The organism is Candidatus Clostridium eludens (assembly GCF_045310515.1).
GTDB classification, from domain to species: domain Bacteria; phylum Bacillota; class Clostridia; order Clostridiales; family Clostridiaceae; genus Clostridium_B; species Clostridium_B eludens.
This window is the reverse complement of sequence record NZ_JBJHZX010000016.1, coordinates 1-57,671: the sequence shown is the minus strand read 5'-3', so window position 1 is coordinate 57,671 and position 57,671 is coordinate 1. Positions and strand designations below refer to the sequence as shown.

Sequence of the window (57,671 nt, the reverse complement as noted above, 5' to 3'; positions counted from 1 at the left end):
TAAATCTTTATTTGACCTAAGCTTATTTCTAAATTTAATGTAATCATTCCATTCATCTCCACCATAAATATCCACGTGGATATGATGAGTGCGAATATCATTTTTAAAGTCACCACATGAAAAAAACATATGATTTTTATTATCATTAGCTCTCTTATGGATAAATCCTCTACTTTCTAAGGATTTCATAATTTTAAAAACATCTTGAAAATCTTTTACCCCAACTAAAATGTCAATAATAGGTTTCGCTTTGAGATTTCTAATCGCTGTACTTCCAATATGCTGAATATCTACTGCCTTATCTCCAAATATCTCTCTCAGTTCAGAAATAATTTTTTTTGCATTAATCTCCCACTCTATAGAGTATTCTTCTAATACAACTATTCCTCTTTTTAACCCTATCATTTTAACCCTCACAATTTATAAATATCAACTATCTTTGAATAATTTACAGTTACACTACAACTTAAGAAGAACGCGAATTAAATTAGTTCATCTAAACTAACCTTCCCATGGAATAATTTTTAAGTCTGGCCATTTATCTAACCAACTTGACACTTTATTATCATAAATCTGCTTCGTTATCTGTGCTTTATTTGCCCGTACAATTTTTCCAAACAAATCATTTAATCCAAATGGAGCGTATACTTTAAATTCATTATTTTTTTCTTTTCTAACTCCAATCGCTGTAGCAGTAGTAGGCCATGTATTTATAGCGGATTCAAGCGATATATACGGCTCAATTGTATATCCAAAATGATTTTTATACCATAGATGAATCCTAGCTTGATTTTTTATATCCACTTCGATTTCTAAATCTGAATATAGTTCTTTCATTTGAGAAATAATTCTATTTTCAGACTGAAAGTCTAAATTTATATCATCAAAATAAACAAAATCAATATCCTTTATACCATACTCTAGTGGATAATCGGAAAGATAATTCCAAACTGTTTGTGCAATACAACCAGCACCTATATAATAACTGCCTATGTCTAGCCGTTTGGATCGTTCAATTGCTATATTAATAATTTCATTTGACATAATAATGTTTTCTAATGCTTTAAATTGTGCATAAATATCCAAATTATAACCATTTATCATTTGATATTTCTCCCCTACGTCTCATTCACCTCGCTTTAATAATGTACTTGCATATCTTTTATTCTCATAACTATTAGTTGAATTTTTTTGAGATTGATGCCAATCAATATATTGAAAAAACGCTTGTGGTGAATCATCATTTTCTGCCCAATCAGGCATAAATCAAACAATATTTTTCTCTCTGACAATCCGATAAAGGTTTTCTGCGTCTTTTCGCTGAAAATCTCGAATTACTATATGATTTGTTTCTATTCTCATATTGCTCCTCTCCCGCCGTACTGTAAAACGCTCCCTATTTTACAACAAATTACAGTCATGCCACAACTTATGAAGATTACAAACTAATATAACTTTAGATTATACTAACATATCTTAGTCATTAAAGCGATAAGCTCCCCACCAATCAGGAATTAAATATTTTAATCTAACAGTTTTTCTGGTCTTATAATCTATTAATATTTCTATTTCAGAACTATCTTTATCTAACTGCATCATATATTCTCTACACGCTCCGCAAGGTGAACCTACGCTTCCATCTTCTACAATAGCAACCACTTTATCAATTTTACTTTCTCCATGGGTTATCATATTTGCAATTGCATTGCGCTCTGCGCACATTCCAAGGGTTGATGCTGTATCAATACAAACCCCAACATATATATTTCCACTTTTCGTTAGAATTGCACTTGCTACACCACCTGCTTCAATAAAAGGTGAGATTACTCTTGATTTTTGGACTTCTCTTGCTTTTTCATATAATACTTCCCATATATCTTGTTCCATTTTTTATCTCCTAATTTAAAATTTTATACTAAACATACACACCAGAATTAGCACTTATTGTATAAACTATAGATATGATTACACATTTTCAATACTAATACAAGAGTCTTTTTACCTTTTACTTTATACTTCCTATTGCACCTTCAAATTATCCTCCGTAATATTTTTAATGTGTTATTTGCTCCAATTAGTTCAAACACAGCTGCTCTATCATCAACATTTGCCGTAGTTACAATGGCAAATTAGTCCATGTATTTGCAGAACTACTTTTTTGTATTTTCATTAGGAAAGTTTATCCGTATTGGTGATTACATCTTCGAACTCACGTTATTTATTTTTTTAGAGCATTTTCTACATCTGTGCTTATTTCATCAGTACCTCCGAGAATATATATATTTAAATACTTGCTATTATCTATATATGTTTTTGAATCTTTAATATTATTATTGGTAAGTATTATAGGAGCACTATATTTTGCCGCTAACGAACTTGCGCATACGGCATCCTTAAAATCCGAACCCGCAGCAAATATTACTGTGGTGCCATATTCAGAATCAAAACTCTTGCATATGCTTAATGAAGTTGCATATCTGTCTGCTCCGCTTATTCTGGTAACATTACTGGAATAATTGTTTAATGTATTAAAGATATTATCAGAGATTACTCCTGTTCCACCAACTACATATATGGCTGAAGGTTTTATTTTTATTAATTGGTGTATTGTTTGCGGAGGAAGAGTATCTTTTTGAGTTACTAATATAGGATACTGCTTTATGGCAGCTACTGCTCCGGCACTAAGAGCATCAGGAAAATCTTCTCCACTAGCTAAAAATACAGGAGTCCCTTTTGGTATATTAAGGTTGTTGTTTACTTGTTCACAGGTATCGTATCTATCTAATCCGCCGATCCGAATTACATTATATGCCAATTTCTTAAATTTATTTTCTATATCTGTACTTATAGCACCTTCTCTGCCCAAAATATATACCGTACCATTCTTATTGAGCTTACTTGTAATAAAACTATATACAGCTGAATCACTCTTTGTATTCAATAACAATATAGGAGCATTCAGTTCTGCTGCTAATACCGATCCAGAGAGAGAATCTGCAAATATAGTTCCAGATGCTATAACTACGTTTTTAAGAGTTATTACTTTGTTCACTTCGTTCTTCTGCACAGGAAAAAATTCATTTGCAATATCTATCATGGTTGTAAATCTCTTGTGCTGATACCTACCTGTGTTAGTAGTTGTTACAGTAGTTCCATCCGATAATACAGTGCCATCCTGAAGCTTTTTATACAGAGTTTTATCATTTGCAACAAACATAGCAGAAGATGGAGTTAAAGGTGTACTAGAAGTATCTGTAGTATGGTATTCATATACATATGCATAATAATGTACTGCTGGATATGTGGTGAATGGTATCATTGTATAAAATTGATAAAATGATATAATACGGGTGGTAGCATCTTGTAAATAATATATTTTTGTTTTGTCAGGTATAAATGTAGTTGTCGCCTTTCCTTTGGTTGTAAAACCACCTCTAAAAATTATATCCTGTGCGTTTTGTGGAAGAGCCACAGCTGCAGCCTTAAGCTGTGTGTAGGTCACAATGGCTCCTGGTGTAATTGCTTGAGTGCCTGTAGTTGCTGCATATGTACTTAAAGGAGTTATTACAGTCATAGTACTAATTACAATACACATGCATAACACACTAATCATTTTTAAATTAATATTTTTCACTATAACACCTCTTTCATTTTTTATTTATTGGACAAGAGCTTTTTCCGTATCTGTACTTATTGTTTTAGCATCGCCTAAAATGAGAATATTTGAATATTTACTGCCGTCCAAATATTGCTTTACTTTTGTAGTATTGCCATCCACTAGGAGTATTGGAGCATTATACATTGCTGCTGCCAAACTTCCAGCTAAGGCATATTTGAAATCCGTACCTGTTGTTACAGCTATATTATAGTCTCCTATATTGAAATATTTGCACACATTGATAGAAGTTTCATATCTGTCAGTTCCACTTATTCTTGTAATATTATTTGAGTATTTCTTAAGCTTGCTAATAACATTATCAGATATAACACCGGCTCCTCCTATGACATAAATTTGAGAAGGTGAGGTTCGTGAAAGTAGTCTTGATGTCTGGTCCGGCAGAGTGTCTTTCATGGTTAAATATATAGGATAGTTTTTAATTACTGATATACTGCTAATACTCAGCGCATCAGGGAAATTCTCTCCGCTTGCTATAATCACTGGATTTCCTCCTGAAACAGGAAATTGATTATTAATAGCTTCACAGGTGTCATATCTCGTATCTCCACCCAGTCTTATAGTTCTATAGCCTTTTAGTTTGAAATACCATTCTGTATTATCACTCACTGCGCCAGTACCCCCTAGTATATAGATTGCTCCATTAGGATCTAACTGCCTTGTAATATATGAGGTGGCTGAAGTATCATTTTCCGAATTTATAAATATTATAGGAGCCTGAAGCTTTGAAGCCATTAATATGCTTGATAATGAATCCGCAAAGGTTACCCCGGCTGTAAGTATTATATTTTGAAGTTTACCACTGCTTGGATTACTCAATTTTGCTATATCTTCGATTGAAGATAATCTCTTTGTTTGATATCGTGAATTTGTTTTAGCACTGTTTGAAAATAATGTACCACCTGTTACTTTTTTATACGTATCCCCATTATTTACCATGATAGAAAATTGTCGAGCAGCGGATAGTGTGTGACTATCATATGTACGCATATACCCATTATATATTACTTCAGGATATGATTGTCCAATATTAACACTGGAGAATTTATAATAGTACACTGGCACTTCATCATCTGCCATATCCGTTATATAATAAATCTTGGTGTAATCTGGTGTGAAGGAGGAATGATTCGTATTTTTAGAAGTGGTGCCTCCATTTATTATTTCATCTATACCGTTTTGAGGCATAGCTATAGACGTAGATACTAATTCCTTAAGAGTTAGATTGTTTATAGTGCTGGCATCGGTTGTTGTATTGGTAGTTGTAATTGTATTAGTTATAGTACTGGCAGTAGCTGAGGTGATAGTTAAATGATTTATTACTATGGATGTCAAACATATTATTGTTGCTAACTTCATTAATTTATTTTTCATTGTGTGCATCTCCTAAAATAATAATTGGTAATATTAAGATAAGAATATTATACTATATTAACGTAAGTTCGAAAATTTAATTATAGTCCATGGATAAATTTTTCTATAAAAAATGCAAAAATATACTCCTATAGCCGCATGGTTATATCTTCCATTTATATTAAAGCAATGCACTTATCCATCTTTAAAGATGGTCTCTATCACCAAACAATTTTTCAAACAAATTCTTTGTTACATTCTGAATTATCATTGAGTTTAAAATTTTTTAACAAGTAGCATTCCCCCCTTATTCTCCTTTTATGTGTTCCTCACTGTGCTTACCTAGAATAGATAAAGCTTTTTAAGACTTAATATCATTTGTATATCCATCTTAAATAATAAAACCAATTAAAGCTAATCAAAAACAATTAGTTTCAATTGGTTGGTTGCATCACTAACTCCAAATTCTCAAGATGCCCAAATAAATAGAATTCTTCACAGTTCCCAGTCCTTTGTATTTTGTTAATGTTTTTTATATATTATTGTAATTTTATGTCTATATATGCGTGTATTATCATTATAGTATGAAAAAATCAATATCTCATCCCACTTTTTAACATAAAAATCAAATGTGTTGATTGAGAATTTCTATCTTCCCATCAACGCATTTAATTTCCTTCATTTCAATGTTTTAACTTCTTAACATCTTCTACACTTAGTCCAGTCTTGATTGATATAGTTTCTACATCTAATAAATTTTTCGCTATTTCTATAGCTTTTTTATTTTCGTCCTCTTCATTTGAAGTCTATTCTCTTTCAAATTCTTTTTTCTAATTTATTAAATTTCGGAACTTCTTTACATTATATCCTAAATTCTATCCCTTTTCACTATATTTTAGGGATATTCTATTATATATAACCTCTCTACTCTTATCCTATTCTTCAGCAATAAAAACAAAATACATTGCTTTCAGAACTCTACCTTCTTCTACCAAAGTATTTAATATCCTATAAAAATGCAATAATTAGCATAGTACTAAAATTGTACATTAAAATTTAACATTATTCGAATTAAATTACCATGATTTTCATAAACTATATAAATTATATAACGATAATCAAGTAAATAAGATATAAACAAGGATGGGGAATTTGATTAGGAATTAAAATAGTGATATTTATACAAGGATGGTGTATTCCTTGGAGGTGGCAATATGTGCAGAAATCCATAATGTGTTTAGAAAAATAGTTTCTTTGCTAACTAGACATTACTCATAAGAAAAAACAATCAAGAACAAAACTAATAAAATTAGAGGAGGAGTACTAATGAACACAATATATGGTACTGGAAACACAAGTGATTTGTATAGTTTATATACTCAAAACAGCATTCAGAATACAGATGGTGACGATTATTCGAAAATAAATGAGCATAAAAAATATGGACAAGATTCAATAGAGTTAAGTCAATGTGGAATGCAATCATTAAATAACTCAATGCCAAGAGAAACAAACATTACTAATACAGTCAGTAATTCGTTAGATAGTTTGGTGTCCGCAGGAACAATTACTCAAGCTCAAGCGGATGCTGTAACTAGTATTTTCCAATCAGGAAGCCAGACAATGCAACCATCAGGAGTATACAGTAAAAGACCTACAAATCCATTAGATAGTTTAGTGTCTGCAGGAACAATTACTCAAGACCAGGAAACAGCTATTAAAAGTGCATTTAAATCTGCTATGAAATCAGCTCAGTCACAGACAGATACATCAGCAGACCCTGGTACATCCGTTCTAGATGGTTTAGTATCTTCAGGAACAATTACTCAGGACCAGGAGGCAGCTATTAAAAGTGCATTTGAATCTGCTATGAAGTCAACTCAATCCCAGACAGGCACAACAACAGATACAACAAAGGATCCATTTACAAATACTTTAGATAGTTTAGCATCTGCAGGAACAATTACTCAAGACCAGGAGACCGCTGTTCAGAATGCATTTAAATCTGCTATGAAATCAGCACATTCACATGTACACTCAAGAAAAGACCCTGGTACAACTGTTCTAGATAGTCTAGTATCTGCAGGAACAATTACTCAAGACCAGGAAACAGCTATTCAAAATGCATTTAAATCTGCTATGGAGTCAGCTCAGTCACAGACGGATACATCAAAAGACCCTGGTACAACTGTTCTAGATGGTTTAGTATCCGCAGGAACAATTACTCAAGACCAGGAGACTGCTATTGAAAGTGCATTTGAATCTGCAATAAAAGAAATCTAAAAGTAAAATAATTTATAAATACCATATTATTTAATTGATATTAATAATAATAGAGAGGCGAGTGCATTCTCTTAGTATTATATATATTTAAATATTTCTTTTTGAGCTTATTCAAATGACTCACAATATTCATCTTGAATAAGCTCTTTTTTTAAGGCCCTATAGAATAATTCTACAACTTCTTACCATAAAGCAGAGTACTTTTTTGCATTTTCTATTATCTTGGTGTCTACCTTATTGTATCATTCTCAATTTTTCATCATTTCAGCTATATACTTGACCGGGTACAGTTGAATCTAAATTCTATAGCATTTTTTCGTCATATTACAAAATTTTTATAACTTTAATTATATATTTCTAAAATAATTTCTCCCTACTCTGAGCTTAAAATTATCTCTACATATGCTATAATAATTACACAAGAATACGGTATTTTTAGTTATGTATTTTCCAAATTTATATCACATTTTAACTAGAAAACAAATACTTATTTAGAACATAATAATTAACCTAAAAATTTCATTATATTCTAAAAATCAATTTTGTGGAGTTTTATATTCAGAGCAGAAATATAACTTGAAAGCACATATACTAAGAGATAACACATCACAAACGTAATGTTTGGAATATGGTTATATTGGAAGAATTTCAAGAGTTTATTGATTACTTTATTGATAAGAGACTTAATAATATTTCATTTAACCTAAACAAGAAAGACGATAACTACAAAAAATTGGATATTCAATTACTGCCCATCCATTAGCTTTATGCCATTGATCCACATCATAAACACTGCATCTTGGGCCTCCGCACAATGTAAAACAATAGTATCTGGCTTCCATACTCCATATTACTCTTAAAGGTTACATTTGATTGAATAATATTCATAAATCATTCCTCCTTATTTATTTTTTAATTGTTTCAGCGCTTTTACTAACTTATTAGGTATCGGAACCCCTATCTTAGATGCATTTTCTAAAATGCTTATAGCTTCATTTGAGATATAAAAATAGCACACAAGTGTCCTAAACACCCATGTGCCACCATTCTTTATCTCCTTTTATTGAAATAACCAATCCATAAAACCTCTCCTCTCTATTTTCAGATTAAATGTTTTCTACTTATTTGTCCTGCCTTTAAATGCTTTCCGATGACAGGTTTGAATTATATCCATACCTCCAAATCTTATGTTTGTGGTATGTTAGCTCTTAATTAATATGCTTTCAAGTTATATTTCTCAATCTAAAGAGAACTCTCAAAAATTAATTAGTGATATCATACTGATGACTCTCATATTGCACATAATAAAAAGATTATGCAATAAAGATATTCAGAATCTCATTCTCACCATGAATAAATAATATAATATACGAGGTAATCCCATAGCAGATAGTATTGTGATTGCAGTATATACTTTTTTCTCATCTCGTAATATAGACAATAAAAACTTATACCCTAAAACACCAATCAATCCACCCAAACAATTTAGAATTATATCATCAATGTCTGATGCTCCAATGCATAAAAGCCCTTGAATGATTTCAACAAATAAACTCACTATAAATATAAACAACAAATTGGTTATTACTCTTTTATCATTTTTGAATAATGACAAATATGTACCAAGTGGAATAAAAATAACTATATTGCCAACCACATTACTAAAAGAAAATGCTCTTATATTTGCAGAGCTGCCAGATATATATTCCATTATACTATAAAAAGGAATGAGATTGATTGACCTATGCTCCAAATGCGAAATTCTTGATAAGAACAATATCTTAATTAACAAAATTATGTAACAAATGAAAACACCATATAAAAAGACTGTTTTAATTCGCTCTCGTTTATTCATAATACCTCCATTTTTCATTTCATCTCTGCTTATTCTCTGACGTTCAGTTTATAAATAATCTTCAATTAGGTCCGCTATGGACTGCTCATCGTCTACAACCAAAATATTGATACTCATAAGTTCTATCCCTTCTTCCTGATTAAACACTCATTATTATAGTACTGCAAAACAAAAATTTATATCATAATAATTTTCTTATGAAAACCTTAAGGTTTTATTAATATAGGCTTTAATCTTTATGTAAGTCATTTAAATATTCATTAAAATTCTTTAATGCTTTTTTATAAAAATTAAAATAAAACTTATCATCTGCTTTTTTATATGCTAAAAATAATTAGAGGTTATTGATAAAAAAGCCTTCATAGATGGTGACATCCATCTATGTTTGTTAAAAATCACCTGTATGTATAGAACAATATTACAATCATTCACTGAAATTTCACTGATGGTATGGTTCTGCAGACCTTCTTTCAAGTTGAATTCCGGCAGTAGTGAAATACCAAGTTCATCTTTTGCATAATCAATGATTGTATTTGTGCTTCCAATATCCAGGCAATAGTTTACTCCCAGCCTCTCCTCCGCAAGGAGCTCTTCAAATACCTGACGGTAATTGCACCCTTTTTCCGTCAATAGGAACTTTTCTTTGGAGAGATCTGCCAAACTAACCTGCTTGTTTCTCATGGGATGTTGTGGTGAACAGAAAAAAACGATTTTCTCTTCTTTCTCAAAAGGAACTTCCCAATTAGATTTGAACACTTTCCGATCCAGTAGAATAATGATATCCAGCACCCCTTTTTCCAGCATTCCCATCAATTCCAAAGTGGTAGCAATTTTTACGATGAGGGTGACCTGGGGATAGGTTTTCATATATTCCTTAATGATATTTGTGTATTCTGAAACGCTCAGCGATTCCAAAATCCCAATTCGCAGCTCACCTGTAGGTTTACCCTCATAGCTGATAGACTGTATCGCTTCTGCTTCACATTTCACCAGTTCGTTTGCATAGACAAGAAATTCATGTCCCTTTTGAGACAAGCTGATTTTTTTACCTCTCCGTTCAAAAAGAGGAACTCCCATTTCTTCTTCCAATTGTTTCATTTGGAGAGTTACAGTAGACTGAGCATAACCTAGGCTTTTACCGGCTTTTGAGAAGCTGTTCAGCTCAGCAACTTTGATAAAAGTTTTCACATTTCGAAGTTCCATATCATCACTCCCATATCAGTTTTTTCAATATTAATATTCAGATATTGCAATTTTACTAATAAGCAATCTTATGATAATATGAAACCGTAATAAATGCAAGTGGCAGTTCTATGATTGCCTATGAAAGATCATCTCCGTTTAGTACATGGAATCCACAGCATTTATAACAATTTGAAGTGGAGTTGATCCAACATGAGTCAAAAATTAAAAGTACACATACTGGGACTCTTTACCGTATTTCTTTGGGCATCCGCTTTTCCGCTGACCAAGGTGGCAATGGCCCACTATACCCCCAACGCACTGGGCTTTGTCCGCTGCACCGTGGCATCTATTTTCCTGGTCATCATCGGCATACTCAATCACATCCGTAAACCACAAAAGAAGGACATTCTCTGGTTCTTCCTATCCGGTGGTCTGGGTTTTACCCTATACATGATTACCTTTAACACCGGTATCCAGACGCTGACCTCTGCGACCTCCAGCATCATTATCGCCACCACCCCCATTATGACTGCAGTGGTTGCCTCCAAATGCTATGGAGAAAAGATTACGAATCTGGGTTGGTTCACCATCGCGCTGGCCTTTGTCGGCGTTTTGATTCTTCTGCTGTGGGACGGCGCGTTCTCCATTAATATCGGTCTCATCTGGACTATCGGTGCTGCTATTGTTTTTTGTGGTTACAATATTTTAAACAGAAAACTTTCCTCTATGGGTTATACGGCTTTGGAAATCGTTACATACAGCATGGTCTGCGGTACCATCTTGCTAGCAGTTTTCTCGCTACATGGACTTGCTCAGGTAATAACTGCTGAACCAAAACACATTCTGTCGGTCATATATCTCGGCGTAATGCCCAGTGCAATGGCTTACTTTCTTTGGGGAAAGGCCATGTCTTTGGCAGAGAAAACAAGCGAAGTAACCAATTTTATGTTTGTTACACCGCTGCTTTCCACTGCGTTGGGATTTATGCTGCTGAAAGAGATTCCCAATATGGGCACTTTCATTGGTGGAAGCATTATTATTTTAAGTATCATCTTATTTAACCTAAAAGGCAAATAAGAACTATTGAAAACCACAATGTTCAACAGAAGGTTAGATGTCTCTTATGGATGTCAATATAATCGCACTCTTATTGGATTGATGATATCACGTACAAGCTGAACTCTAGTAAGCTAACCCGCCATTGAATACACAATGACCACATCAGATTTTCCAACGCTATCATTTTATATCCGCCAGTAATCATTAAGCCTAATTACTTAAAGTAGTTTTTAAGACACCGTACTATGGTGTCTTTTCTATTTATACCTTTATAAACGATAAAAATGGATCAACAAAATCTGTTCTAATCTTTGTAAAGCATCTAGGCCTCCTCAAGGTCAGGAACACCTGGTGTTAAATCCTTATATAGAGTTTTAACAATATTTAGATTATTTCTTTTCTTCTTTTAAAAAATGAATCATATTTAGGAATTCACAGAGTATATAATCATAATTTCTTAATTTATTTCATAAGCCTTATCAATATATTCTTTAGCTTTTTCAAAATTTTGAACATTCTTTATTGTTACTTCCAAATCTCCAGTTCCCCAATGCCTAACTTTACTTACATCTCCTATAATCCATTTTCAAGTATGGCCTCATCGGGATTTAATCTTAAATATAGCATTATGCTTTTTACTCCAACCTCTATACAAACAATATTTTTTATCTTTTTAAATGCACTATAGAGCTTCAATTTGTTCTCAGTTACATCATCATCCAGTGCCAAAATATAGTCCCTAATAGAATAATATAGCTCTCTTAAATTATCACTTGTTGATTCTAACTGTTCATCAAAAGTTTTATCTGCACTTTGCTTCACTACCTTTTCTATAGTAGTATCTTTAATTGGTGTGGCTACATTTGAATTAATTAAATCAAATAGCAGCAATTCATTTCCAAATTTTTTATATCTAATAAGATCTATATTCCTATTAATTTGCTTTACGGCATATTCATCATATTTAGTAAAATCACCTGCTATACAAATAAGACGTGGCATGATCCAATCAACCTTATCAGAAAACTCTTTACCTAGGGTCTTCATAACTAAAAGTTCAAAGTCAGCTTTATGGTCTAAAAGCCAATCCAAATAAAATAATCCTTGATTTATTACATTTTCATTACTAGCTCTTTTATATTCAAAAATAACAGGACAGCTATTTTCATCTATTCCCAAACTATCTATGCTCCCGCCATTAGATATTACATATTCATTATAATATTGCGTACTTATTAAGTAGTGAATTAGCGGAACCCCTACACCAATTAGCCCATTCAATGCCATAGTAGCACTCCAAACATGATTTGCACGTACATCATAGTTTTTAGGTTCAGCAATCTCTCCTATTTCTATCAAGGTTTGTAATATGTCCTCAGCCATACGATCCTGCACCTTAGCATCTACTGGATATGTAAGATACTGTTCAGTAACATGTACAAATGCGTCAACCACCCCATTGGCAACCTGAGTCTTTGGGAGAGTAAAAGTAATAGTCGGATCTGCTATTGAAAACTTTGGATAAACTAACGGACTAGAAATAACATATTTGGCTTGCTGATAACTTATTACAGCCGAGTTATTCATTTCAGATCCCGCATCAGATAAAGTAACCACTGTACCAAAGTCCACTGCCACATCCACAGGAAGAGGAGCAAATCCATACTTCAACAACTCACTGGAATCTCCCTTGTAATTGGAAGCTAGTGTTATGAATTTAGTCCCGTCTATAACAGATCCTCCTCCTCTCTTATGATTAATTTTTATTTATTATATACTTTTTTCTAACTCATATGCCTGATTTGGGAAATTGGTCTGTTCAATCACTTCTCTTACCGGACATCCTATTGCAAATAACTTTCCTGCATCATCCCAATTCATAAAACGGAGTATAGATTCATAATTTTTCTCCAATGCCTCCATTGTCCAATCATCTGCACCATAGGAAGTTGCCAGAAGCATTGCTTTTTTATTTCCTGCCAATTTTGCATTATTAGCATGGAAACGGTCGATAACTGCTTTTATCTGTGCTGACATTGCATAATAATATAATGGTGTTACGAATACTACCATATCTGAATGTATTAATTTTTCATACCATGTGTTCATAGCATCCTTACGTACACATTGACCATCATGACTTGCACAATATTCGCATGCCAGACATGGTTTTATCTCTTCAAATGCTGCATCAAAACGCAATACCTCATGTCCAGCTTCTTTTGCTCCTTCAATAAATTTGTCTGCTAATAAAGCAGAAGTACCTTTCTTATGTGGACTTCCTATAATAACTATTACCTTCATTGTTATTCTCCTTCCAAATCAAAAATCATATTCCTTTATTCGTTGATTATTATTCATCGGTATAATAACTATAAGTCCTTAAGTCAACTTAAGGTCAAGTACTTTTTTAATTTTTTTATTACTTTTCTTTTTTGCTTGCCTTCCATAAAGCTATCAATTCATTTGTAATAGGTTCGCACTTCTGATCATAAGTATCAATTTTGTAATTAATAACATCCAACGTTTCCTGTATGTCATGCATCTTTTTTTCTAATCCCTCTTTTGTTTCAAGTAGTAGATTTCGTCTTTCTTCCTTGGTTGATTCACCTTTCATAGCAAGCTGGATATATTCATGGATAGCCTCCAACGACACCCCTGCTTTTTTAAATCGCATGGCAAACTCAATCCAATGAATTGACATTTCATCATAATTTCGGATACCAGACCCTGTTCTGGGAACTGGTGGAATAAGGCCTATTCTTTCATAATAGCGTAGATTATCTATTGATATGCCTGTTTTTTCTGATGCTTCTTTAATTATCATTTACAGCACCTCCTAAGTTAAATAATACTATTTGATAAAGTTTTTATTTATTTCCCGACATTTATTACTTTCTTCTCTGATGGGTAAATTATAAACCCTTAAGCTTACTTCAGATCAATAGTTTTTTTCAAAAAAGAAAAAAGCGGTCAAGGTAGTTTCGCCCTACCCAAACCGGCTTCAACATTTCTTATTCAATTTCGCACTCTATTTCTATCCCATTCAGCAAACTTACAATAATCTTCTCCCCATCAAACACCGTCATTTTTTCCGCTATCCTAAAAAATGAATCCATGTCAAACTCTTCTATCAGCTCCGCTTTCTCTAATATCTTTATAAACTGCCTTGCCTTATACCTCACTAAAATATTCTCACTCTGCACCCTTTCCGTCCAGGTAATCTTAAAAATTCTCCTTACAATCTTAGCCTGTTTTTAATTTATAACTAAACTGCCATATTTCCCTTTATCATACTCTAAAAATTTTGTGTAATTTACTGAAACCTTACCCTGTTCAAATTTTCTCCTAATTCCCCATGTGCTGTTCCCGCTGATACTCCTTGACTCATCCTGTGTTTTGGCAATAAGATGATACTGATACGCATAATTATTAATTTTGCGGAAATATGTACCCCTAAACTAGGGGGCTTTTACAAGAGTATATAATCGTTATTTCTTCTAGTCTATTCTTCTTAACAATTGGAATAGAACCATGAAATGGTATTGCGCCCACTCGCCTTTGCTCTATAAAGGGCTTTATCTGCCCTATCAATTAGTTCTTCTGCTGTACATGCTCCCCCTAGATTGGGAATGATAGTTGCAATTCCCATGCTTAATGTAATGAATGGGGATACCTTGGAATACTCGTGAGGCAGAGCCAATTGTCTGATATTCTTTCTTATTTCTTCAGCAACAATTATTGCCCCGTTCTTATCCGTTTCTGGTAAAATTACTGCAAACTCCTCGCCACCGTACCTCGCTACCAAATCCAGTGGACGTCTTGCATTGGATTCTATAATTCTTGCCACTTTTACAAGGCAATCATCTCCTGCCAAATGACCATAATTATCATTATATAACTTAAAATAATCTATATCTGCCATTATCAAAGATAAGGGCTTACCAGAACGTAAACTGTTTCTCACTGAAGCCCCCAGATGTTCATCAAAGTGGCGCCTATTCGGAATACCCGTAAGTCCATCGCGAATTGAGAGTGTCTCCAGTTTATGATTATCCGCTCTAAGCTCCAGCAACTCTTGAATCTTCAGCTCCAGCAGCTTTGACTGTTCTTCTAATAACTTTTTTTGATTATAAAGCTCTAAGAAGATTTTAACCTTTGACTGGAGAATCACTGGTTCAATTGGCTTGAACAGGTAATCCACAGCACCAACTTCATATCCTTTAAATATACACCTTTGTTCTTTACTGATAGCAGTGACAAATATTATAGGTATATACCTTGTTCGACTGCTGCTTCTCATCAATTCTGCAGTTTCAAAGCCATCCATTTCAGGCATTTGAACATCAAGAAGAACAAGTGCAAAATCATAGTCAAACATTAGACTCAAAGCTTCACTTCCTGACTCTGCCTTAATAATATTACAATCCATATTATCAAGCAGGCTTTCCAAAACAAATAGATTTTCCGGTCTGTCATCCACAATCAATATATTTACAGTATCTACTTTATTCATTTGCTCCCCCTACCAATTCAATAAGTTTAATGCTTATTTCATCAAAATGAAGTACATAATCTGATTCGATTTTTTCTAATGCCGATAGTGGCATCTGATTGGCTTCTGCAGTATTTAGATCTTGAACGATAGTTATTCCCCCATATTCCTTAATACACTTTAATCCCTCACTGCCGTCATTAGCAGAATCACCAATAGCTACGGCTTTAAATTTCATTTTATTCTCTCCTAGCTCATCGAATTCAAGGAAGATATTTCTTACGGTAAATTTTCTCGCTGCTAACGAACTCTTCGAATCTATCTGCACTAGTTGAAAATTGCATACTTTCTTTTGAGCCAAGACAAAGAAAACATCCATTGGGTATACTATCAGAGAATAAGTTTATCACCCTGTTCTGTAGCTCTTTATTAAAATATATAAGGACATTTCTGCAAACTACAACATGCATTTCGCCGAAAACCCCATCTGTTACTAGATTGTGTTCTGCGAAAGTGATCTTCTTCTTAAGTGATGGCTCAAAAGCTACAGAACCATATTGAGCGATGTAGTAATCAGAAAAAGATGACTTTCCTCCAGCCTGCTGATAATTGTAGGTATATTCTTTTGTATCATTAATCTGGTAAATACCATCTTTTGCTTTCTCTAAAACTGCGCGTTTGAAATCCGTAGCATAAATCTGTGCTTTGTCATACAGCCCCTCTTCCTTTAACAAAATTGCCATGGAATATACCTCTTCCCCCGTTGAACATCCTGCATGCCATATCCTTATATAAGGATATGTTTTTAATACAGGAACTACCTTTTCCCTGAAAGCTTTGTAGAAGGATGGATCCCTGAACATTTCCGTTACATTTATAGAAAAATCAGACAGAAGGTTATTGAACAATTCCCTATCATATAGAATTCTATGCTGCATCTCAGCTATACTATCAATTTCTAACATGGACATTCTGTGAAGAACCCTTCTCTTAATATGAGCCCTTGAATAATTTCTGAAATCATACCCATACTTCATATTCACAGCTTCTAATAAAAGATATAGCTCTATTTCTTCGTTTTCAATCTTTTCTTCTAATTTATCCTTGTTCATTAGTACAACCACACCCTTAATAATGAAATAAGCTTATCTATATCAATAGGCTTTGTCAAATAGTCATTAGCACCTGCATCAATACATTTCTGTCTGTCATCCTTCATTGCTTTTGCAGTGATTGCTATAATAGGCATCCTATAAAACTTTTCCTGATTTCTTATCTCCCGAATTGCAGTATATCCATCCATATCAGGCATCATAATATCCATCAAAGCCAAGTGGGTGCCTGGGTTTTCATGAAGCTTTTTGATAGCCTCTTTGCCATTACGTCCCACAACCACTGTTAATCCTCTCTCTTCGAGAACACTCGTGAGAGCAAATATATTTCTCATATCATCATCCACCAGAAGAATTTTTTTATCTTTAAGTGTATCCTTAGTCTCATGCTTCGCTTTTATAATTCTAATTTTATTTTCCTCTATCTTTGAATCCAATCCATGGAGGAATAGTCCAACTTCAGAGATAAGTCTTTCCATAGATTGTGTTCCCTTAATTATGATGCTCTGAGTATACCTTTGAAGTTCTAATACCTCCTCCTGGCTAAGTTCACTTTCCGTATGGATTACGATTTTTAGGTTTCCTATATCTTCATTCTTTAGCTTTTCAAGCAATTCAAAACCAGTCATATCTTTTAGTTTTAAATCCAGTATTAAACAATCAAAGCTTTTCGTCATCAGAAGCTTATACGCTTCTCCTCCACATTCTGATAGAGCTATCTGGAATCCCTTCTTCTTTAAAATATCCACTATACTTTCAAGATCATCCTTATTTTGATCTACTATAAGGAGCTTTTTCAATGACTTCTCATTGTCTTGTATTTCCATAAACACTTTATCCAGACTTTCTACACTTACTGGCTTTTTAAGATAGCTTAATACGTTGTCCATTTTTTCAGGCTGACCATTATTTTCTCTTCCGGATATTACATGCACAGGTATATTTTCTGTCTTCTTATTTTCCTTAAGTTTCTGTACAACCTTCCAGCCGTTAATATCAGGAAGCCCAATATCAAGTAAGATAGCATCCGGAGTATATTCAGCTGCAAGTTCTATGCCTGATTTTCCATTCTCAGCCATTAAGCATTTATATCCTTTACGATGAACAAGTTCCGTCAGCACTCCAGCAAAGCTTTTATCATCCTCAATTATCAGTATCAATTTATTATCTGTGGTTATATCATACCTGTTATCTTTACATTCGGATTCTTCTGCTCTGTTTTTTACTTGTATATCTTTTACTTGTATATTATTAATGCTATTTAAATAATCGCCCTGGCCAACATCATTATTCTCAGATAATTGAATTTGTTTATTGCCTTCATATGGAAGTAGCAATGTAAATGTGCTGCCCTTTCCCTCTTCACTGACCAGGGAGATTGATCCCCCAAGTAGTTTTGCAAGCTCCTTTGATATAGATAGACCCAGACCTGTACCCCCATACTTTCTGCTAGTGGTACCATCAGACTGATTAAAGGATTCAAATATTACCTGCTGCTTTTCAAGCGGTATACCGATTCCGGAATCAGATATGGATATTCCCATAAAATTTTGATTATTTTCTTTCAAATTTGAAACAGCCTGATTACTAATGCAATGGAATGTTACGGTTACACCGCCTTCATGGGTAAATTTTATAGCATTTGAAAGCAAATTGTTAACTATCTGCCTTACTCTTTGAGTATCGGATATTATATTATCCGGAAGCCTATCCCCAACTACAATTTTAAAGTCGAGACCCTTTTTTACAGCTACTGGCTTAAATGTTCGCTCTAAATACCTTGCTAACTCCATTATATTTAATTCTTCAAGATTTACATCCATCTTTCCAGCCTCTACCTTTGAAAGATCCAAAACATCATTTATTAACCTTAGCAAATCTTCACCCGAAGAGTGTATAGTTTTTACAAATTCTGATTCTTTGGCACTAAATGGAGAGTTATCCTTCTTTTCGGCCAGCATTTGTGAAAGCACAAGTATACTGTTTAAAGGAGTTCTTAGTTCATGGGACATATTTGCTAAAAATTCTGATTTATATTTACTTGCTATCTCAAGAGCTTCAGCCTTCTCAACAACTTCTTTCTGTGCAGCCCTAAGACTTTCATTCTTGGCAACTATATCATTTTTCTGTACCTCAAGAGTTTTTGTCCGTTCCTGGAGTTCTTCATTTACTACTCTAAGCTCTTCCTGCTGTCTCTGAAGATGTACTTCAGATTCTCTCAAGACTTTTGTCTGTTCCTCTAGTTCTTCATTATTTTGTCTTAGTTCCTCCTGCTGGGTTTGTAATTCCTCTGACTGCTCCATAGTTTGTGCCAGCAATTCTTTAATCCTGATTCTTGCTTGCGTCGAATGAATTGCAGTAGCAATAACAGAACTTATCTGTTGTAAAAATTTTAATTGTATGTCTGTAAATTCCTTGAAAGCTCCTAATTCAACAACACCCTGAACTTCTTTTTCATATAAAAGGGGCTTGACTACAATATTAGTAGGGATTTTCTCACCAAGCCCTGAAGTTACTTTGATATAATCTTCAGGAACATTCGTTATAATAATCGGCTTCATTTCCAGTGCAGCCTGTCCAATAATCCCTTCGCCTGTCCTAATTTCCTGTATGGAATGCAGACTTCTATTGTAAGCATAACTTCCAAAAAGCTTGAAGGTATTTTCCTGTGTTTTAATATAAAGTGCACCAATTTGTATATCTAAATACTTGGCAACATAGCTAATTATATTTGAAGCCAAGTTAGATATGTCCTGTTCACCACTAATTTTTTCACCTAGCTCAGCCTGCCCTGTCTTTATCCAGCTTTGATTCCTGTTCTCCATTATAAGTTCCTTTAACTTACACATAAAAGTATTGAAGTATTTGGACATATGTCCTAACTCATCATTAGAGTTTACATTCAATCTGACTTCTAAATCCGCATCTCCCTCTGATATTTCTTTAAAGGTATTTGTTACCGTCCTGATAGGGTCCACCACCATTTGGATAACAAAAATTGCTATAATAACAGTCAGTAGAAATGCAGTGAAACCACCAAGAGACAAAATCACTGCTGTTTGTTTCTGCATCCTAACAAGACTTTCATGTCTTGTCTGCAGTAAGCCCTGTTCTTCCTTGACAATATCATTAAGGATTGAACGCAATCCATCCGTCTGTTCTTTGCCCTTTCCAGTCTGAGCCACTGCAATTAAATCTTCCAATTTCATTTGGCCATCATTTACTTTTCTACGGGCATCAATTATTTGTGTTGTCTCCCACTGCAGCCATGTCTGATATTGATCGTTCAGATTTGCAAGCCTGACCTCTTGATGAAAATTATCTGACGTAAGTTGTATTAGGTTGTTATAATGTTTCGTATAATCAATCTTTCCCTGATTATATGGCTCCAAAAATTCCTCTTTCCCTGTAAGTGCAAATCCCCTTGCCCCTGTCTCCTCATTTATCAGGCTAACTAATATAGCATCAGATTCTCTTATTACATTATAAGAATGAAGGTTAAGATCAACATCTGCACTCTGCTTAGTAAAATTAAAATAGGTATATCCCAGAACTGATAACATTAATATAGTTATAAATCCAAATCCTAAAAACATCTTTTGACCTATCTTCAAATTCTTAAAAAACACGATCTTTCCCCCTTTAACTCTTAATATATTATGTTTATATCTTAAAAATTGACGAATATTATCTAATTTTGCAACTCAATTTTATCACACTAGAGGTTTGCGAACAACAAATGAAGACCTGCATTACTTCAATTTTTTATTATTAGCATATATTTATTAATTTTTCTTACAAGAATATTAAAATATTAAGCTTAGCTTCAACATTAAATATATGTGAATTCTTATTTGTTGGTTTTTAAGGCTATAACTATATATGGATACTTAAAATTTCTTCAGAAAAATAGAACGAGTTATGCTACCCTTATTCAAAAGAAAGGCATGGATACTCACCAAGTTCTTCAATCTTTATACTGAGTTTTTTTGCTAATGGATGTTGATTATAAAGAAAAACATGAGGGGCAGCAACAAATAGTTCATTGAAAAGTTGATATAGAAATTCCTCTGTTTGTTCGCGTGAAAATTGTAATTTTTATTTCCGATTCTAATTCTTTTATTGCACTTGACAAGCTTGGTTGAGCGATAAATAAACTTTTGGCAGCTTCGCTGAATGAGTTTTTTGTAAATGTTCCATAGATATGGTTCACCACATAGCTCTAACTGCGGTTTTCAATTAAGTTATACAATTTTATTATTGTGTAATTTTTAGCACGCCTGGGACATTGTACCTGTCCCCTGTCCATATAAACATATAGAAATTCGGATTTTAAGGCACATTGGATTTTCTAATGTGCCTTATTAGCTAAAACATATATTATATTTACTTAAACTCTCCAAGTATACTTTTAAGTTCAGATAGCTTTTTCTCAAGCAAATCTTCGCTGTTTGCTTCAACCACCAGCCTAAGATAGGGCTCAGTATTGGACATTCTCACGTTAAACCACCAGTCTTTGAATTCTATCCTGTAGCCATCAAAGTCGTAGAATGCTGCTGGTATTTCCTTTTGTGTGAGTTCATTTTTTAATCTTTCCATGGCTTCATCTTTTTGATCTATGCGAAAGTTGATCTCCCCTGAATTAGGGTATTTCCTTATGGAATCAATCAATTCGGAAAAAAGTCTTCCTTCTTTTTTTACTCTGCTTATTACATTCAATGATATAAGACTTGCAAAAATTCCAGAGTCACAGTTGAAGAAGTCCCGGAAGTAATAATGGCCTGCAAGCTCGCCCCCAAAGATACACTTTATCTCTCTGAGCTTTACCTTCGCAAAAGCATGTCCCACCTTCCACATATGAGGCACACCCCCCAATTTCGTTATGTATTCCGGAACTGCCTTTGATGTCCTGATATCATAAAGAACATTACCCTTTTCCCTTTCAAGGTAGTACATGCCAATTACAGCAATCATAATATCCGGCGGAATAAATCTCCCCTTCTCATCAACAAAAACAACTCTATCTCCATCACCATCGTATATAACCCCTGCATCATATTTGTTTTCAACAACTGTTCTTTGGAGATCTACCACATTTTTTTCGTCCAGAGGATTGGGTTCGTGGTTGGGAAATGTACCATCCAGTGTATCAAATATGTAATGAGGTGATGTTCCCAATATATCCCTTATAATCAAAGAAGTCATGCCATTGGAGCAGTCAACCGCTATGGAAAGACTCGAAAAGTCCGGCATATATATTCTTTGAAAATTAATATATTCCTCTCTTATTTTAAAATCTACTACCTTTCCCTTTTTACCTGCTACTTCTATTTTATTATTTCTTACCATGCTCTCAAGCTCAGCAAGGCCTGAATCAATTCCAACGGGCAGGACACCTGTTCTGGAAATCTTAAGCCCATTATATTCCTTAGAGTTATGAGATGCTGTTATCTGTATCGATGCATCAAACCCGTGCCTAGCTGTTGCAAAATAAACCATTGGAGTTGTGGACAATCCTATGTTATAAACATCTGCCCCGCTGTCGATTATACCCTTTGAAAGGTATTCGAATACCTCATCCGACGACACCCTGCAGTCGCGGCCTACAAGCACTTTATCAGCTTTCAGTAGTCTAGGGATAAAATATCCTATCCTGTACACATCGTCCCTACTAAACTCTTTGTTGTAGATACCCCTTATGTCGTATGCCTTAAATATACCACTCATAATTCCTTCCTGCTACTTAAAACACGGACAAATATACCCATATCAAGATTTTTACTGCTTCAATGTACTCTGTTTTGCCTAAGCTACTTCAGTTTGTATAGCACTCCACAGTCTTAAATTCCCGACTAGCCATCGGTACATATATACATTCGCTTGTCTATGCGATTTTGTATATTTCACAATCTTTCAAGTTTAAACTAGCATTATAGTCTCTATCCCCTATATATCCACATTCGGGGCATATATAAACCCTATCTGAAAGTTTTAAATTTTTATTTATATGTCCACAGTTATGGCATGTTTTACTACTTGGATAAAATCTATCAACTATTCTAAGTTCTATGTTTAACCAATTGCATTTATAGGTTAATATTTTTCTAAATTCACTTAGTTTTTGTTGTGCTACTGCTTTTGAAAGATGTTTATTCTTCATCATATTGGATACTGCTAAATCCTCTATAGTATATATAGCTTGGTTTTTGCTTAACTATTTCAGATATAACTTTACGATTATAGTCTTGTCTTATATTAGATAATTTTTGATGAAGTTTTTGTACCTTAACTATTTGTTTTTGGATATTTTGTCTAGCAGCAGTCCCTCCTTTTCTCTTATTTTTCTTTAAACTTTCATATTTCCTTGAAAGTTTTCTTTGTTGTCTTTTTAATGATTTCTCTAACTCTTTACTCTTTTGGTTTTGTTTATATTTTTATATGTCTTACCATTACTACATATAGCCAAACCCTTAAGCCCTAAGTCGATTCCTATCCCTTGATTGGTGGTATCGGAATAATCATTATACTCAGGTAATTCGACTAAAACTGATACATAATATCTCCCTGCTTTATAACTAACAGTTCCACTCTTAATGGTTGCATTTACAGGAATGTATCCTTTTTCTTTTAATCTAACCCATTTAAGAATTGGTATTTTAACTCTATGCCTTTCAATAGTCCAGTCAGTTTTATTGTTCTTAGGGAAGTAAGCTTTAACGTCTTGATTCTTCTTTTTCTTGAACTTAGGAAAACCACTTTCACCTTTGAAGTGTCTTTACTGAAACACCTATCATTTCAGCAAATTCTTGTGGTTTATAATTACTCATAAATTAAGTTCCTTTCTATAACTTATGAGCATATTATACCGCTTTTAAATATATTTATCTGCATTTTTAATAATTATTTATATCTCCTTGCTAATACATTATTGAAAATTCTTTACTATGGCAACATAGTGCCCTTAATCAAAACACTGAAAATTAAGGTACAATTCTATTATTTGTTGATGGCCTTTTGTTATGCTTTTTCTATACCAATCTATTTCTCTTCTACAAACACAACTCTTCATATGTAGTGTACATGGATTCATGTCAAAAAATCGCAATTACTTATAGTATGGCTCACCATATCCTATTCTAAAATTTTTTCACATTTAGCTATTTTTCTATCTTCATCTTACTTTCACATTATTAGCCTAATGAGTAGTTGATATTATTTATTCTTATCCTTTATTAAAATCCCATTTAGTTGCAGTGATTAAGAAAAATAAATATATCACTATTAAACAGTTTGTTTTTCCAAAGGTATCTATTCCAGCCAGACCATGTGCTATATTATTCCTTAAATTTTTTCCTAACTGCTCTACCATAACCAATTCATCAATTCTCGTAATAGCATTTTCAATAGAAAAAGATAATGCTACTTCAAATAACCTTGAGACATTTACCACGCATTCATGAGAGATCTTCATATTTTTAATCTCATCACATAGTAATTGGTTCAATTCTGTACCATACTGATATTTTTTACTCTTTTCACCATATTGAAAAAAATAGTTTGCATAACGTATTCTAACTATTTTATTGCTAACACTCTCATATCTATGCCTATAAAAACTAAATCTTTCTTTTTCAAAGTTATCTATATCAGGAATTATTGTTCCATTAGTAAAAACTAACTCTGGAAATAAAAAATCCTGACCTTCTTCTCTATGTTCTATTACAATCTCTCAACAAGCAAATAACTGACAATCCCATTGCAATAATGTTAAAATATTTTTGTCCATATCTGGAGTTATTAAATGCATCATTTCTTTTTTTACTTGAGGTAACGATTTGCTAGAATCATCTAACACCTTGTTTTTTTCTATAAACGAATCATATAAAACATAATCTTCCATAAGATATTTCCCCACCTTCCAATTCTTGGCCTAATCAATAGCATTTAATTGTCTCATGGTATATGAGTAAAATATCTTCCTCTAACCATAGCTTATTTATTGCCAAAATAAATTCTTAACTATCTATAACATCCAGAATAGCGGATGACTTATAAAAATATGAAATTCCAGAGTGAGAATTATTTGGTGCTTTCAAATGTCCTGCATTTATACCAATCATCATTAAATCACGAAATCCGAAGAAACTAATACCCTGACCAGGCTTAGGCCCCTTCTGTACAGCAAAAATCGGTAATCGTAAAAAACAAATCTGTATCAAACTCCTCTATTAACTCTGCATTTTCTACAATTTCTATGAACTGCTTAGTCTTATATCTTTTAAGCAAGTTATTGCTTCCTAAGTCCTGCCTCCACTTCTCCGTGAATTGGTCCTTATTTTCTATTAGAGAATTATAAGTGTTTATAAATGCCTGATATAAAACTCTATCATCTATATGTTTATTATCACAGTCCTTTTTGCCTTTTACATATGAATAGTTTATTATACTTGACTATGACGTATGGTTATAGCGTATTATATATATGATACAAAAAGAGTAAAATAGATATAAAAATTCTTAAAGAAGTAGAGGATTTTTGGAATGAAAACACAATTTTTTACAGTTAAAGATATTGTACGAATAACAGGTGTTACTGCTAGAACATTGCACTACTACGATACAATAAACCTATTGAAACCAATTCAGTAATGAAGATTTGAGTGACTTCGTTTATCAGGCAATTATTATATTATTACATCGTCAAATATATGATTTATGAATATTTTCTGTTTTAAGTTTTAAAATATCCACTCTATAGCTCGTGTGGCATTGTTAAGTATTGCATTCTACTACATATATTTTAAAAAAACTCCCCCAAACCGCAGTCTGAGGGAGCATATAACATACTTTAATATTTATTTAAAACCTTAGAAAACTATGTTATGCCGATACTTCACGCTGTTTCTTTTCTACCGTAATGTTCTGATATTCCCAAAACCAACAATCTTACCACTACATGATAGTCATCTCATCAAAAATTATTATTTATTTTCTAATATTTCATATTTTCTAAGTCTTGCCCTCATGGTATTAATAATCTAATCTATTGAGAAGAGAAATTCTAGATACAAATTGATAGGGCAGCATATCTGCCCTATCAATTTGTTTAGTGTTTTATTACGGTTAAAAGCATTTTGAATCTTTCACGAGCTTCAAGTCCATGAGGAATATCAGAAGGCATTATTATTGTTTCACCTGCTTTAACATTAAAAACATTATTACCTATGGTAATTTCGGCTGTACCATCTAATATTTGAACCATAGCGTCTCCAGAAGTCACATGTGTACTGATACCTTCTCCTTTATCTAGTGAGAATAGAGTAATATTTGCAGAAGGTATCTGAGCAATAGTTCTACTTATAACCTGACCTTCTTGATATGATATTAAGTCCTGTAAATTAAGTACTTTTGAAAATTCTATATTTTTAATTAAGCTATTCATATTCTTACCTCCTTAAATTTCTTAATTATAGTATAAGTCTATTAGAGGTAAAAATATGTAGCTTATGTTACCATTTTATAAAGATTAAGACTAAATAATTAGATTCTATGGTGACTTTTATTTCATAAACAATCTATATAAAAATGGTATTAATTCGTCTAAAATTACAAGTCCGTCATAACTAATTCTAGTATATCATGAAATTTAAGTGAATTAGATTGTTGGGGTTACCACCTAATTTGTTATATCAACCAATACCCATGAACTTCCATTCCACGATTTCCATGAAACTCCACTATCTACACTTGCTATAAAAACTATAATCCCACTGCCTGCATTATCTAGAGTCACTGCTGCATTAACTATATCTATTATGTATGCTAATGAATAATACGGTGTTCTAAATAATTATTCGTTTTTTGATAGTTATGAAAATAGATAAGTAAAAACACTTCATTTATTAAGTGCATTCTCTACCGCCTTCATAAATGCCTTACTGGTTGTTGTAGCACCAGTTACTGCATCTACATCTACTTTCTGTTGTTTTATAATTTTAGTAAAAACTCCTTCTGCATAAGTCACATAGGGACTTTTCCGATTATCTATCCCTTCAATATTAATAATTTTATGGTTTTCAACTTTTACCTTCACCTTATATGCATAATTTCCAGCCTTCGATTCTCCTATATATATTCCATCATTAATCCTTGTAAGATCGATATTTTTTATAGATATATTTCTTATTGTGTTTAACTTTATAGCATTAATGGTTGCAAATCCAACACCTATAGCTATGAGAGGTAATAATATCATAATTACTGTTTTTTGTTTAATCTGTCGCTTTACATTCCTTATTCCCCACGGTTTAAAAACAGAAATCACAAAAATAAGTAAAATAGCTACTATCTCAACTGCATTAAATACTACGGCTCTCTGTTGAAAATTTAAATATTCTCTACTCATTGTTGAACTATTTAATCCTGCATCCGCTATGGATGTCATACCATTTATAGCTGGTCCCAAACCAAAACAAGTTACCGCAAACATACTTAACACAATCATCCACTTGAATATTATCCATCGATATTTAACAAATCCCCATTCTGTGAACAACCCAAAGATAAATGAAGTTAACATTAGAGCAAAGAAAGCATAATTCACTCCCCACGTAAATATTCTAAGAATGCTTAAATCCACTGCAAAAATGTTTTCGGTTATCATATGACAATTTTGTTTAACCATGAAAATAATGAGAATTGATAATAAGCTACCAAATATACTGGCTGCGAGTATAATATGAAAAGTCTTTACTATTTTTTTATAATAAGCACTCATAGTCCAGTTTTTATCCACAATCACGTTCCCCCTAGAACTACCTAGATTTATAATATTCTTCAACGTTATACGAGAATTTTTATATCTATTTCTATCAGCAGTTTTTTATATTCCCAACTTAACTTACATAGAAATTGTAACATATTTTTAAATTTTTAACACCGTATTATTCATTTATCAACGAATCATGAATTGCTTCACAGCCACTAAGGTGTAATAGGCTTATTTCTATATGGAGCACCATTGAATTTATAAATGAATCTAAATACCTGTTCATCATATAAAAATCTCCCACAGCAAATCTAACTTTTTAATAATACTTAGCCCTATGATTGGGCTTGAATTACATACAACTTTAGTCATCTTTGTTAGCTCCTAATTCATCTTTTAAATCTCTTAGTGCAATTTGATCAAGACGAAATTCATCTTCTGTATATTCGTTCCAAGGTATGTTTTTATTTTTAAGTAAATCCATAAAATCTACAAGGCTCATTTCTGCTATCTCAGCTGCTCGAGCTAACGACACAGACTTACTTGTAAATAATGCAATTGCTATTGATATAGTTATATTATCATTTAAAGATTTTGAAAGTCCTAGATCTTCTATAAGCGGTATTAAATCATTAGATAAATTCAAATCTATTTTTACTTTTTCAGCACCCAATTTACTTCACATCCCTAACTAAATAATACAAATTCTTATATATATTATACTCTATATTTCAATTATTCTACGTAATTTAAATTATTCTTTTCACTTAAATCTATGATACGAGTCATCTTACTTACAGCACAAGATCATCTTACTTATTCTATTACTCCATGTGCATTTTTTACATCTTAAAAATACCTTTCTTAAACACACCATTCACTGACTCTTCCAAAACCTTCAACCTTATAGTTACTATCATCAATCTTCAAAAGAAATATAGCTTTCTCGTTATCATAGTTAATAATTTCAAATACCTATTTGCCATGCTTGCACTCATAGAAGCAGACATTTTTTACTTATTATACTGCCAGCTCCAGCTCTCGTAAATGGAAAAAACCTGACGTAATTTCTGCATTATCAATGGCTGAGTGAAAAGATGAACTTACTTTTTCATTTAACCTTATAAACTTTTTAGTAATCCATTTATACCTTCTTCTTTGAATATTTTTTTGTAATAACTTAGTTCATCCTGAATTAATTCATCGATTACCCTCATTCCTAAAAGTTCCACTGGTGCCTTATCATCAGTCAGAAGATAATTTCCTTTTACATATGTATCCATATTATCTGCAATGTTATACATTAATGTCTTTAATTCATTGTTTCTTAATTCTCTAGTATTCTGCTCAAAGGTTTTAGCTGCTTCCATATTCTGCGTTGCAAATAGTTCTCTGTTGGTTGAGCCATCTACATTCACTGTATATACCTTATTAAAAACATTTGCTATGGTGTCTGATAAATGCTGTGTAATATTTCCTTTTTCTTCGGTATGCATATTCATATTTACAACCATGATACCATCTTTTGCTAAATGATTTTTAACAATAGTAAAGAATTCTTTGGAAGACATCTGAAAAGGTATGGTTATATCCTGATAGGCATCTACCATGATCACATCATATTTCTTATTTTCAGAATTCAAGTATGCTCTTCCATCATAAGTATTTACTTTTATAGTGTTCGGGAGTTTAAAATATTTACTGGCTAAATTGGTTATTTTCTGATCTATTTCTACGCCTTCGATGGAAGCATTAGGAAAATATTTTTGACACTGTTTTGCATAAGTGCCTGTCCCCATACCAAGCACCAAAATCTTTGCATTTTTTTTCTTATAAATTCCGGACATAACGGGTGCCGCAAGTGCGTAGTCATAATACATTCCCGTCAAACTGTTATCTTTTTTCATAATGGATTGAACTCCAAAAAGAACATTGGTAGAAAGAATTACGCTATCATTTGTATCCTTCACCTGCAGATAATTATAAATAGATTCTCCTTCATACAAGAGATTTTTCTCCCAAAATGCAAAACTATCCGATGATCCAAATACGCTGCAAAAGATAAATAAAATAACACTTATAATACATTGTGCTTTCTTTGCTCTTATGTTTATAAAATAAATCATGCCAAGTACCAGAAGAATTCCCGAAAATATTAAGAATGTAACAGATGTTCCAACTGCCGGAATTGTAACAAAGGTAGGTAAAAATGTGCCAATGATGCTTCCAATTGTATTAATTGCGCCTAGCATACCCACTATCTTTCCATTGTCACTCAAACTATTTACCGTATATTTCACCAGAGAAGGTGTAACTGTCCCCAGCAAAAAAAGCGGAAATACAAAAATTATCATACATGTTAAAAAGGTTGCTAAAATTAAAAAGTTATTACTTATTGTTAAAATAAGTACTGCAGATACAGCTAAAATTATATACTTTCCCAGAAGCGGTATAGCTGCAATCCATATAGCAGCTATAACAATTCGCATATACAACTTATCTGGATTAGGATTTTTATCTGCACTTCTTCCCCCCCAGATATTGCCCAATGCCATTGCAATCATGATAGTTCCAATAATAATTGTCCACACAATTTGTGAAGAACTAAAATATGGTGCCAAAAGTCTGCTCGCTCCAAGTTCCACTGCCATTACTGACATTCCTGCAAAAAATTCTGTCATATACAAATAAAACTTATTCTTTAATATAGTCCTCGTTTCCATTCATACCCTCCTCTGATAAGAATTCATATGATAACTTCTCTCTATGTTATCTTATCATTTCAGGTAAACCCTAAGTCAAGAAGTAATTTATAAAAAATAAATGTTCGCATGTTGTCGGGATGGAACAGCCGTAGTAGAGTCACTGAATGCTTTAATTGTACACTTGTAGTACAAATTAAAAATGCGGCATACTGTAACTATATATCAAATCTAATTATCCTAATATATCCATTCTGTAACTTCTTGTAGTAATTTTCGTGGACGTGGATATGGAGATTGATTTGGATAGCCTATAGCTACTGCAGCTACAAGTTCATCTTTACGATTTAACCATGAACATATCTCTTTATCACAATAAAAAATATCACAAATCCAAAGAGTACCTAATCCAAAATCCTGTGATGCTAAAAGGATTGTCTGCACAGCTGCACCTATTGATTGAGTATCAGTAAGTAATCTATAGTGGTTATAATCTTCTTCAAAATTAGAAAATGCATTAAAAACTAAAACTACTGCGGATGCTTCATTAATTGAATTGATGCTTAGTTCAAAACTCCCAATAGGTTTGTTCTGTTTCTTATGTAGACTTGACACATTCTCCATAATACTTACTAACTCATCTTTCTTTCTATTTTGAAGAACGATAAATCTCCATGGTTGACGATTTTTACCTGAAGGTGATTTAGTTGCTAATACTAATAATTTTTCTATCATTTCTTTTGATACTATTTTATTTTCAAATTTTCTTATACTTCTCCGTTTTTCTATTGCCTTTATTGTATCCATAGTAGCCTCCTGAAATTTGAACAACACTCTTCTTATTTTTTCACTGCCTCAATTATTCCAATAGCCTTTAAAGCATCCTTAAAAGCACATATATAAATCTCCCTGTATATGATGACCATCTCAGCATTTATAATGTCTCCATATTCTACAAATGGCCCCTGTAACTCTTCATCAGACTTACTTATTAAATCCTGTACCTCCAGCAATGTAGTTTCCAACTTTTTATGATCATTACCTTTTTTACCTAAACCAAGTGAAATATCATTAAGCCTTTTATCAAAAGATTATGCAATAAAGATATTCAGAATCTCATTCTCACCATGAATAAATAATATAATATACGAGGTAATCCCATAGCAGATAGTATTGTGATTGCAGTATATACTTTTTTCTCATCTCGTAATATAGACAATAAAAACTTATACCCTAAAATACCAATCAATCCACCCAAACAATTTAGAATTATATCATCAACGTCTGATGCTCCAATGCATAAAAGCCCTTGAATGATTTCAACAAATAAACTCACTATAAATATAAACAACAAATTGGTTATTACTCTTTTATCATTTTTGAATAATGACAAATATGTACCAAGTGGAATAAAAATAACTATATTGCCAACCACATTACTAAAAGAAAATGCTCTTATATTTGCAGAGCTGCCAGATATATATTCCATTATACTATAAAAAGGAATGAGATTGATTGACCTATGCTCCAAATGCGAAATTCTTGATAAGAACAATATCTTAATTAACAAAATTATGCAACAAATGAAAACACCATATAAAAAGACTGTTTTAATTCGCTCTCGTTTATTCATAATACCTCCATTTTTCATTTCATCTCTGCTTATTCTCTGACGTTATGTAAGTCATTTAAATATTCATTAATACTCTTCAAAACTCTTTTGATATTCTTTATTGGACTTGGATAAAAACAAATCTTTCATAATCAATCATCCTCTTTAAATAGTTAAAGCAGCACTAGTAGGGCTGCCTTTTAAAATTTATTGATATAAATAAAATGACAAAAAGACTTACTAATAAGCAAGCCATTTTATCGTGTCAAAAGAAAATTGTGAGCTAAATCATTAATATCCCAATTGTTTTCCTACAATTATTACCTTTATTCTATTTTTAATAAATTGTCCTCTAATGATTATAAAATTATTACATATCCTATTGGGACTTTTACAGTCTACACAATAGCCTAAGGTAGTACATGGAGTATTTTTACCTAATCTTTTAGCATCAATGGGAGCAGAGTAGCTTCTAACTCTTTTTTCAGCTTCTTCTATGTCCTTAACTATTTTATTTATTCCGATTACTAAAATAACCTGCTTAGGTCCATAAATCATTGGTGCAACTCTACTTCCATTACCATCAATATTATAAAGTTCTCCATCTTCTGTTAAGGCATTTGTACTACACATAAAAGTATCAGCCGAAAAATTTTGTATATATATTTGCCTTTTTTCTCCACTTGTAATACCTTCTGTATACTTATCTAAAAAGGTAAAATTTCCTTCACGGAGAAAATCTATAACACCTGTTTCAAAAAGTGTCATTGAATCGCCCACACCTACTACGGAATTTTTATCTACAAGTTCTTTTAAAAGTTCTTTTAATTCCATATCATCATTAACAAAAAATCCTGCCATATTGCGTTTTCTTAAATTATTTATAGTTCTTTCAACTTGTTTTTCTCTATACCATAAAACATTATTATCCATCTGAATGTATTTCCTTTCCCAATATCACAGACGTAAAACAGGCCGTGAAACTTATTTTATCCTAGCCAGGACTTATGCTTAACGGAGAACTTTTAGTTGATGCTCTACTCATTTCTAATTCATATCTTTTTAATAAACTCCGTATGTATTGTAATTGGTACTTCATTTTCTAATTTTATTTTAACAGTTATAGGTTTTTCTCCTTTACATTCTACTACATACCCTTTTCCCATATAAATATACGGTTGAACAACTCCATCTATTTTCTTATATTTTCTTAAGAAGATATGCAAATTAATGCCTCTTTGCTTATTGAATATAATATTTTTTCCTCTTTCTGAACTTTGTGATGTACTATTAGGACTTTGCCATTGAAAATAATTTCTATCTATAAGTTTATCTTTATAATTAATGCTTTCCTTTATATTTTTTTCTTTATGCAAATCTACAAAAATAAAATATTCATTTTCATTAGTTATAAGTCCACTTCCTCTAAAAGAGCTGTGAATTTTAGTGTAATTTGAAAGCAACGCTACATCCACCATTTTGTACTGCTCATATAATTTTAAAAATGGAACTCCATAATAATTGCTTGAAAACTTTTTTTCATACCTTATAAGCGCATAATTTATAATATCTTCAATGTAACATCTATATTCTTTATTGTGTATTACTTTTTTAAATTTCCAAGTACAAGATAATATTTCATCCTGGAATTCAACTAACTTAACAGTACTTTTTATTTGAGCTGTATCATAGTAATTTTGATTTAAACAATTAAAAGCATGTATAATACTATTATCATCTACATAATCAATATATTTTAACATTTCACATCTAGCCTGCTTTAAGCTTATCTGTTCATGATTTAAAAGATGCTTTAATATACTAAATTCATAAATTCTTTTTATTGGCAACTTGTTAGTGAACTCTTTTAGTATTTTAAAGAAATCGTCATCTTCCAATATACTTTCCAACTCTTTTTGATTTTCCATTTTAACTACAAAGCTAAGATAAGTTTTTTCCTTGTTTAAAAATCTCAAAGGATCTGGTGCCCCATCATACTTTATATAATCCATAAGAAAATATGGCACTTTTTCTCCATTCATTTTCTTAAACTCTAAATATTCCTCCTTTAAATATTTCATAGAATTAAAATTTTCTTTATTTAGCTGCTCTAAAATTCTCTCTTCAGCAACTTTATCCATTTGAATATTAGTACATCCAGGTATATTTCCAAACTGAGTTGACACTGCTACTTTTAAACTATCTTTGTCATAATACCTTGAACCGTTTAGAGCTATGGCTATTAAAAATACTTTTTTATGATTTCCTATAAAGTCCAATACAGTTAAAAATGTTTTGCCTTTATGTTTTCTAAGTCCTCTGCCAAGCTGCTGTATAAATATAATAGGTGAACTAGTAGGCCTAAGCATTAAAACTAAATTAATAGATGGTATATCCACACCTTCATTAAAAATATCTACAGTAAATATAACTTCTAATTCATCATCATCATTTTCTAATCTTTTTATATAAACCGCTCTTCCACTTGGAGAATTTTTTCCTGTTAAGCATACACTTTTTATACCTCTTTTATTAAATTCACTTGCCATATACTCCGCATGATCTATATTTGCACAAAAGCCTATACACTTGCATTTCTCTCCATCATACCCATAAAACAGCACTTTTTCTATTATAAAATCAACTCTTTCATTAACTTTCAATCTTTTAACTATTTCATCAATATCCTGCAAGCTTACATCACTTAAATCTATGCCATCAATATCTGTTATACCAAAATAGTGAAATGGAACTATCAATTCTTGTTCTAAAGCCTCTCTAAGTCTTACTTCTAAGGCTATATTACCACTAAAAATATCAAATATATTCCCACCATCACACCTTTCTGGTGTTGCAGTCATTCCAAGCAAAAATTTAGGTTTAAAGTAATCCATGATTTTTTTATAAGATGAACTAGCTGCATGATGGGCTTCATCTACAATAATATATTCAAAATCATCTTTTTTAAAATTATCAATATAATTGTTCATTGATTGTACAGTTGAAAATACGTAATCTGCATCTATTTCCTTGCTTGTACCTGTTAGAAGTCCTGTGCTCTTATTTTTATTCTTTACTAGTTTCTTAAATGTTTTCTCCGCATCTCTTAAAATTTCTTCTCTATGTACTAGAAAAAGCATTCTTCGGGGATTATATTTTATAACATCAAAAGCTGACATATATGTTTTACCTGTACCAGTAGCTGCAATAACTAATGCCTTATTTTCGCCTGAATGTCTTAATCTATCTAAACTCTTTATTGCCATTTCTTGCATCTCATTTGGTTTTATTAATTCATAATTACTAAAATCTAAAGCCTTATTAGTCTCACTTTTTCTAATTTCCTTGAGGAAACTTCTGTAGCTATTAAGAAATTCATCACTTACAATAGTAGTGGAATCCCATAATCCTAAGTATTCTTCTAAAACCTGACGTGTAAAACTATTATCTTTTTTTGAAACAACTTTTACATTCCACTCAACATTACTTTTTAAAGCTCTTTGAGTTATATTAGAAGATCCTATAATTATTTTATATTCTTCTCTATTCTCGAAGATATAAGCTTTAGTATGAAAACCCTTATCTTTATTAGCGATAAAAACCTTTAAATCAATATTACTAAACTTTCTTATTCTTTCAAGTGCCTTAGGTTCAGTAAAATTAAGATATGTTGAAGTCAATATTTTGCCCTTAATGCCTTTTTTCTCAAGTTCTTGAAAACTATCCAATAAGAGTTGAACACCACTAAAATTGATAAATGCTGTACTGAAATAAAATCCATTACATTGGTTTAAACATATCTTAAGTTCTTGTAATAGATTTCCTTCTTCTGAATTAACTATCAATTCATTATTAACAATAAACCCGCTATTTTCTATTTCCTTATTCTTGATATTGAAATTGTTACTATCTTTCTTTTCTATACTATTTATTTTGTCAAATATTGATCCCATATTATCACCTGTATTAATTTAATAAGTTATTTAATTCTTTATACAAAGAACAATATTTATATAATATTTTACAATTTAATCAACGCCTATTGATGAAATACAAATATTTTTATATAAAAAAAGCGATATTTATTGTCATGCATATATGCTACACATATTAGATTTCAAAAATGCCATTCTTTCTTTTACAATTCTTTGAGTTTCTCAACAACCAATATATCTGCTGGAACCCATCTAAGTTTGTCCAACTCATCTAATGGTATCCATTTAGCAGCATTATGAGCGTTTAAATGAATTTTTCCTCCACATATATCACACAAGAAGCAGTGCATTGTAAGATGAAAATTTGGATAATCATACTCAATAGTAGTTACATATTTAGAAACATGTATATCCAATTCTAATTCTTCTTTAATTTCACGAATAAGTGCTTCTTCTCTTGTCTCTCCAGATTCTATTTTGCCACCTGGAAATTCCCACATATTTTTAAACTCACCATAACCACGACAGGTGGTAAATATTTCATTGCCGTGCTTTATAATTGCAGCTACTACTTCTACTGTTTTCATTTATATAATCACCTCATATCATACGATAATTATACTATAATTTGACACACAAATATAGTTTATACCTTTGACGTTAAAAATACTTCTAAATTATTAATTACAGAACTATTAATATCTTTAAACATATAATCGCCACCCAAAAAATAAAATGCGCTGCTGAGAATTTCTACTTTCCCATCAACGCATTAAATTTCCAATGCTCCATATTATCTTTTTGATTTTCCCACGTCTTATATGAAAAATTAGTATGTATACAAGGTCATTCACCGACCACTACAATACTATATAGCTATATTTTTTATAATTATCATATAGTAAACTTTAAAGCTATACTGTTCAATTCAGCTGAGCTCTTCTTTATTATATCCGTTTCTAATTTTATTTCATTTGCATTGTCAGTTATAATTGATATCTTCTCTGCGATATTGCTAACTCCATTTGCTCCTTCACTGCTAGCCTTAGAAATATTGTCTACAACCTCGGAAATGATCTTTATGGATGCTAATAGTTCTTCTGATGTGGAACTTAAATCTGTCATTAATCCTTCTATAAAAATTGAATCCTTATTATAACTTTCACCAGTTTCAACAAGTTCCTCATATCCTTTTACTACTTGGATATCTATAAAGTCTAATGACTTCTTAGAATTTTCGGACAAACTATTGACCGCTTCAAATACACTGCTAATTATATTTTGCATTTCATTTACAGTAGCTTCAGAACTTTCTGCTAGTTTTCTTATTTCTTCTGCCACAACTGAAAATCCTCTTCCAGCTTCTCCTGCTCTTGCTGATTCTATAGATGCATTCAATGCCAATAAATTAGTTTGAGCTGATATTTGTAAAATAAAATCTGTTAACTCTTTTATTTTATCCACTTCTTTTGATTTAATAATTGCATTATTAACTGCTTCATTTATCTCTAATTTAATTTTATTTGCATCAGTTTGAGATAGTTTTGCATTTTCTTTTAGCTCATTTGCTTTTATACTGATTTCATTAACTGATGTTGTACCATCTTGGGTTTTTGTAGTAATATCCTCTATGGCTGTACCAATTTCAACTGTACTAGCATTTATTTCTTCCGTTGAAGCTGCTGTTTCTTCCATACCCACTGATAGTTTTTCCACAGTTTCTGAGGTCTCAACTAAATTTTTAGCTAATACAGCTATATTATCATTTGTTATAGAAACAGCTCTATTTACTTTGTTAACCTCTGCAACTATTATTTTAACTATACTATGTATGCTTTCCATGAATTTATTAAAATACATCGACAATTCACCAATTTCATCTTTTGATGTTATCAAAATTCTTTTAGTCAAATCTCCATGCCCCTCTGATATTTCCTTAAAATTAGAAGTAAGCTGTAAAATTTTGTTCATAATAAAAAATCTAATAAATACTAACATGCATACAATTAAAAGCACTCCACAAATTAGTAATATAACACCTTGGCTAGCTATAAGCTTGTTAACTAAGCTATTAATAAAATCGGCCTTTTCCCCTATAAAAATCATACCTGAAGGTTTTCCACTTACATCAATAATCGGTTTATATCCACCAACATAATTTTCATTATTAATTATACATTTGCCATAGTAAGATTGGCCATTTTTTAACACATCGTTTATTATAGAAGTATTTTCAGTTTTTGTACCAATAATCCTTTTTCCATTTTTATCTTTTATAGTGGTAGCAATTCTTTCATTGCCATAAAAAATTGTAATATCATATCCAAATAATTTTTTTTGTTTATCAAGAAATGCATTATTAGAAAGAATATATCCCAAGGACACTGCACCTATAATATTACCATTGTTATCCTTTAACGGTACCCCTGCCCTAATAGAATATTTTACAACTTCCCCATTTTCTATGCCTACAGATTTTTCACCGTTCAAAGCTTTTTTAATGTTTACCTGATTTGCTATATTATCACCATATTCATTCGGTTCATGAGCGCGTATAAAAACATTACCTTCTTTATCTGTTATTACCAAATAATCGATACCAAAAGATTTTAATGCCGTTTTACCTAAATCCAAAGCAGCTGCTCTATTTTGTGTACTAAGAGCTTCAACAAGTCTAGATGAATTTTCAAACCAATCACAAGCATTTAACGACTTTTGCTTTAAATCTTCTATATTACTTGCAAAAGTATTGCTTTTTTCCTCTATTTCATTAAGACTATTTTCATAAAGACTATTCTTTACTATATAATTAGAACTTATGGATACAACCATAATAAAAAGTAATGTAAATGTAATTACTATAAAAGACAATTTACTCCATATACTATTGAGTTTAAAATTTTTTAACAAGTAGCATTCCCCCCTTATTCTTCCTTTATGTGTTCCTCACTGTGCTTACCTAGAATAGATAAAGCTTTTTAAGACCTAGTATCATTTGTATATTCATCTTAAATAATAAAACCAATTAAAGCTAATAAAAAATCAATTAGTTTCAATTGGTCGGTTGCATCACTAACTCCGAATTCTCAAGATGCCCAAATAAATAGAATTCTTCACAGTTCCCAGTCTTTTGTATTTTGTTGATGTTTTTTATATATTATTGTAATTTTATGTCTATATATGCGTATATTATCATTATAGTATGAAAAAATCAATATCTCATCCATCTTTTAACATAAAAATAAAATGCCTTGATGAGAATTTCTATCTTCCCAGCAGTGCATTAAATATTTTATAATCAAATAGTGATATTTTATATATAGGAGAATTGAATTATGAAAGTTTTAAAATATATTATTTTATGGATTATAAGTTTTATTGCCTTTATGTATCTTTCGTTTATTCTCGAAAATCTGTTACATAACGGTAATAACGATTCTGATATTATACTAGTTGGTATTTATTTACTAGGGGCAACTATAATAACTTGTACAGTTCTAATAATTAACACTATTAAAGATATACACGAATAAAATTAAAATTTATATATTTTAAGAATAGTAAATTATTGTAATATGAATATATATATCTATTTTTAGCTTTTCTAAAAACATTACCCAGAATAACCTTTTAAAAGCGCTTTAATATATAATCATTTTGTTCAAAATGTGAATTTAATGTGACTTAAATAAAAAACAAGAGAGCTATTTGAAAATTGAATAATAAGGTGTTTAATTGTTTATAAATTCCATGGGAATTTTAGCTAATATTGACTAAAGCATAACATTTTAGTACAATAATATTAGTCCATTAATGGACTAATATTATTTAAAAGAGGTTTTTACTATGGAATGGATCTATCTAATTTTAGCTATTATTCTTGAAACTTTAGGAACTACTTGTATGAAGATCTCTGAAGGATTTACAAAATTACTACCAGCACTAGGAACACTTTTAACATATGGGCTATGCTTTATTTTTTTATCAATGTCCTTAAAGAAGATATCTGTTAGTATAGTATATGCTATATGGGGAGCAGCAGGAATTACTATTATATCAGTAATAGGAATTCTTGTTTTTAAAGAGGATGTTAGTGTGTTAAAAATAGTATCTATACTTTTTATTGTATTAGGGGTTATAGGACTAAATTTTAGTGGTGTTAGTCACTAGTTTCTCTTATAATTAAGGTAGTATTATTTTATAATTGAAGGAAGAGTGTACAAGACATGAGTGAGGAAGAGAAATTTACTGAGCTATTAGATGTTTATTATCAATCTTGGTTTAAAATTAATGATATTTATCGTGTTTGGTCCAGAAAACATGAAATTCAAGATACAACCTTGTTTACTTTGTATGTAATAAATAAAAGTTCCCCTTATTGTACTCAAAATGAAATTCGGGATAAATTGAGTTTGCCGAAACAAACAGTTTCGTTAATACTATCTGGACTTGAGAAAAAAGGATATATTCTGAGAGAATTGAATTCTAAAGACCGTAGGAACAAAATTGTTAGGTTTACGGAGAAGGGAAGTCAATATGCAAGCAGTATACTTGAAAAACTTAAATCAGCAGAAGTAGAGGCTTTTGGAAATATGTCGCAAGAACAAAGAAGAACTATGATAGAACATTTTTGTTTGTTATCTGATCTATTAGATAAAAGTCTTTCTAAATAATGCACTTAATTAAAAGAATTTAAGTTGTGTTAGATAACGATTTATAAGAGCACCGCATTATTTAATTTTGAATTTTGGGGTGTTTTTTCGTCGCATTTCAAATATTTTATAGCTTTAATTATATATTCCTAAAATAGTATAACTACTTTAACCTTAAAATTATTTCTACATATGCTATAATAATTATTAAGATACAGGCTCAAAAAATTAAGATGAGCTGTCGGAAAGCACATCTTAATTGATTAAAAATATTTAAAGACAATTTTTAAAACCGTAACGGCCTCTTTTAATTTATTATACCATAATGTACAGTATTTTAAATAAATAAAAATATGTGTAATATTCTATACAAAAATAGAGCCTAGAATGGCCTATAACACCATTCTAGACTTTTTATAACATCTTACTTTAAACCTTGTTCATAAGCTTCAACCATTTTCTTAACCATGTTTCCACCTATAGAGCCAGCTTCTCTGGCAGTTAAATCTCCATTATATCCATTCTTTAAATTTACTCCAACTTCTTGAGCTGATTCCATTTTAAATCTATCTAAAGCTTCTCTAGCCTGTGGAACTACTAAATTATTACTGCTACGTGCCATAATTAACACTCCTTTGTATAGTAATCTTTACTGTTTATACTTAAAGTTTGTACATTTCTATAAAAAATATTCTAAGTAATTAAATGAATATTTGGAAAACAAATATATAATATGATAAAGTGGGTATAATACTAATATATAACTAAAGTCCTTTGAATATCTTTACTGTTTATGGGCTAGTTATTTATGTAAAACGAAAACTCCAGCTAAAATACAGTTGGAGTTTTTGATCATATACCTCTATACCATTTTCTAACCTCTTCATGACCATTTCTAATCAGTGAACTCTCCCCTGCTTTAGAAAAGTGAGAGTATCTTTGTCATGAATAGGTGAAAGGTATCATATATATGTACAATAAATTATAATAACAAATGGTTAGGAGTGTATGAGTTATGAACTTATTAGAAAAATTTTTCAAAGTTGCTAATGTTACAATAGATAAAATATGGAATCAAAATATAAATAGGCATCTTATTCAAATCAATCCACAATTTATTGAAAGTGAAGAAATAATATCTAAATATAATGAATCAAATGAAAGAATGGAACAAATTAGAAAGTCTATTCAAAATAATTACTCATCATAATATTGGCTTAGCATAATCTAGATAGCTTGTCTATATTTATTACATACGCTTATTATAAAACTTCCAATAAATATAATATATTGACAAAAATATAGTGGCCTTGACAGGCCACTGATGGATTATTGCTATGGTATTGTGTAGTTGAAGCTTTCTTATCCTTGCCTATCTCCGAGACAGTAGCCTTTATAATATCAAATATATCTCCCGAGCTTAGTCCTGTTTGAGTTATAATTTTTTCTACGGCCTTGCTGTGTTTTGATAGTAAAATGATGAATTTTCCTGAAATTTTCATTATTTTAAAGCTTTATAGTCTTTCATGATGGCTAATGTCCATGAAACGAAAATCTCATATTTCCAAAATTATTCACATTATTTGACTGCTGTTTAGGAATTAAAAACATTGAATTTTTTAAAACCATGATGAAGCAAGATCGCTTCTTCAACCATGGTTATTATAAATACTTTCTCATATTCTCAAGAATGACTGAATATGCATTTGGCCACAAATTAAGACCTTCCATAGAAAATTCTGCTTTTAAATTTCCTTCCTCATCGGCTAAAGCTTCATTAACATTTATAAAATTAAATCCATTTTTTGGCTAATTATTCTACTGCTTCAGCTATATTAGCATTAGAACGTGTTGCAAATGTATACTAATAGAATATTGTTTTCAGTACAAGAAAATCCCTCAAACTAACAGAATGAGGGAATATAAAACACATTTTAGTATTTGCATTAAATGATTTCTTTTGCGTACGGAATTAGCCGAATAAGATAGGCAGCTCCGAAACAGAGCGGTACTCCTATTACAGCCACTAAACCGAATTTCAGCAGCTGATTTATATGGATACTTCGCATCGCCAGCATCAGGAAAACGATAACTGGCACATGGATAACGTACACGGCGAAGGAATGCCGGGAGAGGAACCGGCCGAACTTCTTCCCGCCGTCGAGGAAGCGTCGGAAGAAAGTAATCAATGCCAGACTTATTCCCACGGCGAAGATCGAATCCCACAGAGCGAATACGGCCGACTGCCAGCTCCCGTAGCCTATCCACTTGCTGCCAGAGCCGATAAATATCGCCGTGGGGAACAGTATGACCGTTGCGAGCACAGCCAGAACGAAGCCAAGCTTCCCGAGCGAACCGGTGACCGACCTAAGCCAGCCCTGACGGAAGACAAGCATTCCGATCAGGAAAAAGCTCAGGTATTGGGCCAGATACCCAAGCGACGGAAATTCGAGCACGGGTATGCCATATGGAATGACGCTCCTCAGCAGGTAGCTGGCCGCCGCCAGCGCCAGCGTAAAGAGGGCGACTTTGGGGAACGTGAGCTTCTTGGGCGCATCGTCCGCTGGGCGCTCCGGGCTGTTGTTCACAATCGTACGCCATGCCAGGTAACCCAGGTCGAATACGAGCAGCATTACGGCGAACCACATCTGATCCAGGGCAAATAGATTCCCGATGGGTTTATGCGTTATTCGATGGCTTCCCCAGACATCCAGGGGGCTGATTATGAAGACGTAAACAAGCGTGGGTATGCCGAGCCTCAGCATCCTGTCCATAAGGAATTTGCTGGGGCCCTTGCGTTCATACGATCCGGGGGTGAAATACCCCGAGAGCAGGAAGAGCAGGCCCATGAAGTATGCCTGGTTCAGCATCAGGAACAAATACAAGCCGAAAGTCTCGCCCAGGTGCTGCAGCACGACGAGTATCACCATCCATGTGCGCAGATTGTCGGCGAAGTACAGGCGTTTCCCCGGTTCTTCCGCCGGAAGGCTTATCATCCTATTTCCCTCGGTAAGTGCACAGGATAAAAGGCACGAAAGAGCCAGCAATATAAGCCCTAGGACCAGTCCGATAGCCGCTATTGTGAGGTTGGATGTGAGATTCTGGACAGCCGGGCCTGCCTGTTTCAGAACGTTCGTTTTTCTCGTAAAGGCAAAGGTAATTATGAAAATCAAATAAAACGGCAAGTTAGAAAAGACATATACTTTAGAAAACGAAAATTTAAAATACAGCGGAAATATCACCGCGATCATCAGGCAGACATAAAAGAAGGCGGCGGACAAATAGGTCAGGGATTCAGTGTTACTTATTCCCTTGTTGGTCAAAAACGAAATGATATATGCTAATATCGCCGCGATGATCCCGTTTATGACGACGATGCACAGGGCGTATATATATCTACCTATGACTATTTCGGATTTCCTGAGTGGTAATACTCCATACAGTTTTTCCAGGTTATTTTTTTCATATATGGAAAAGTACTGACCGATAAGGGGTGCCGAAATAACCATGACAACCAAAGCACCGAAAAAGGGTGTTTTTGAAATCACAGCGAGGAAAATCCCGAGAATGTAAGCAATCACAAACATCGGATAACGCGACTTCATTATATCATGATCGAGCCTTATCGATTTGAGAATATTATTCATGATTTCCATCTCCTTTGCTTATTGATACTAAAATCTCGTCTATAGAAGGTGTTTCAGTAACGATTTCTGGAGCCAAATGTTTCATCTCGGAAGCCGGCAACAGTCCCGCAAATCCGACGATATTTGTGGTGAGCCCGATGATTTTTTTCTTCAGTGACTCTGTCAGGTCATGTGGGCCGCCCCTGACGATGCAAAAACTTTCTAGTAGATCATCTTTGGTTCCGGAATAGAAGATATTTCCATAATCAATCAATGTAATATAATCGGCGATTTTTTCAAGGTCAGAGGTAATATGCGTTGAAAAAAGAATGCTTTTCTGCCCGTTGGCAATATATTTTCCTAAAATTTCAAGCAGCTCGTTGCGGGCAACGGGGTCAAGTCCACTCGTAGGTTCATCAAGTATTAAAAGCTTTGCTTCATGTGACATTGCAGCAGCCAGCATCAGCTTCATTTTCATACCACGAGATAATTCTTTCACCCTTTTGTCCATAGGTAGATGAAAGTCGCTTACATATTTATTGAATAGTTTACTGCTCCAATTGCTGTAAAAGCTTTTAATAGCTCTTTCTACTTCCCTGACTTTCCAGCTATCAACAAAATATATATCATCAAAAACTACTGCAATGTCCTGCTTGATTTTCTGCTCGTCCTGTATATTATCCAAGCCGAATATTTTTATATCTCCACTGTCCCGGTCAATCATATTAAGGATTAGCCGGATCATGGTGGTCTTACCAGCACCGTTCTGACCGACAAATCCCATGATATATCCCATCGGCAAAGTAAAAGAGATATTATTCAATGAAAAATCTTTATAGCTTTTACAAAGCTTTTGTATTTCAATAGCATTATTCATATGGATTTCCCTCCAACATAGATTTAAGCATTTGTAATAATTCTTTTTGAGGCAATTTAGCTATCTTAGCAGCATTTATAGCAGTGGCAAAACCATCTTCAATTTTACGAAGCAGCTGTTCACGTACCAGCTCACTGTCTTTCGGAGAAACAAAGCAGCCTCTACCTTGAATACTTACAATAAAACCCTCCTGCTCTAAATCAGAGTAAGCTCTTGTTGTAGTAACTACACTTATTTTTAATTCACTGGCAAGCTGCCTAATGGATGGAAGCATATCTCCTTCATTTAATTCATCACTAAGTATGGCTTCCTTGATTTGTTCTTTAATCTGTTCATAAATAGGTTTTCCCGATGTATTTCTAATTATAATTCGCAATATAAAATCACCCTCATCACGCCGAACATGTCTTTATTGATTTATTGTCTTTAGTGTATTTACTGTATATATCGTATAATAACATCTGTATTATAGTATGTCAATATTTTTGTTTTTTATATTTTTCTAAAAGCATTTTATGAGCAATACAAGCATTTGTAAGTTTGGTAATTACAAAATTCCACCATTGTCTATGATTCATATTTCCTCTTTTTATTTGTTCAGTGTGATAGAAATATATTATTGCTGGAGCAGAAATTCCCAATAGATGCATTACATTCGAACACCCACTACCACCTAGAAATAATTGCCTAACTTTATCAGAAAAATCATCATACAAGCATAATCCTATTACTTCTTCTATTTTTGCTTTAATTAATAAACAACTTTCCATAGGATATTTTAAGAAATCTACATTAGCATTTTTTATAATCATATCTGACACTAAAATATCCAACTGAACTTTAATTTCATGAGTATTGTCTTTTAAATATGATGTTAAATTCCATAAATTTTCATCTTTTTCAAGATAATTGACAGTAAAATTCCTACTATAAAATGGTTTATCCATACCATTATCTCCTCATTTTAAGATTATATAGATACTTTAAAGCTAAGATATCTACACATAACTTAACACTTGTGACTCAAGTTTTGAATAATGTGACTTAACTAAAGACATTAATAATTTTATTCTTTCAATGATATAATTTATACTTATAATTTTTGTAGAATATATTTAGTAAAATTTTTTACTACATTATAAGAAAATTGTTTATTAAGTAATTACAAAATCTATTTAATAATTTGCTTTTAGCAACTATTTTCTATTTCCCTCACTGTCAAAAATATTTCTTAAATATATTTCTGAAATGAAAACACCAATTAAAATAACTGGTACTATTCCAATTCCAATAGATAATACAACAGCCATTACGCCATTGAAATTATTATGAAATACTACAGCAGATATCAAAGTCAGCACAAAGTATACTGCTCCACATATAATTAGCACATTCCCACCATATGTATTTGCTTCCTTCCAAGTATCTGCATTTTTCTTTGAAAGTTTAGTTCTATAACCTATACCATTATGTGGATTTACATTCGCTATACTTTTACACAAAAACCCTCCACCAATTATAACTAATGATAAAAATACTGAATCTACAATAGCAAATATAAACATACCATTTCCCATCCCTAATAAAACTTGTTACGAAATAAATTACTGATGTATCACGACTTACACAAATTAGCAATTAACCTAATTTATCACCTTTCTTAACAGGTTGTTCTGGCTGAATTAATACTACTCCTTGTTTAGCATAAACTCCTAGTACCAATACTTCCGACATAAAATCAGCAATTTGTCTCGGTGGAAAATTTATAACTCCCAGGACTTGTTTACCTATAAGCTCTTCTTTTTTATAACATTCTGTAATCTGAGCACTTGATTTCTTTATACCAATTTCATCACCAAAATCAATCCACAACTTATAAGCAGCCTTTTTCGCTTTTTGAAAAACTTCCACTTCTGTAACTTCTCCAACCCTAATATCTAATTTCATAAAATCTTCAAAAACAGCCATAATTATATCCTCCTTATATACTATAAAACTGTATTTTAGAAATATCCCATGTTAATTTTTTTTATTAGCCATGACATACTTTTTCACCTCAACAACTTCAAATTCTCTTCATAATCTTTTACTGAGCAAAGATCTACAATATAATCTAAAAAAATTTACAAATCTATTTCATTATAGTGTTTAATTGCTTGTTTCAAATGGTCATACTTAAAATCTGGCCAAAAGTCATTTGTAAACCATAGCTTAGCTTTTGCAGACTGCCATAACAAGAAATTACTTACCCTCATTTCTCCACTTGTTCTAATAATTAAGTCAACATCAGGTAATCCTGAGGTAAACATATAATTACTAACCAAACTTTCGTTTATTTTATCAACATTAAGATTTCCAATATCCATATCATGTATCATGTTTTTAGCAGCATTTGTTATTTCTGAACGACTCCCATAATTTAATGCAATATTTAATATCATACCTAAATTATTTTCCGTTGAGCTTTCAGTCTTTTTAATTTCATCTATTAATTGACAAGAAAGATTATCTGTAACACCAATATGCTTCACTCTAATATTTTCTCCAGCTTCATTGCGCAATTTTATGAAGAACTCCACAAATAGCTTCATCAAGAAATTCACCTCTTCATCAGGGCGACTCCAATTCTCCGTAGAAAAAACATAAAAGGTAAGTACTTTAACTCCTAATTCGAAACAGTCTCTAGTAACATTTTTAATTGGCTTTGTGCCAGCTTTATGACCAAAAGTTCGAGGCAAACCTTTCTTTTTAGCCCATCTACCATTTCCATCACAAACTATAGCAATATGCTTTGGTATTTTAATTCTGTTATCATATAACAAATCCTTAGCTGGACCATTCATCTTTCCGACTCCTTTTCTTCAATAGTTGTTAATTACTACCTGTTGTACTCGTTGATTCATCATATTAAAAATGACTGCTTTTCTAGACTAGAATTTTCTACTTTTAAAAATTTAAGCTCGTCTTTTCAATGGTTTCAAAATTTAACTAGCACAACAAGTCAATTATTAGTTTTGCCTATAGAAATAGAGTATTTTCCATATATTTTCATCACACAAAAATAAAAAATTATTGTATAGTAAATTACAATTTGAGCATAACTAATTCTAGTATATCATGAAATTTGAGGGAATTTAAATCATCTGATTTTTATTTATATGTTTACTTATTAAAATTCTTATTAATAAATTCTTTTCTAGCTAGTTTTGTTTACGATGAATTTATTAAAGGTATTCCTGCCTATCTAGTTGATAGATTAAACACAGTTACTAAATAGCAGGGAGAATAAATTAAATATTCCTTATATACCTCATTCAAATTTTTTAGGGAAGATATAAAAACAAGGATACATGTGTGATTTTTACACATAGTGCCCTTGTTTCTGATTTTCTTTATTCTGTTTCATTTTCAACAGACAGGAGTTTTTCTCTCCTTATTTCATGTAAAGTCTTTTCACTACCCTTAACTATGGTCCATTCATAAACACTTAAAGCTGACCATCCTGTAACCTTTTCTCCCCATTGATTAAATGTAAGTTTTTGACCATTGTACTCCACATTTTTAGTATCAATAACTATAGCATCTGAATTGCCAAAATTCTTAATTACAACAGTGTCGCCTGCTTTAATAACTCCCCATTCAAATAATTTATCCATCCTTGGAAGATAAGATCTTGTAATAGGTGTGTTTCTCTTTTCTGAATACACTTGTCTTTTCTTATCGTCAACTTCAACATAAAAATCTTCTAATGCTGGAGGAGGTAATATCCTATTAATATCTATAAAATAATTATCACCAATTTTCATTGGACTTAATTCGAAACAACTGATATCTACATTATTAGCTATAAGCCAAGCAACTGCTGATAATGTTTGGCTATCAAAAGAAGATGCTATAAGAATAATTCTTTGCCTATAATTAAATGTCTTAGCCGCATTATTCTTTTCAAGGAAATCATTCAATATTCTTGTTGCTTTTTCATAGGCAGTTAAATCACCTGGTTCAAATTCATCTTTATATTTTTCAATATAAGAAGCAAATATCTTATCAACAAGCTCATCAGTAGTTTTTATCTTAGCATAACTTGCAGCATATCTTATCGCTTGAAATTCAAAAGCCTCTCTTCTTTGTTTAATATCCTCAACATCTCTTTTGATTTCGATTAGTACAAGATTACCATACTGGTCTACTGCAGTTAAATCACTTCTACCATTTTCTTTATTTACAACCTGCTTACCAACTACAAGAAGAGTTTCATCCTGAAATATAACTTCTATATTCGAGCGCAAGAATTCTTCAATATGTTCTTCTCTTAAATTTAAATTTTTAAAGTTAGTATTTGTTATCTCAACGTCTGGAATCTCTATGGAATCCTTCATTTCTACTGGAATCAACATATAATTTACCACCCAATTGTTTCATATTTGTAATTATATCCTTATATAATAGGTTTATTCTGTAAAATCACACACTCTCCAAATTATATCGAAAACATTTTAACCAAGTATATGTACAGCTCTGCTGGCTTAAACTTTAATATCTCTTTAGATTTAGAACCTAAGCACCAAATTTCCCCCACATTTATCACAAATAGCTTCATTCTCGTCTAATTTATGTTCGATAACTACTCTTTTTAAGTTAGCTAGATTATCTTTCTTTCCAACATAACTTGATGTCTTTTTTCTTTTATAAGTTATTTCTTCCATGGTTGGCTCTTCAGCCTTGGCATCATAATACTGCTCAGACTCATTAAAAATGGATAACTGATTAGCATCTACCTGCTCACTTAATTTTCCAATTCACTGCATGAAATGTTGTTTTGATTTCCTTGTTAATAAGTATATTAGAAAATATACTTGCCACCCAAAAATAAATTTCGGTGGCAAATGGGTGGCAAAACATATTTTTTATGTTGTTTTATTCTCTACAATCGTTGGTATTCCTCAATATTTTAACCACGCACTCCACATGGGGGGTATCCTATAATTTAAAATTAAAATATCTTAATGTAAATTTAAATGACTCGTCTTAGCTTTTTATTTTCAAGGGTTAAAGGAAATTCAATTATTTTATCAGCATTTCTTAAATCATTTCAACTTTTATCATTTGTCTACTCATTGGTAGTAAATCAGTAGTATACTACTAAAACAGCCTAAAATTTATGTATCCCAACAGCTACTACAACCTACGTTTAAGTTTAACACCGTAGTTGCACAATATATATCATTTAAATATAATTAATTTTTATTATCTTTCTTCATCAATATTGCACGATTAATTATTGAAGAACCATATTTTTGACGTATATCATTAATAGCGGTTTCCAGCTTATCTATTTTGTCTACACTGTTTCTTTCATGGTCCTCTTCTAACATGTTAAATATTGATATCTGTTCACTATCATTATCCTTGGCAAACCCACTTAGGCTTATTCCTAACAAACGTACTGGCAGCTGCTTATTCCAGTTTTTTTGAAGCATTTTAATTCCAGCAGAATAAATTTCCTTTACAAGATAAGTTGCAGGTATAGTTGTTTGACGGGTAATGGATTGAAAGTTTAAAATTCTACTAATTTCATATCAAGTAATTTCATTGTCAAACCCTTGTAATATCAATGTCTAGCATTAGTTTATAATTCTTATAATATGTTATACTTAAGGCACTAAAAATCGCTTTATAGACACCAAATCCCCGAAAAATTATAATTGCAAATTAATTTTAGGTTGGAGTTTTAACATGATGCGAATTAGTTAATTCGTCACTGTTTAATAATTAATAGTAGAATATCCCCATGCGGTGCAGCCCATAGCCATCAACCTTTTTCAAAAGATTCTATACTTCTTAGGTTGACGGCTGCTATGGGCTTCTACCCTCTAAGTAGGTAAAGTATCAAGGTATGTGTGATAGGTATAAAGTTAATAATTTTTACCAATAATAAAGTTTTTTTATTAAACATTCCAAAACAAAATAAAAGGTTAGTAGTTAATTTACTAGCTTTATTATCGGACATTATTTTTATTTATTATTCCAAGGTCTATCATCTTCTTCTGTTCTACTTCAGTTAAATCTCCAAAAGTTCTAAAGACAAATCCTTGATTTTTCAAGTATGTTATTATTTCAGGCAGAGATTCTACTGTAAAATGCTTATAATATGTGTCATGCATAAGTATTACTGCAATTTTTTTATTCTGACATTGATTTTTAACATTTCTTTTTATTTTCTCAACAGATACTTCATGACTGTCTGCATCACCTGAACAAACATTCCAATCTACATATTTTATTCCCTTATCATTTAAAGTCTTTTTTATTAAATTTAAGTTTGTTTTACTGATTATCAGATTAGTTGAGCCGCCTGGTAATCGAGTATAATTTATAGGTTCTTTATTTGTTATCTTTTTTATTGTGCTTTTACATATTTCATAATCACTAATATAAGCATCTAAACTTTTATATATTTTTTTATAATTATGAGAATAAGTATGGACTCCTATACACATACCACTATTACTTAATTCTTTTAGTGCTTCAGGATTTTCTTCAGCCTTTATTCCAACCACAAAAAAGGTAGCTTTTATATTGTTGTTATTTAATATTTTTAATATTTTTCCTGTATTATTTACGCTTGGTCCGTCATCAAAAGTTAAGAATACTTCTTTAGGGCATTCCTGAATATTTTTAGACTTATTGTTGGATGGAGCTAAATTATCGGTATATCCAGCACTCGAACAATTTGAACATATAAATAGTATTGTAATTATGAGGATACCACAGCGTAAACCACAAAACTTTTTCATAAGAAAAACACCTTCTTTAGTTTAAGAATATAAATTTATACCTCAAACTTATCATTACCTTTATTCCATAAATGATTACGGTAATTTATTCTAACTGTTTTAGGTATAAATGTTTTTCTGTGAAAATCATTAGAGTTTCTATTTTATTTATACATACTGCAGGTTTTCTCACTATCCTATAAGGGGTAATACTAGGGTAGCTGCGACCAATCGCAAACTGAATTACTTATTTTGGAAATGTGTGCTATATATCTTATTGTATTTAGACAATATATACTTAATATCTAATTAGTCTGCCCAGCAAAAGATAAAACTAGAGCAATTTACACTCTAGTTAATAAACAAAACATGAAATTTGTGACTTACCTCTTGAGTAAATAATAATGAACAAATTAAGAGTAAAGGAGTATTTTATAGCAGTCCAATATACTTATTACTTTTTAGTTATAGTAGTTTGTCTTATAGCTAAAAAACAAATACAAGCTTTTGCAAATATATGGACTTTATTTCATACAATTCTCTTAGTTTGATGACTATAGTGATGTACCAAAGGTACCCGATAAATTGCCTTGTTATTCTTTCTGGTAAGATAATCTTAATAAAAATATGGGATAGTTTTTAATTTTTTTGTCATGCCATTGGTAATGAAATTGTTAGGAGCTTTAGTTTATCACAAAATTCATTGTTAAACTTTTTTATAAACTTATACAGCTTTGATAGTGCTACACCAATCCAAATTGTTCTTGCAGAGCCACAAGACTTCCAATTGTCATAATAAGCGCATCTATCTCGCCTCTATCCTGAAATGGGCTCTCTTTAATGTTATTAAGTAAATTACTAATCTTGTTTTTATCAAAGAATGGCAACTTATCTAAATGATCACCAATATATTCATGCATAAATGTAAACATTGGATCTTCTTTATCAATGGAAGGTGGTGCGGCAAAAGGATGTTTTTTGCGTTGATAAACTGTACTAGTTATAATTGGACGTACTGCTTCACGTAGAATGTACTTTTCAGTCATATTTCGTATTTTAAGAGACGTTGGAAGGGTAGTAACAAATTCTACTAACTTGTGATCTAAAAATGGAACCCTACCCTCTACACTATGTGCCATTTCCATACGATCTCCCAAACTGCATAATAGATAGTTTGGGAGTAATAACTTTGACCAAAGATATTGTGATTGATTTAATATATGACGCCCCCTAAGTTGATTCTGAATATCTTGGTCATCTAAGAATAAGCCATATGAGTCAATATCAAAAAATTTTGCATTTATATCATTTGAAAACAGCTTTTTGATATTACTAGAAGCTAAAATAAACATTTTTAACCAAGAAGGTATAAAACCAAGGCGGCGTTTTATTGTATTATTATCAATACTTTCACTTGATGATAGATCATAAAAAACTAATGTTTTTTCCTTTAATTCTTTAAGAGCATGATTAACACTAGCCTTACTTCCATAATCCTCCGTATAAAGTAACATATCTTGGCGAAAATGAGCATATCCCCCCAATATTTCATCAGAACCCTCACCGGTTAAAACAACCTTATACCCTGAATCCCTGACAGACTTACTAAGCATAAACTTAGCTACAGTATGTGGATTTGCAATAGTTGTTTCACAATGACGTATTGAATCAACAAAATTTTGAGCAAGTGCTTCTTTTGTTACAACATAGGGATTCAGTTCAGCTCCTACGAGTTCTGCCATTTCTTTTGCGATAGAGGATTCATCATAAGCAGTATCTTCAAAACCTATTGTAAAAGCTTTTACACCAGATCCTCTAAATTTTGCAACTGTACCAAGTATTGAACATGAATCAAGACCACCGCTGAGATAAACGCCTACAGGAACATCTGCATGCAAACGCAATTTAACTGCCTCATCAAAATAATTTCTGAATATTTCAACAGCTTCTCCCTCACTTAAGTTATTATTGTGCAATTCTTTTAATGGGTAGTTGAAATCCCAGTAGCGATACATCTTATGTTGATATTCATCTGCTACAATAACATGACCAGGTGGAACTTGAAAAACTCCTTTAAATAGTGACCTATTTTGCATAGGAGTAAATCCTAAATGACTACCAATATAAAAACTCTCATCATCCCACCTAGCGGGAACCCCTGCTGCTAAAAGAGCTTTAATCTCAGAAGCCATAAATAACACATCATGATAGAAGGAATAATATAAAGGCTTAATTCCAAAACGATCTCTTCCAGCAATCAATCTTTGAGTTTTAGAATCCCATAGTATAAAAGCATATTCTCCTCTTAGCTCATGTAAAGCATCTAGGCCTAATTCTTCATAAAGATGAATTAAAACTTCACTATCTGAGGCAGTTCTGAATATATGATTTTTTGCCTGAAGCTCAGCTTGTATTCTCTTAAAATCATATATTTCACCATTTACTACAGCATGAATACTTCCATCTTCATTTTTAAGAGGTTGCTCACCTCCTTCAAGATCGATAATGCTAAGTCTTGTATGTCCAAGTGCAACTTTTCTGTCTTCGGACATCCAAACTTGCCTACCGTCTGGACCACGATGATGTAATGTTGCTGTTGCCTTTTTTAAGGTGTCCATATTTAAATTTCCTTTACTACAAAAAGAGCTAAAAATTCCACACACATAAACTCCTCCTTCATATTTATTTTATTAGGTAACCTTGTATTCTAATAAACTTAAAAAACGTAATTTTTTAATATAATAAACCCCTCCATGTATAAGGGGTATTACCAGTACTAATATTACAGAAATCAGTATAAATTTGTACAAATTAATATAACTGACTAGTCAGTTATATTAAACATCTTTTTCGCGTTTCTGTCAACAAGTTATATTAAAACCAATTTAGCTTGTTAAATAACTATTTTTTCAAACATACAAATACTGATTCTAAGCCCAAAAACATATTTTGATACAATTGAAATCTAATGTATAGTTACTTGACATAAACATATAAACCTGTCCCAATAATAATTTGTTTATGGTATTATTTACATATAGCTAAGTTGTAAATATAAATAATTATATATTAAATTTAAAAACGAAAATATTGTGGAGGATTATATATGGGGATAAAGGTATTGCTAGCGTTTCTTTCAACTATTGCTGTTGTATTATTTCAAGTAGCTTTTAGCGAAATAGAAACAAACCCGTATAAGAAAACTTATTATGATCTTATTTTCAAGTTAAGTAAAAATCCTAATGATAAGGAATTAAAGACTAAAGCAATAGAAGCTGGAAATAATTATTATAGTAGAATTAAAGTTTATGGAATTGGAGGTGCTAGAGGTGGAGTATCTTCTGCTCATATGAAAAGAATAATAGGCCCTATAGATGAAAAAGCTCTTTATGAAGATATGATTAGAATAGTTAACACAAAGAAAAGACCCGAACATTAAATGCCATACTTGTAAAATGTTATTGATAGTTTATTATAAGAGATGGTATGGAACTGTTACTATCCCTTAGTCTTGAAGTTAAATAAAAAATAATCTTTTGGAGCTGATTTAAGATGGTTTTCAAAACTACTATCAAAAATAAACTAACAGTGACTACCATTTCTTATTTTGTTTATTAACTAGAGTAAAAATTATTCTAGTTTTATCTTTTAGTGGGTAAATTAGACATTATAAAAATTTTGTCTAAATATATAATAAAACATCTAATGTTAACACCTGATTTAAACTAAATTTAGGATTTATATACTATCTTTTTAAAATATAGTTGTAATATACAACAGTTTCACGATACAATAAAATAGAGGTGAGTAAATGGAATATAAAGGAAGTAACTATTTGCGTGAATTAATTAGAACATTAGTAAGAAATTTAGGCATTTTGGAAAAGGATGACTTAGGCTGTTTTGGAGTTACAATTTCACAATGCCACGCTATTGTTGAGATAGGAAGAACAAAAGACATTTCTTTAAATGAACTTGCTAAGTTATTAACTTTAGATAAAAGTACAATGAGTAGAACTATAGATAACCTTGTGAAAAATGGTTTAGTAGCTAGAGAATTACACAAAGAAGATAGGCGGTATATAACTATAAGATTAACTGATAATGGAATGAAAATATTCAAAAATATAGAAGGAACTATGGAGAAGTATTACACAAATATTTTTATGTCCATTCCAGAAAATAAAAGAGAACAAGTACTTGATAGCTTAAGACTATTAACTGAGGCAGTAAATCAAAATAAATGTTGTTAGGAGGAATAGCAAAGAAAGTGAATTCCGAATCTAAAGTTAATTGTGCATACGATACTACATCATGTTGTGAAGATATAACAAATGACTCATAAAGCAGGGTTGAACGGAAAAATTTCGGTCATATATATGATAAAATAGGCTCAGAGCTCGTTGACGGAGCTTTTGCAGGAGCATATGTAAAAGCGTACAAAATTTAGAAGAAAGATGATATAAATAGGGTGTGGTAGAAAAATGAATTATAAAATTGAAGAAATGATTAAAGAAGATTGGGTGAGTGTAGCAAAAATTTATTTAGAGGGCATTAATACAGGTAAAGCGACATTTCAAACAGAGATACCTACATGGGAAAACTGGAATAACAGCCACGTTAATTCATGTAGGATAGTGGCTCGTTTAGGTAAGAAAGTATTGGGCTGGGGATCTTTAAGTTCAATTTCAAGTAGGTGTGTTTATTCAGGTGTTGCAGAAGCTAGCATATATATAGGAGAAGAATATAGAGGACAAGGTATAGGAACGGCCCTCTTAACAAATTTAGTTAAACTGTCTGAAAAAAATGGATTTTGGACTTTACAGTCTGGAATTATAAAAGAAAATACGATAAGTATAGCTTTAAATAAAAAATGTGGTTTTAGAGAAATAGGTGTAAGAGAAAGATTAGGAAAAATGAGTGATGGTAAATGGCATGATGTAGTTTTAATGGAACATAGAAGTATGGTAGTCGGAATAAACTAACTATAACTTAAATAAATGAGTAAGTATTATTGTAGTAAAGGAAAGGAGTATTTAACATGGAAAAATCAGAAAATGCTGTTGTGAATTTTAAAGAAGGATTAAACTGTTCTCAATGTGTTCTATCAGCCTTTAGTCACGATTTAGAATTAAATAATAAGTTAGCGTTAAAGATTGCTTCAGGTTTTGGAGGCGGGATGTGCCAGGGAGAGGTCTGTGGTGCTGTAACTGGTGCTATAATGGTGTTGAATGTTAAATTTGGAAATAGCGAAGCAAAAGATAGAGAATCAAAGGAAAAAACATATCGGATGATAAGACTGTTCAGTGAAAAATTTATAAGCATTAACAATTCAATAGTATGTAGAAATTTACTTGGAATTGACTTAAAGGAAGAAGATAATAGAAATATTGCAAGAGAACGGGGCTTGTTTAAAATAAAATGTTCCAAGTTTATAGAAGATGCCATTAATATTTTAGAGAATATTTTATCAGACCATTCTATTTAGAATACATATTTCCAAATTATAGAGTTTACTTTACAATTATAACAGAGATGCTGTCCAAATGTAAAAAATAATTAGAGCCTGTGAGAAAAAGTCTGTAAATGCAGTTTTCTATGATAGAATAATATTATCATAGGAGGCTGTTTTTAGTACCATAAAAGTGTAATTGTTAAACACATCATTAGTGATTTAACATTTGCACTTATTTTTTTATAATAAAG

At 31.8% G+C, this 57,671-nt stretch carries 53 protein-coding genes, 4 pseudogenes and 2 riboswitches (1 of these 59 running past the window's edge); of the genes and pseudogenes, 10 read left to right on the top strand and 47 right to left on the bottom strand.

Annotated elements, in window-relative coordinates; genetic code table 11:
- From ACJDU8_RS11895 to ACJDU8_RS11875, 5 genes are all read right to left on the bottom strand, one after another.
- Positions 1 to 405, bottom strand: the 5' portion of a protein-coding gene (locus ACJDU8_RS11895; protein WP_406792369.1) for a GrpB family protein. 111 nt of this gene lie to the left of the window's left edge; only the first 405 of its 516 coding nucleotides appear in the window; its start codon is at positions 403 to 405; the stop codon falls past the left edge of the window.
- 96 nt (positions 406 to 501) lie between these two features.
- Positions 502 to 1,104, bottom strand: coding sequence for a nucleotidyltransferase family protein (locus tag ACJDU8_RS11890; protein WP_406792368.1), 603 nt, complete (start codon positions 1,102 to 1,104; stop codon positions 502 to 504).
- Between the two features lie 372 nt (positions 1,105 to 1,476).
- Complete coding sequence (locus tag ACJDU8_RS11885; protein ID WP_406792367.1) at positions 1,477 to 1,887, bottom strand: cytidine deaminase family protein; 411 nt, start codon at positions 1,885 to 1,887, stop codon at positions 1,477 to 1,479.
- Positions 1,888 to 2,218: 331 nt separating this feature from the next.
- Positions 2,219 to 3,634 carry a cell wall-binding repeat-containing protein gene (locus ACJDU8_RS11880; protein WP_406792366.1) on the bottom strand — a complete coding sequence of 472 codons (1,416 nt, stop codon included), beginning with the start codon at positions 3,632 to 3,634 and terminating at the stop codon, positions 2,219 to 2,221.
- Positions 3,635 to 3,658: 24 nt separating this feature from the next.
- Positions 3,659 to 5,050 (bottom strand): cell wall-binding repeat-containing protein, encoded by a 1,392-nt coding sequence (locus ACJDU8_RS11875; RefSeq protein ID WP_406792365.1) that lies wholly within the window; start codon positions 5,048 to 5,050, stop codon positions 3,659 to 3,661.
- A 410-nt stretch (positions 5,051 to 5,460) separates the two neighbouring features.
- Positions 5,461 to 5,544, bottom strand: a riboswitch (cyclic di-GMP riboswitch).
- Positions 5,545 to 6,355: 811 nt separating this feature from the next.
- Between ACJDU8_RS11875 and ACJDU8_RS11870 the strand changes: the two genes are divergently transcribed.
- Positions 6,356 to 7,312, top strand: coding sequence for a hypothetical protein (locus ACJDU8_RS11870; RefSeq protein ID WP_406792364.1), 957 nt, complete (start codon positions 6,356 to 6,358; stop codon positions 7,310 to 7,312).
- A gap of 901 nt (positions 7,313 to 8,213) precedes the next feature.
- Here the strand turns inward: ACJDU8_RS11870 and ACJDU8_RS11865 are convergent.
- The 3 genes and pseudogenes from ACJDU8_RS11865 to ACJDU8_RS11855 all read right to left on the bottom strand — a co-directional run.
- Positions 8,214 to 8,360: pseudogene (locus tag ACJDU8_RS11865) on the bottom strand (phage holin family protein); the annotation flags it as partial.
- Positions 8,361 to 8,642: 282 nt separating this feature from the next.
- Positions 8,643 to 9,167 carry a VanZ family protein gene (locus tag ACJDU8_RS11860; protein WP_406792363.1) on the bottom strand — a complete coding sequence of 175 codons (525 nt, stop codon included), beginning with the start codon at positions 9,165 to 9,167 and terminating at the stop codon, positions 8,643 to 8,645.
- Between the two features lie 324 nt (positions 9,168 to 9,491).
- The gene (locus ACJDU8_RS11855) at positions 9,492 to 10,370 is read right to left on the bottom strand and encodes a LysR family transcriptional regulator (RefSeq protein WP_406792362.1); all 879 of its coding nucleotides are present in this window, start codon (positions 10,368 to 10,370) and stop codon (positions 9,492 to 9,494) included.
- 192 nt (positions 10,371 to 10,562) lie between these two features.
- Between ACJDU8_RS11855 and ACJDU8_RS11850 the strand changes: the two genes are divergently transcribed.
- Positions 10,563 to 11,429 (top strand): DMT family transporter, encoded by an 867-nt coding sequence (locus ACJDU8_RS11850; RefSeq protein ID WP_406792361.1) that lies wholly within the window; start codon positions 10,563 to 10,565, stop codon positions 11,427 to 11,429.
- 555 nt (positions 11,430 to 11,984) lie between these two features.
- Here ACJDU8_RS11850 and ACJDU8_RS11845 read toward each other — a convergent pair.
- From ACJDU8_RS11845 to ACJDU8_RS11780, 14 genes and pseudogenes are all read right to left on the bottom strand, one after another.
- Complete coding sequence (locus ACJDU8_RS11845) at positions 11,985 to 13,172, bottom strand: iron-containing alcohol dehydrogenase (protein WP_406792420.1); 1,188 nt, start codon at positions 13,170 to 13,172, stop codon at positions 11,985 to 11,987.
- A gap of 9 nt (positions 13,173 to 13,181) precedes the next feature.
- Complete coding sequence (locus ACJDU8_RS11840) at positions 13,182 to 13,715, bottom strand: flavodoxin family protein (protein ID WP_406792360.1); 534 nt, start codon at positions 13,713 to 13,715, stop codon at positions 13,182 to 13,184.
- A 118-nt stretch (positions 13,716 to 13,833) separates the two neighbouring features.
- Complete coding sequence (locus tag ACJDU8_RS11835) at positions 13,834 to 14,238, bottom strand: MerR family transcriptional regulator (protein ID WP_406792359.1); 405 nt, start codon at positions 14,236 to 14,238, stop codon at positions 13,834 to 13,836.
- 187 nt (positions 14,239 to 14,425) lie between these two features.
- Complete coding sequence (locus ACJDU8_RS11830) at positions 14,426 to 14,596, bottom strand: hypothetical protein (RefSeq protein WP_406792358.1); 171 nt, start codon at positions 14,594 to 14,596, stop codon at positions 14,426 to 14,428.
- Between the two features lie 329 nt (positions 14,597 to 14,925).
- The gene (locus ACJDU8_RS11825) at positions 14,926 to 15,927 is read right to left on the bottom strand and encodes a diguanylate cyclase (protein ID WP_406792357.1); all 1,002 of its coding nucleotides are present in this window, start codon (positions 15,925 to 15,927) and stop codon (positions 14,926 to 14,928) included.
- Entirely contained in the window at positions 15,920 to 16,144 is a 225-nt protein-coding gene (locus tag ACJDU8_RS11820) for a chemotaxis protein CheB (RefSeq protein ID WP_406792356.1), read from the bottom strand. The genes ACJDU8_RS11825 and ACJDU8_RS11820 overlap by 8 nt, the downstream gene beginning before the upstream one ends.
- Before the next feature lie 25 nt (positions 16,145 to 16,169).
- A complete protein-coding gene (locus ACJDU8_RS11815; RefSeq protein ID WP_406792355.1) occupies positions 16,170 to 17,018 on the bottom strand; it encodes a CheR family methyltransferase in 849 nt (282 codons plus the stop codon).
- Positions 17,018 to 20,647 carry a response regulator gene (locus ACJDU8_RS11810; RefSeq protein WP_406792354.1) on the bottom strand — a complete coding sequence of 1,210 codons (3,630 nt, stop codon included), beginning with the start codon at positions 20,645 to 20,647 and terminating at the stop codon, positions 17,018 to 17,020. Before ACJDU8_RS11810 ends, ACJDU8_RS11815 begins: the two co-directional genes overlap by 1 nt.
- Before the next feature lie 422 nt (positions 20,648 to 21,069).
- Positions 21,070 to 21,234: pseudogene (locus ACJDU8_RS11805) on the bottom strand (helix-turn-helix domain-containing protein); the annotation flags it as partial.
- Between the two features lie 170 nt (positions 21,235 to 21,404).
- A complete protein-coding gene (locus ACJDU8_RS11800) occupies positions 21,405 to 22,745 on the bottom strand; it encodes a phosphomannomutase/phosphoglucomutase (RefSeq protein ID WP_406792353.1) in 1,341 nt (446 codons plus the stop codon).
- Between the two features lie 157 nt (positions 22,746 to 22,902).
- Positions 22,903 to 23,787, bottom strand: a pseudogene (locus tag ACJDU8_RS11795) (RNA-guided endonuclease InsQ/TnpB family protein); the annotation flags it as partial.
- A 453-nt stretch (positions 23,788 to 24,240) separates the two neighbouring features.
- The gene (locus tag ACJDU8_RS11790; protein ID WP_406792352.1) at positions 24,241 to 24,489 is read right to left on the bottom strand and encodes a DUF4209 domain-containing protein; all 249 of its coding nucleotides are present in this window, start codon (positions 24,487 to 24,489) and stop codon (positions 24,241 to 24,243) included.
- A 258-nt stretch (positions 24,490 to 24,747) separates the two neighbouring features.
- The gene (locus tag ACJDU8_RS11785; RefSeq protein ID WP_406792351.1) at positions 24,748 to 24,918 is read right to left on the bottom strand and encodes a hypothetical protein; all 171 of its coding nucleotides are present in this window, start codon (positions 24,916 to 24,918) and stop codon (positions 24,748 to 24,750) included.
- A 263-nt stretch (positions 24,919 to 25,181) separates the two neighbouring features.
- Positions 25,182 to 25,304, bottom strand: coding sequence for a hypothetical protein (locus tag ACJDU8_RS11780; protein ID WP_406792350.1), 123 nt, complete (start codon positions 25,302 to 25,304; stop codon positions 25,182 to 25,184).
- Between the two features lie 255 nt (positions 25,305 to 25,559).
- On the opposite strand from ACJDU8_RS11780, the gene ACJDU8_RS11775 reads away from it, so the two are divergent.
- Positions 25,560 to 25,667, top strand: a complete 108-nt coding sequence (locus ACJDU8_RS11775; protein WP_406792349.1) for a MerR family DNA-binding transcriptional regulator — start codon at positions 25,560 to 25,562, stop codon at positions 25,665 to 25,667.
- Positions 25,668 to 26,124: 457 nt separating this feature from the next.
- On the opposite strand, the gene ACJDU8_RS11770 is transcribed toward ACJDU8_RS11775, so the two are convergent.
- The 11 genes from ACJDU8_RS11770 to ACJDU8_RS11720 form a co-directional block, all read right to left on the bottom strand.
- Complete coding sequence (locus ACJDU8_RS11770) at positions 26,125 to 26,460, bottom strand: cupin domain-containing protein (RefSeq protein WP_406792348.1); 336 nt, start codon at positions 26,458 to 26,460, stop codon at positions 26,125 to 26,127.
- Between the two features lie 453 nt (positions 26,461 to 26,913).
- Positions 26,914 to 27,813 carry an FMN-binding protein gene (locus tag ACJDU8_RS11765; RefSeq protein WP_406792347.1) on the bottom strand — a complete coding sequence of 300 codons (900 nt, stop codon included), beginning with the start codon at positions 27,811 to 27,813 and terminating at the stop codon, positions 26,914 to 26,916.
- 337 nt (positions 27,814 to 28,150) lie between these two features.
- On the bottom strand, positions 28,151 to 28,459 hold the full coding sequence (locus ACJDU8_RS11760) for a UPF0175 family protein (RefSeq protein ID WP_406792346.1): 309 nt from the start codon (positions 28,457 to 28,459) through the stop codon (positions 28,151 to 28,153).
- Between the two features lie 448 nt (positions 28,460 to 28,907).
- Positions 28,908 to 30,509 carry a spermidine synthase gene (locus tag ACJDU8_RS11755; protein ID WP_406792345.1) on the bottom strand — a complete coding sequence of 534 codons (1,602 nt, stop codon included), beginning with the start codon at positions 30,507 to 30,509 and terminating at the stop codon, positions 28,908 to 28,910.
- A 219-nt stretch (positions 30,510 to 30,728) separates the two neighbouring features.
- Positions 30,729 to 31,295, bottom strand: a complete 567-nt coding sequence (locus ACJDU8_RS11750; RefSeq protein WP_406792344.1) for a nitroreductase family protein — start codon at positions 31,293 to 31,295, stop codon at positions 30,729 to 30,731.
- Between the two features lie 32 nt (positions 31,296 to 31,327).
- The gene (locus ACJDU8_RS11745) at positions 31,328 to 31,501 is read right to left on the bottom strand and encodes a hypothetical protein (protein ID WP_406792343.1); all 174 of its coding nucleotides are present in this window, start codon (positions 31,499 to 31,501) and stop codon (positions 31,328 to 31,330) included.
- 95 nt (positions 31,502 to 31,596) lie between these two features.
- Positions 31,597 to 32,121 carry a VanZ family protein gene (locus ACJDU8_RS11740; protein ID WP_406792342.1) on the bottom strand — a complete coding sequence of 175 codons (525 nt, stop codon included), beginning with the start codon at positions 32,119 to 32,121 and terminating at the stop codon, positions 31,597 to 31,599.
- Positions 32,122 to 32,391: 270 nt separating this feature from the next.
- On the bottom strand, positions 32,392 to 33,033 hold the full coding sequence (locus ACJDU8_RS11735; RefSeq protein ID WP_406792341.1) for a lactate utilization protein: 642 nt from the start codon (positions 33,031 to 33,033) through the stop codon (positions 32,392 to 32,394).
- Between the two features lie 119 nt (positions 33,034 to 33,152).
- The gene (locus ACJDU8_RS11730; RefSeq protein ID WP_406792340.1) at positions 33,153 to 36,053 is read right to left on the bottom strand and encodes a DEAD/DEAH box helicase; all 2,901 of its coding nucleotides are present in this window, start codon (positions 36,051 to 36,053) and stop codon (positions 33,153 to 33,155) included.
- Positions 36,054 to 36,238: 185 nt separating this feature from the next.
- Complete coding sequence (locus tag ACJDU8_RS11725) at positions 36,239 to 36,622, bottom strand: (deoxy)nucleoside triphosphate pyrophosphohydrolase (protein WP_406792339.1); 384 nt, start codon at positions 36,620 to 36,622, stop codon at positions 36,239 to 36,241.
- Between the two features lie 307 nt (positions 36,623 to 36,929).
- The gene (locus ACJDU8_RS11720; protein WP_406792338.1) at positions 36,930 to 38,945 is read right to left on the bottom strand and encodes a methyl-accepting chemotaxis protein; all 2,016 of its coding nucleotides are present in this window, start codon (positions 38,943 to 38,945) and stop codon (positions 36,930 to 36,932) included.
- A gap of 139 nt (positions 38,946 to 39,084) precedes the next feature.
- Positions 39,085 to 39,168, bottom strand: a riboswitch (cyclic di-GMP riboswitch).
- Between the two features lie 713 nt (positions 39,169 to 39,881).
- Here ACJDU8_RS11720 and ACJDU8_RS11715 point away from each other — a divergent pair.
- The gene (locus tag ACJDU8_RS11715) at positions 39,882 to 40,205 is read left to right on the top strand and encodes a DMT family transporter (protein WP_406792337.1); all 324 of its coding nucleotides are present in this window, start codon (positions 39,882 to 39,884) and stop codon (positions 40,203 to 40,205) included.
- Between the two features lie 56 nt (positions 40,206 to 40,261).
- Positions 40,262 to 40,708, top strand: coding sequence for a MarR family winged helix-turn-helix transcriptional regulator (locus tag ACJDU8_RS11710; protein WP_406792336.1), 447 nt, complete (start codon positions 40,262 to 40,264; stop codon positions 40,706 to 40,708).
- A gap of 403 nt (positions 40,709 to 41,111) precedes the next feature.
- On the opposite strand, the gene ACJDU8_RS11705 is transcribed toward ACJDU8_RS11710, so the two are convergent.
- On the bottom strand, positions 41,112 to 41,309 hold the full coding sequence (locus ACJDU8_RS11705; RefSeq protein WP_406792335.1) for an alpha/beta-type small acid-soluble spore protein: 198 nt from the start codon (positions 41,307 to 41,309) through the stop codon (positions 41,112 to 41,114).
- Between the two features lie 393 nt (positions 41,310 to 41,702).
- Between ACJDU8_RS11705 and ACJDU8_RS11700 the strand changes: the two genes are divergently transcribed.
- Positions 41,703 to 41,897 carry a hypothetical protein gene (locus ACJDU8_RS11700; protein ID WP_406792334.1) on the top strand — a complete coding sequence of 65 codons (195 nt, stop codon included), beginning with the start codon at positions 41,703 to 41,705 and terminating at the stop codon, positions 41,895 to 41,897.
- Positions 41,898 to 41,949: 52 nt separating this feature from the next.
- Here the strand turns inward: ACJDU8_RS11700 and ACJDU8_RS11695 are convergent, their stop codons facing one another.
- The 13 genes and pseudogenes from ACJDU8_RS11695 to asnB form a co-directional block, all read right to left on the bottom strand.
- Positions 41,950 to 42,189, bottom strand: a complete 240-nt coding sequence (locus tag ACJDU8_RS11695) for a hypothetical protein (protein ID WP_406792333.1) — start codon at positions 42,187 to 42,189, stop codon at positions 41,950 to 41,952.
- A 444-nt stretch (positions 42,190 to 42,633) separates the two neighbouring features.
- Positions 42,634 to 44,334 carry an acyltransferase family protein gene (locus ACJDU8_RS11690; RefSeq protein WP_406792332.1) on the bottom strand — a complete coding sequence of 567 codons (1,701 nt, stop codon included), beginning with the start codon at positions 44,332 to 44,334 and terminating at the stop codon, positions 42,634 to 42,636.
- Complete coding sequence (locus ACJDU8_RS11685) at positions 44,327 to 45,190, bottom strand: ABC transporter ATP-binding protein (protein ID WP_406792331.1); 864 nt, start codon at positions 45,188 to 45,190, stop codon at positions 44,327 to 44,329. The genes ACJDU8_RS11690 and ACJDU8_RS11685 overlap by 8 nt, the downstream gene beginning before the upstream one ends.
- Entirely contained in the window at positions 45,183 to 45,566 is a 384-nt protein-coding gene (locus ACJDU8_RS11680; RefSeq protein WP_406792330.1) for a GntR family transcriptional regulator, read from the bottom strand. The genes ACJDU8_RS11685 and ACJDU8_RS11680 overlap by 8 nt, the downstream gene beginning before the upstream one ends.
- Positions 45,567 to 45,666: 100 nt before the next feature.
- Positions 45,667 to 46,137, bottom strand: coding sequence for a DUF2889 domain-containing protein (locus tag ACJDU8_RS11675; RefSeq protein WP_406792329.1), 471 nt, complete (start codon positions 46,135 to 46,137; stop codon positions 45,667 to 45,669).
- Positions 46,138 to 46,386: 249 nt separating this feature from the next.
- On the bottom strand, positions 46,387 to 46,755 hold the full coding sequence (locus ACJDU8_RS11670) for an SdpI family protein (protein ID WP_406792328.1): 369 nt from the start codon (positions 46,753 to 46,755) through the stop codon (positions 46,387 to 46,389).
- A 73-nt stretch (positions 46,756 to 46,828) separates the two neighbouring features.
- Positions 46,829 to 47,158: a tRNA-binding protein gene (locus ACJDU8_RS11665; RefSeq protein ID WP_406792327.1), complete on the bottom strand. Its 330-nt coding sequence runs from the start codon at positions 47,156 to 47,158 to the stop codon at positions 46,829 to 46,831.
- Between the two features lie 155 nt (positions 47,159 to 47,313).
- Positions 47,314 to 48,033: an isoprenyl transferase gene (locus ACJDU8_RS11660; RefSeq protein ID WP_406792326.1), complete on the bottom strand. Its 720-nt coding sequence runs from the start codon at positions 48,031 to 48,033 to the stop codon at positions 47,314 to 47,316.
- Between the two features lie 549 nt (positions 48,034 to 48,582).
- Positions 48,583 to 49,587 (bottom strand): hypothetical protein, encoded by a 1,005-nt coding sequence (locus tag ACJDU8_RS11655; RefSeq protein ID WP_406792325.1) that lies wholly within the window; start codon positions 49,585 to 49,587, stop codon positions 48,583 to 48,585.
- Positions 49,588 to 49,740: 153 nt separating this feature from the next.
- Complete coding sequence (locus tag ACJDU8_RS11650) at positions 49,741 to 49,896, bottom strand: hypothetical protein (RefSeq protein WP_479723068.1); 156 nt, start codon at positions 49,894 to 49,896, stop codon at positions 49,741 to 49,743.
- A 531-nt stretch (positions 49,897 to 50,427) separates the two neighbouring features.
- Positions 50,428 to 50,748, bottom strand: a pseudogene (locus ACJDU8_RS11645) (DinB/UmuC family translesion DNA polymerase); the annotation flags it as partial.
- Between the two features lie 441 nt (positions 50,749 to 51,189).
- Entirely contained in the window at positions 51,190 to 51,987 is a 798-nt protein-coding gene (locus ACJDU8_RS11640; RefSeq protein WP_406792324.1) for a polysaccharide deacetylase family protein, read from the bottom strand.
- 722 nt (positions 51,988 to 52,709) lie between these two features.
- Entirely contained in the window at positions 52,710 to 54,629 is a 1,920-nt protein-coding gene (gene asnB / locus ACJDU8_RS11635) for an asparagine synthase (glutamine-hydrolyzing) (protein WP_406792323.1), read from the bottom strand.
- Between the two features lie 443 nt (positions 54,630 to 55,072).
- On the opposite strand from asnB, the gene ACJDU8_RS11630 reads away from it, so the two are divergent.
- The 4 genes from ACJDU8_RS11630 (at position 55,073) to ACJDU8_RS11615 (ending at position 57,453) form a co-directional block, all read left to right on the top strand.
- On the top strand, positions 55,073 to 55,405 hold the full coding sequence (locus ACJDU8_RS11630; RefSeq protein ID WP_406792322.1) for a hypothetical protein: 333 nt from the start codon (positions 55,073 to 55,075) through the stop codon (positions 55,403 to 55,405).
- A gap of 372 nt (positions 55,406 to 55,777) precedes the next feature.
- On the top strand, positions 55,778 to 56,218 hold the full coding sequence (locus ACJDU8_RS11625) for a MarR family winged helix-turn-helix transcriptional regulator (RefSeq protein WP_406792321.1): 441 nt from the start codon (positions 55,778 to 55,780) through the stop codon (positions 56,216 to 56,218).
- A 231-nt stretch (positions 56,219 to 56,449) separates the two neighbouring features.
- On the top strand, positions 56,450 to 56,950 hold the full coding sequence (locus ACJDU8_RS11620; protein ID WP_406792320.1) for a GNAT family N-acetyltransferase: 501 nt from the start codon (positions 56,450 to 56,452) through the stop codon (positions 56,948 to 56,950).
- Positions 56,951 to 57,006: 56 nt separating this feature from the next.
- The gene (locus ACJDU8_RS11615; protein ID WP_406792319.1) at positions 57,007 to 57,453 is read left to right on the top strand and encodes a C-GCAxxG-C-C family protein; all 447 of its coding nucleotides are present in this window, start codon (positions 57,007 to 57,009) and stop codon (positions 57,451 to 57,453) included.
- Positions 57,454 to 57,671 lie beyond the last annotated feature (218 nt).

Coding starts and splice junctions, on each gene's coding strand:
- ACJDU8_RS11640 (WP_406792324.1), bottom strand. CDS start 51,987: ATGAAAAAGTTTTGTGGTTTACGCTGTGGTATCCTCATAATTACAATA.
- ACJDU8_RS11735 (WP_406792341.1), bottom strand. CDS start 33,033: ATGGATAATAATGTTTTATGGTATAGAGAAAAACAAGTTGAAAGAACT.
- ACJDU8_RS11855 (WP_406792362.1), bottom strand. CDS start 10,370: ATGGAACTTCGAAATGTGAAAACTTTTATCAAAGTTGCTGAGCTGAAC.
- ACJDU8_RS11860 (WP_406792363.1), bottom strand. CDS start 9,167: ATGAATAAACGAGAGCGAATTAAAACAGTCTTTTTATATGGTGTTTTC.
- ACJDU8_RS11690 (WP_406792332.1), bottom strand. CDS start 44,334: ATGAATAATATTCTCAAATCGATAAGGCTCGATCATGATATAATGAAG.
- ACJDU8_RS11725 (WP_406792339.1), bottom strand. CDS start 36,622: ATGAAAACAGTAGAAGTAGTAGCTGCAATTATAAAGCACGGCAATGAA.
- ACJDU8_RS11715 (WP_406792337.1), top strand. CDS start 39,882: ATGGAATGGATCTATCTAATTTTAGCTATTATTCTTGAAACTTTAGGA.
- ACJDU8_RS11670 (WP_406792328.1), bottom strand. CDS start 46,755: ATGTTTATATTTGCTATTGTAGATTCAGTATTTTTATCATTAGTTATA.
- ACJDU8_RS11700 (WP_406792334.1), top strand. CDS start 41,703: ATGAACTTATTAGAAAAATTTTTCAAAGTTGCTAATGTTACAATAGAT.
- ACJDU8_RS11790 (WP_406792352.1), bottom strand. CDS start 24,489: ATGAAGATCTCTCATGAATGCGTGGTAAATGTCTCAAGGTTATTTGAA.
- ACJDU8_RS11710 (WP_406792336.1), top strand. CDS start 40,262: ATGAGTGAGGAAGAGAAATTTACTGAGCTATTAGATGTTTATTATCAA.
- ACJDU8_RS11740 (WP_406792342.1), bottom strand. CDS start 32,121: ATGAATAAACGAGAGCGAATTAAAACAGTCTTTTTATATGGTGTTTTC.
- ACJDU8_RS11685 (WP_406792331.1), bottom strand. CDS start 45,190: ATGAATAATGCTATTGAAATACAAAAGCTTTGTAAAAGCTATAAAGAT.
- ACJDU8_RS11705 (WP_406792335.1), bottom strand. CDS start 41,309: ATGGCACGTAGCAGTAATAATTTAGTAGTTCCACAGGCTAGAGAAGCT.
- ACJDU8_RS11870 (WP_406792364.1), top strand. CDS start 6,356: ATGAACACAATATATGGTACTGGAAACACAAGTGATTTGTATAGTTTA.
- ACJDU8_RS11695 (WP_406792333.1), bottom strand. CDS start 42,189: ATGAAAATTTCAGGAAAATTCATCATTTTACTATCAAAACACAGCAAG.
- ACJDU8_RS11850 (WP_406792361.1), top strand. CDS start 10,563: ATGAGTCAAAAATTAAAAGTACACATACTGGGACTCTTTACCGTATTT.
- ACJDU8_RS11825 (WP_406792357.1), bottom strand. CDS start 15,927: ATGAATAAAGTAGATACTGTAAATATATTGATTGTGGATGACAGACCG.
- ACJDU8_RS11820 (WP_406792356.1), bottom strand. CDS start 16,144: ATGAAATTTAAAGCCGTAGCTATTGGTGATTCTGCTAATGACGGCAGT.
- ACJDU8_RS11875 (WP_406792365.1), bottom strand. CDS start 5,050: ATGAAAAATAAATTAATGAAGTTAGCAACAATAATATGTTTGACATCC.
- ACJDU8_RS11655 (WP_406792325.1), bottom strand. CDS start 49,587: ATGTTGATTCCAGTAGAAATGAAGGATTCCATAGAGATTCCAGACGTT.
- ACJDU8_RS11675 (WP_406792329.1), bottom strand. CDS start 46,137: ATGGATAAACCATTTTATAGTAGGAATTTTACTGTCAATTATCTTGAA.
- ACJDU8_RS11755 (WP_406792345.1), bottom strand. CDS start 30,509: ATGGAAACGAGGACTATATTAAAGAATAAGTTTTATTTGTATATGACA.
- ACJDU8_RS11630 (WP_406792322.1), top strand. CDS start 55,073: ATGGGGATAAAGGTATTGCTAGCGTTTCTTTCAACTATTGCTGTTGTA.
- ACJDU8_RS11730 (WP_406792340.1), bottom strand. CDS start 36,053: ATGGGATCAATATTTGACAAAATAAATAGTATAGAAAAGAAAGATAGT.
- ACJDU8_RS11615 (WP_406792319.1), top strand. CDS start 57,007: ATGGAAAAATCAGAAAATGCTGTTGTGAATTTTAAAGAAGGATTAAAC.
- ACJDU8_RS11835 (WP_406792359.1), bottom strand. CDS start 14,238: ATGATAATTAAAGAAGCATCAGAAAAAACAGGCATATCAATAGATAAT.
- ACJDU8_RS11885 (WP_406792367.1), bottom strand. CDS start 1,887: ATGGAACAAGATATATGGGAAGTATTATATGAAAAAGCAAGAGAAGTC.
- ACJDU8_RS11890 (WP_406792368.1), bottom strand. CDS start 1,104: ATGATAAATGGTTATAATTTGGATATTTATGCACAATTTAAAGCATTA.
- ACJDU8_RS11775 (WP_406792349.1), top strand. CDS start 25,560: ATGAAAACACAATTTTTTACAGTTAAAGATATTGTACGAATAACAGGT.
- ACJDU8_RS11770 (WP_406792348.1), bottom strand. CDS start 26,460: ATGAATAGCTTAATTAAAAATATAGAATTTTCAAAAGTACTTAATTTA.
- ACJDU8_RS11625 (WP_406792321.1), top strand. CDS start 55,778: ATGGAATATAAAGGAAGTAACTATTTGCGTGAATTAATTAGAACATTA.
- ACJDU8_RS11665 (WP_406792327.1), bottom strand. CDS start 47,158: ATGGCTGTTTTTGAAGATTTTATGAAATTAGATATTAGGGTTGGAGAA.
- ACJDU8_RS11620 (WP_406792320.1), top strand. CDS start 56,450: ATGAATTATAAAATTGAAGAAATGATTAAAGAAGATTGGGTGAGTGTA.
- ACJDU8_RS11750 (WP_406792344.1), bottom strand. CDS start 31,295: ATGGATACAATAAAGGCAATAGAAAAACGGAGAAGTATAAGAAAATTT.
- ACJDU8_RS11785 (WP_406792351.1), bottom strand. CDS start 24,918: ATGGAAGATTATGTTTTATATGATTCGTTTATAGAAAAAAACAAGGTG.
- ACJDU8_RS11660 (WP_406792326.1), bottom strand. CDS start 48,033: ATGAATGGTCCAGCTAAGGATTTGTTATATGATAACAGAATTAAAATA.
- ACJDU8_RS11840 (WP_406792360.1), bottom strand. CDS start 13,715: ATGAAGGTAATAGTTATTATAGGAAGTCCACATAAGAAAGGTACTTCT.
- ACJDU8_RS11815 (WP_406792355.1), bottom strand. CDS start 17,018: ATGAACAAGGATAAATTAGAAGAAAAGATTGAAAACGAAGAAATAGAG.
- ACJDU8_RS11650 (WP_479723068.1), bottom strand. CDS start 49,896: ATGGAAGAAATAACTTATAAAAGAAAAAAGACATCAAGTTATGTTGGA.
- ACJDU8_RS11800 (WP_406792353.1), bottom strand. CDS start 22,745: ATGAGTGGTATATTTAAGGCATACGACATAAGGGGTATCTACAACAAA.